The sequence below is a fragment of the Chryseobacterium sp. PMSZPI genome, from assembly GCF_002835665.1.
In the GTDB taxonomy this organism is placed as follows: domain Bacteria; phylum Bacteroidota; class Bacteroidia; order Flavobacteriales; family Weeksellaceae; genus Chryseobacterium.
Genome location: NZ_PIZV01000051.1, coordinates 115,344 through 173,014, shown reverse-complemented (window position 1 = coordinate 173,014; position 57,671 = coordinate 115,344). Strand labels below are relative to the sequence as shown.

At 32.6% G+C, this 57,671-nt stretch carries 48 protein-coding genes and 1 other RNA gene (2 of these 49 cut by a window edge); 11 read left to right on the top strand and 38 right to left on the bottom strand.

The genetic code is table 11. The features are described 5' to 3' along the window. From CW752_RS10355 to CW752_RS10335, 5 genes are all read right to left on the bottom strand, one after another. Positions 1 to 202, bottom strand: the beginning of a protein-coding gene (locus tag CW752_RS10355; protein WP_101239633.1) for a hypothetical protein. Its footprint begins 533 nt before the window's first position; only the first 202 of its 735 coding nucleotides appear in the window; its start codon is at positions 200 to 202; the stop codon falls past the left edge of the window. A 42-nt stretch (positions 203 to 244) separates the two neighbouring features. Then, the gene (locus CW752_RS10350; protein WP_101239632.1) at positions 245 to 871 is read right to left on the bottom strand and encodes a hypothetical protein; all 627 of its coding nucleotides are present in this window, start codon (positions 869 to 871) and stop codon (positions 245 to 247) included. 384 nt (positions 872 to 1,255) lie between these two features. Continuing rightward, entirely contained in the window at positions 1,256 to 2,557 is a 1,302-nt protein-coding gene (rimO, locus tag CW752_RS10345; RefSeq protein ID WP_101239631.1) for a 30S ribosomal protein S12 methylthiotransferase RimO, read from the bottom strand. 95 nt (positions 2,558 to 2,652) lie between these two features. Then, positions 2,653 to 3,198, bottom strand: coding sequence for a dTDP-4-dehydrorhamnose 3,5-epimerase (gene rfbC / locus CW752_RS10340; RefSeq protein WP_101239630.1), 546 nt, complete (start codon positions 3,196 to 3,198; stop codon positions 2,653 to 2,655). A gap of 27 nt (positions 3,199 to 3,225) precedes the next feature. Next, entirely contained in the window at positions 3,226 to 4,188 is a 963-nt protein-coding gene (locus tag CW752_RS10335; protein WP_101239629.1) for an MraY family glycosyltransferase, read from the bottom strand. A gap of 144 nt (positions 4,189 to 4,332) precedes the next feature. Here CW752_RS10335 and CW752_RS10330 point away from each other — a divergent pair, with 144 nt between their 5' ends. After that, positions 4,333 to 5,898 carry a hypothetical protein gene (locus tag CW752_RS10330; protein WP_133121680.1) on the top strand — a complete coding sequence of 522 codons (1,566 nt, stop codon included), beginning with the start codon at positions 4,333 to 4,335 and terminating at the stop codon, positions 5,896 to 5,898. Here the strand turns inward: CW752_RS10330 and CW752_RS10325 are convergent. The 24 genes from CW752_RS10325 to CW752_RS10210 form a co-directional block, all read right to left on the bottom strand. Continuing rightward, positions 5,882 to 6,793 (bottom strand): NAD-dependent epimerase/dehydratase family protein, encoded by a 912-nt coding sequence (locus CW752_RS10325; RefSeq protein WP_101239627.1) that lies wholly within the window; start codon positions 6,791 to 6,793, stop codon positions 5,882 to 5,884. The genes CW752_RS10330 and CW752_RS10325 overlap by 17 nt on opposite strands. 12 nt (positions 6,794 to 6,805) lie before the next feature. Then, a complete protein-coding gene (locus CW752_RS10320) occupies positions 6,806 to 8,002 on the bottom strand; it encodes a glycosyltransferase family 4 protein (protein WP_101239626.1) in 1,197 nt (398 codons plus the stop codon). Next, on the bottom strand, positions 8,002 to 9,138 hold the full coding sequence (wecB, locus tag CW752_RS10315; protein ID WP_101239625.1) for a non-hydrolyzing UDP-N-acetylglucosamine 2-epimerase: 1,137 nt from the start codon (positions 9,136 to 9,138) through the stop codon (positions 8,002 to 8,004). Before wecB ends, CW752_RS10320 begins: the two co-directional genes overlap by 1 nt. A gap of 92 nt (positions 9,139 to 9,230) precedes the next feature. Next, a complete protein-coding gene (locus CW752_RS10310) occupies positions 9,231 to 10,349 on the bottom strand; it encodes an NAD-dependent epimerase/dehydratase family protein (RefSeq protein ID WP_101239624.1) in 1,119 nt (372 codons plus the stop codon). Then, the gene (locus tag CW752_RS10305) at positions 10,346 to 10,759 is read right to left on the bottom strand and encodes a WxcM-like domain-containing protein (protein ID WP_101239623.1); all 414 of its coding nucleotides are present in this window, start codon (positions 10,757 to 10,759) and stop codon (positions 10,346 to 10,348) included. Before CW752_RS10305 ends, CW752_RS10310 begins: the two co-directional genes overlap by 4 nt. Positions 10,760 to 10,825: 66 nt before the next feature. Beyond that, a complete protein-coding gene (locus CW752_RS10300) occupies positions 10,826 to 11,860 on the bottom strand; it encodes a polysaccharide biosynthesis protein (RefSeq protein WP_101239622.1) in 1,035 nt (344 codons plus the stop codon). Then, positions 11,857 to 12,870: a glycosyltransferase gene (locus CW752_RS10295; RefSeq protein WP_101239621.1), complete on the bottom strand. Its 1,014-nt coding sequence runs from the start codon at positions 12,868 to 12,870 to the stop codon at positions 11,857 to 11,859. Before CW752_RS10295 ends, CW752_RS10300 begins: the two co-directional genes overlap by 4 nt. Next, the gene (locus CW752_RS10290) at positions 12,867 to 14,027 is read right to left on the bottom strand and encodes a glycosyltransferase family 4 protein (protein ID WP_101239620.1); all 1,161 of its coding nucleotides are present in this window, start codon (positions 14,025 to 14,027) and stop codon (positions 12,867 to 12,869) included. The genes CW752_RS10295 and CW752_RS10290 overlap by 4 nt, the downstream gene beginning before the upstream one ends. Before the next feature lie 2 nt (positions 14,028 to 14,029). Beyond that, positions 14,030 to 15,442, bottom strand: a complete 1,413-nt coding sequence (gene wzy / locus CW752_RS10285) for an O-antigen polysaccharide polymerase Wzy (protein WP_101239619.1) — start codon at positions 15,440 to 15,442, stop codon at positions 14,030 to 14,032. After that, positions 15,442 to 16,431, bottom strand: a complete 990-nt coding sequence (locus CW752_RS10280) for a glycosyltransferase family 2 protein (RefSeq protein ID WP_101239618.1) — start codon at positions 16,429 to 16,431, stop codon at positions 15,442 to 15,444. Before CW752_RS10280 ends, wzy begins: the two co-directional genes overlap by 1 nt. Further along, positions 16,428 to 17,681, bottom strand: coding sequence for an oligosaccharide flippase family protein (locus CW752_RS10275; RefSeq protein ID WP_185117610.1), 1,254 nt, complete (start codon positions 17,679 to 17,681; stop codon positions 16,428 to 16,430). Before CW752_RS10275 ends, CW752_RS10280 begins: the two co-directional genes overlap by 4 nt. A gap of 82 nt (positions 17,682 to 17,763) precedes the next feature. Then, a complete protein-coding gene (locus tag CW752_RS10270; RefSeq protein WP_185117609.1) occupies positions 17,764 to 20,130 on the bottom strand; it encodes a GumC family protein in 2,367 nt (788 codons plus the stop codon). 88 nt (positions 20,131 to 20,218) lie between these two features. Further along, positions 20,219 to 21,508: a nucleotide sugar dehydrogenase gene (locus CW752_RS10265; RefSeq protein ID WP_101239615.1), complete on the bottom strand. Its 1,290-nt coding sequence runs from the start codon at positions 21,506 to 21,508 to the stop codon at positions 20,219 to 20,221. 58 nt (positions 21,509 to 21,566) lie between these two features. Beyond that, the gene (locus CW752_RS10260; RefSeq protein WP_101239614.1) at positions 21,567 to 22,385 is read right to left on the bottom strand and encodes a polysaccharide biosynthesis/export family protein; all 819 of its coding nucleotides are present in this window, start codon (positions 22,383 to 22,385) and stop codon (positions 21,567 to 21,569) included. A gap of 39 nt (positions 22,386 to 22,424) precedes the next feature. Further along, positions 22,425 to 24,353, bottom strand: a complete 1,929-nt coding sequence (locus CW752_RS10255) for a polysaccharide biosynthesis protein (protein WP_101239613.1) — start codon at positions 24,351 to 24,353, stop codon at positions 22,425 to 22,427. Between the two features lie 132 nt (positions 24,354 to 24,485). Continuing rightward, positions 24,486 to 25,586: a DegT/DnrJ/EryC1/StrS family aminotransferase gene (locus tag CW752_RS10250; protein ID WP_101239699.1), complete on the bottom strand. Its 1,101-nt coding sequence runs from the start codon at positions 25,584 to 25,586 to the stop codon at positions 24,486 to 24,488. A gap of 67 nt (positions 25,587 to 25,653) precedes the next feature. Beyond that, positions 25,654 to 26,112, bottom strand: a complete 459-nt coding sequence (locus tag CW752_RS10245) for a regulatory protein RecX (protein WP_101239612.1) — start codon at positions 26,110 to 26,112, stop codon at positions 25,654 to 25,656. 56 nt (positions 26,113 to 26,168) lie between these two features. Then, entirely contained in the window at positions 26,169 to 27,434 is a 1,266-nt protein-coding gene (glyA, locus tag CW752_RS10240; RefSeq protein WP_101239611.1) for a serine hydroxymethyltransferase, read from the bottom strand. Between the two features lie 106 nt (positions 27,435 to 27,540). Further along, positions 27,541 to 28,446: an NAD(P)/FAD-dependent oxidoreductase gene (locus tag CW752_RS10235; protein WP_101239610.1), complete on the bottom strand. Its 906-nt coding sequence runs from the start codon at positions 28,444 to 28,446 to the stop codon at positions 27,541 to 27,543. A gap of 519 nt (positions 28,447 to 28,965) precedes the next feature. Beyond that, the gene (locus CW752_RS10230; protein ID WP_101239609.1) at positions 28,966 to 30,489 is read right to left on the bottom strand and encodes a glycosyltransferase family 39 protein; all 1,524 of its coding nucleotides are present in this window, start codon (positions 30,487 to 30,489) and stop codon (positions 28,966 to 28,968) included. 349 nt (positions 30,490 to 30,838) lie between these two features. Further along, entirely contained in the window at positions 30,839 to 32,044 is a 1,206-nt protein-coding gene (locus CW752_RS10225) for an efflux RND transporter periplasmic adaptor subunit (RefSeq protein ID WP_185117608.1), read from the bottom strand. A 118-nt stretch (positions 32,045 to 32,162) separates the two neighbouring features. Further along, positions 32,163 to 33,434, bottom strand: a complete 1,272-nt coding sequence (locus CW752_RS10220) for an ABC transporter permease (protein ID WP_101239607.1) — start codon at positions 33,432 to 33,434, stop codon at positions 32,163 to 32,165. 61 nt (positions 33,435 to 33,495) lie between these two features. Beyond that, complete coding sequence (locus CW752_RS10215) at positions 33,496 to 34,725, bottom strand: ABC transporter permease (RefSeq protein ID WP_101239606.1); 1,230 nt, start codon at positions 34,723 to 34,725, stop codon at positions 33,496 to 33,498. An 85-nt stretch (positions 34,726 to 34,810) separates the two neighbouring features. After that, positions 34,811 to 35,500: an ABC transporter ATP-binding protein gene (locus CW752_RS10210; RefSeq protein ID WP_101239605.1), complete on the bottom strand. Its 690-nt coding sequence runs from the start codon at positions 35,498 to 35,500 to the stop codon at positions 34,811 to 34,813. Positions 35,501 to 35,922: 422 nt separating this feature from the next. Here CW752_RS10210 and CW752_RS10205 point away from each other — a divergent pair, with 422 nt between their 5' ends. The 3 genes from CW752_RS10205 (at position 35,923) to CW752_RS10195 (ending at position 38,987) form a co-directional block, all read left to right on the top strand. After that, entirely contained in the window at positions 35,923 to 36,897 is a 975-nt protein-coding gene (locus CW752_RS10205; protein ID WP_041461620.1) for a ribonucleotide-diphosphate reductase subunit beta, read from the top strand. Positions 36,898 to 36,981: 84 nt separating this feature from the next. Further along, positions 36,982 to 37,272 carry a hypothetical protein gene (locus CW752_RS10200; RefSeq protein ID WP_101239604.1) on the top strand — a complete coding sequence of 97 codons (291 nt, stop codon included), beginning with the start codon at positions 36,982 to 36,984 and terminating at the stop codon, positions 37,270 to 37,272. A gap of 56 nt (positions 37,273 to 37,328) precedes the next feature. Next, positions 37,329 to 38,987: a ribonucleoside-diphosphate reductase subunit alpha gene (locus tag CW752_RS10195; RefSeq protein ID WP_101239603.1), complete on the top strand. Its 1,659-nt coding sequence runs from the start codon at positions 37,329 to 37,331 to the stop codon at positions 38,985 to 38,987. A gap of 441 nt (positions 38,988 to 39,428) precedes the next feature. Here the strand turns inward: CW752_RS10195 and CW752_RS10190 are convergent, their stop codons facing one another. Further along, entirely contained in the window at positions 39,429 to 42,611 is a 3,183-nt protein-coding gene (locus tag CW752_RS10190; RefSeq protein ID WP_101239602.1) for a TonB-dependent receptor, read from the bottom strand. A 390-nt stretch (positions 42,612 to 43,001) separates the two neighbouring features. On the opposite strand from CW752_RS10190, the gene CW752_RS10185 reads away from it, so the two are divergent. Both CW752_RS10185 and CW752_RS10180 read left to right on the top strand, forming a co-directional pair. Further along, positions 43,002 to 43,892 carry a DUF72 domain-containing protein gene (locus CW752_RS10185; protein WP_101239601.1) on the top strand — a complete coding sequence of 297 codons (891 nt, stop codon included), beginning with the start codon at positions 43,002 to 43,004 and terminating at the stop codon, positions 43,890 to 43,892. Positions 43,893 to 44,052: 160 nt separating this feature from the next. Next, positions 44,053 to 44,280 carry a hypothetical protein gene (locus CW752_RS10180; RefSeq protein ID WP_228401707.1) on the top strand — a complete coding sequence of 76 codons (228 nt, stop codon included), beginning with the start codon at positions 44,053 to 44,055 and terminating at the stop codon, positions 44,278 to 44,280. Between the two features lie 77 nt (positions 44,281 to 44,357). Here CW752_RS10180 and CW752_RS10175 read toward each other — a convergent pair whose 3' ends face one another. The 6 genes from CW752_RS10175 to CW752_RS10150 form a co-directional block, all read right to left on the bottom strand. Then, the gene (locus CW752_RS10175) at positions 44,358 to 44,951 is read right to left on the bottom strand and encodes a hypothetical protein (protein ID WP_101239599.1); all 594 of its coding nucleotides are present in this window, start codon (positions 44,949 to 44,951) and stop codon (positions 44,358 to 44,360) included. Positions 44,952 to 44,989: 38 nt separating this feature from the next. After that, positions 44,990 to 45,634: an HD domain-containing protein gene (locus tag CW752_RS10170; RefSeq protein ID WP_101239598.1), complete on the bottom strand. Its 645-nt coding sequence runs from the start codon at positions 45,632 to 45,634 to the stop codon at positions 44,990 to 44,992. Beyond that, positions 45,631 to 46,476 carry a serine aminopeptidase domain-containing protein gene (locus CW752_RS10165; protein WP_101239597.1) on the bottom strand — a complete coding sequence of 282 codons (846 nt, stop codon included), beginning with the start codon at positions 46,474 to 46,476 and terminating at the stop codon, positions 45,631 to 45,633. Before CW752_RS10165 ends, CW752_RS10170 begins: the two co-directional genes overlap by 4 nt. A 90-nt stretch (positions 46,477 to 46,566) precedes the next feature. Beyond that, complete coding sequence (locus CW752_RS10160) at positions 46,567 to 47,457, bottom strand: ribokinase (RefSeq protein ID WP_101239596.1); 891 nt, start codon at positions 47,455 to 47,457, stop codon at positions 46,567 to 46,569. Between the two features lie 70 nt (positions 47,458 to 47,527). Then, positions 47,528 to 48,163, bottom strand: coding sequence for a DUF4241 domain-containing protein (locus CW752_RS10155; RefSeq protein WP_101239595.1), 636 nt, complete (start codon positions 48,161 to 48,163; stop codon positions 47,528 to 47,530). A gap of 93 nt (positions 48,164 to 48,256) precedes the next feature. Then, complete coding sequence (locus CW752_RS10150) at positions 48,257 to 50,872, bottom strand: valine--tRNA ligase (RefSeq protein WP_101239594.1); 2,616 nt, start codon at positions 50,870 to 50,872, stop codon at positions 48,257 to 48,259. Between the two features lie 127 nt (positions 50,873 to 50,999). Here CW752_RS10150 and CW752_RS10145 point away from each other — a divergent pair, with 127 nt between their 5' ends. Next, positions 51,000 to 51,464 carry a DUF1573 domain-containing protein gene (locus tag CW752_RS10145; RefSeq protein WP_101239593.1) on the top strand — a complete coding sequence of 155 codons (465 nt, stop codon included), beginning with the start codon at positions 51,000 to 51,002 and terminating at the stop codon, positions 51,462 to 51,464. A gap of 99 nt (positions 51,465 to 51,563) precedes the next feature. Beyond that, a complete protein-coding gene (locus CW752_RS10140) occupies positions 51,564 to 52,433 on the top strand; it encodes a polyphosphate kinase 2 family protein (RefSeq protein WP_101239592.1) in 870 nt (289 codons plus the stop codon). 112 nt (positions 52,434 to 52,545) lie between these two features. Here CW752_RS10140 and rnpB read toward each other — a convergent pair. Then, positions 52,546 to 52,871, bottom strand: an RNA gene (rnpB, locus tag CW752_RS10135) — RNase P RNA component class A. A 184-nt stretch (positions 52,872 to 53,055) separates the two neighbouring features. Between rnpB and CW752_RS10130 the strand changes: the two genes are divergently transcribed. The 3 genes from CW752_RS10130 to CW752_RS10120 are packed head-to-tail and all read left to right on the top strand — an operon-like array spanning position 53,056 to position 55,895. Next, complete coding sequence (locus tag CW752_RS10130) at positions 53,056 to 53,547, top strand: RNA polymerase sigma factor (protein WP_101239591.1); 492 nt, start codon at positions 53,056 to 53,058, stop codon at positions 53,545 to 53,547. After that, positions 53,540 to 54,214 (top strand): beta-carotene 15,15'-monooxygenase, encoded by a 675-nt coding sequence (locus CW752_RS10125; RefSeq protein WP_101239590.1) that lies wholly within the window; start codon positions 53,540 to 53,542, stop codon positions 54,212 to 54,214. Before CW752_RS10130 ends, CW752_RS10125 begins: the two co-directional genes overlap by 8 nt. Before the next feature lie 58 nt (positions 54,215 to 54,272). After that, positions 54,273 to 55,895, top strand: a complete 1,623-nt coding sequence (locus CW752_RS10120) for an AMP-binding protein (protein WP_101239589.1) — start codon at positions 54,273 to 54,275, stop codon at positions 55,893 to 55,895. A gap of 424 nt (positions 55,896 to 56,319) precedes the next feature. Here CW752_RS10120 and rpoN read toward each other — a convergent pair whose 3' ends face one another. After that, on the bottom strand, positions 56,320 to 57,671 hold the 3' portion of the coding sequence (rpoN, locus tag CW752_RS10110) for an RNA polymerase factor sigma-54 (RefSeq protein ID WP_101239587.1). 112 nt of this gene lie beyond the right edge of the window; 1,352 of the gene's 1,464 nt are visible here — the last part of the coding sequence; the start codon falls outside the window, past its right edge; its stop codon occupies positions 56,320 to 56,322.

The following is a 57,671-nucleotide window of genomic DNA, read 5'->3' as shown; positions in this document are numbered from 1 at the left end:
TAAAAGTAGTAAGGTCGGTTCTAGGAAAAGAAATACCTTTACCTAAATTTGTAGAACCTGAAAAACCGTTGGCAGAAGCATCTAAAAATACAGATTGTCCAGCTACAGTAGCACTAATAGCATTATTTGATCTGATTTGTGCAAAAGTAGTATTTGAAATAGAAACGACTGCAAGTAAAATTGTTGTAATGTAAAACTTCATAATGATGTGTTTTTAAAATTAATTTAAATACTTAAATAAATACTAGAATCCGTTATAGCTATACCAGTTAGTCCCATCACAAATGTAAGATAAAGATCCTCCAGATTGGATAGGAGAAATAGTAGCTGTACTATGAGCCCCACTTATACTAAAGCCAGGTCCGTTTGTAGCATCAATAAAAGTAATAATTTTACCGTTCGTTTTAGTCAAAGTAGCTAAATTGAATGTCACATTTGAAGTAACAACAATTGCGTTACCTAAATCTGCATCAGAAATTGTAGCCGCAGTTTGTGCTCTTACAGTCATACCAGCTGGAGCAGCACCACCTCCTATTGGCTTCCATTCTGGAACACTATTATCAAAATAATAGAATCCTGGAGCAGTGATTTTGGTAGTTCTGGGCGTATTACCAGTTCCAGCTGTAATAAATACTAGAGCTCCGTTTTGAGGAGCAGCATAAGTTCCAGAAGTATTGTCTTTCGCCAATAAATCTGTTGCAGTCATACGAGGGACCAATACGGCATCAGGCCTTGAATTGTCAGATATAGTAGCTACTACATCTAAAGTTGCAGCGGGTGTGGTTGTGTTAATCCCTACACGTCCTTGCTGAGCCTTGGAAAGTGCCGAAAGGCAAACCAGCATAGTTGCTGTTAATAAAAATTTTTTCATAAGTTTTTAAAGATTTTAATTACATTATTTTTTCATCAATATTTTCCTAAAAGGAAGATGCATATCAACTTGTGATTATGATCTTGAAGCTAAGATACACAAAAATATGTATTATCATCGTGTTTTCTAACTACAATTTATCAAATAACTTGCCGAAAAGCATATGAATTAAAAAATTGTTTCTGCGCAAATTTAAGACATAATTTTCGAATTTACCTACTTTATGAAAAGAAAATTGAAAGATCTTAAAACATAAAAAATACAAAATACTGAAAATCAACAACATACAAACAAATAGAAAGAAACTATTTATATTAATTTTAATTAACTTCTTTTTATTACGTACACAAACTCAATATGTTATTTAGTAATATTATATTTATTTTACACTAATTCTCCATATAAATCGAATTCTTCAGCTGATGTAATTTTAACTTCAGCAAATTCACCTATTGAAATATAAGTTTCTTCTGCAGCTACCAGTACAGTATTGTCTACATCCGGCGAATCGTATTCGGTTCTTCCTATGAAGTAGTTTCCTTCTTTACGATCAAATACGCATCTGAATATCTTTCCCACTTTTTCCTGGTTTTTTTCCCAGGATATTTGTGATTGTAATTCCATGATCTCCTCTACTCTGGCTTCTTTTACTTCTTGTGGAATATCGTCTTCTAGTACATAAGCTGTAGTATTTTCTTCATGAGAATAAGTAAAACAACCTAATCTGTCAAACTTTTGTTCTCTTACCCAGTCTTTCAATTCCTGAAATCTTTCTTCTGTTTCTCCCGGATACCCTACAATCAAGGTCGTTCTAATGGCCATATCCGGAACTTTTTCTCTGAATTTAGCTAAAAGGGCATCTGTCTTTTCGTGAGTTGTTCCTCTCTTCATTGATTTTAAAAGATCAGAATTAATATGTTGAAGAGGAATATCTATATAATTACAAACTTTAGGTTCTTCTCTAATGATATCTAATACATCTTCAGGAAAACCACTTGGAAAAGCATAATGAAGACGAATCCATTCTATTCCTTCTACTTTCACCAATTCTTTCAGAAGATCTCCAAGCGCTCTTTTCTTGTACAAATCCAACCCGTAATAAGTAAGATCTTGTGCAATAAGAATCAATTCTTTTGTTCCTTTTTTAGCTAGCTTTTGAGCTTCAGAAACTAATTTTTCGATAGGAGTAGAAATGTGTCCTCCTCTCATCAAAGGAATAGCACAGAAAGAACAAGGTCTGTCACATCCTTCTGAGATTTTTAGGTAAGCATAATGTTTAGGAGTAGTTGTTAATCTTTCTCCTACCAACTCATGTTTGTAATCTGCTCCTAAGTGTTTCAACAGAACTGGAAGATCTCTAGTTCCAAAGTATTGATCAACATCCGGAATTTCTTTTATCAAATCCGGCTTATATCTTTCTGAAAGGCATCCTGTAACGAATACTTTTTCTACTTCACCTCTGTTTTTTGCTTCTACATAATCAAGGATCGTATTAATAGATTCTTCTTTAGCATTATCTATAAATCCGCAGGTATTGATGACCACAATATCACCGCGATCTTCGTGAACCACTTCTTTGCCATTGGCTTTCAATTGGCTCATTAATACTTCGGAATCGTATACATTCTTAGAACATCCAAGAGTAACTACATTGATTTTCTTCTTCCCTACAGATTTTGTGCGCATCTTTTTGATTTTGAGTGTGCAAAGATACGAAATATTGATAGAGTAAAGAGTAAAAAATAAAAACCACTTTAGAAAAGTGGTTTTCAATATTTTATTTAGAAGTTTCTGTCTTTAAAATTTGGAGCATTTTGATCTTTATACGAAAGTATTGCATCTTTTTCTTCAATTTTCCAGTCAATACCAAGATCTGGATCATTAAATTTTACGCTTCCCTCCGATTCTTTATTATAAAAGTTATCACATTTATATGAAAATACGGCAGTAGTACTTAACACCGAAAAGCCATGTCCAAAACCTCTTGGAATATATAGTTGTAATTTATTTTCGTCATTAAGTTCAATTCCGAACCACTGTCCAAAGGTTGGAGAATTTTCTCTCAAATCTACCGCAATATCCCAAACCCCACCTTCAAGACAAGATACTAATTTTGCTTGTGCATGTTCTCCTTTTTGAAAATGCAATCCTCTCAAAACACCATAAGATGATTTAGAGATATTATCCTGCACAAAGTGTCCGTTCATTCCTGTAAGTTCTTCAAACTTTTTTTCGTTGAACTTTTCGAAAAAATAGCCTCTTTCATCTTCAAAAATGGTAGGTTCTATAATATAACAATCTTTTAAAGGTGTTTCTTGTATTTTCATTTTAATTTTAGAAAGTATAGTAATTAGTTATAAATTATATTCTTTTTTCAAGTTTAATTTTAATCCTATATATAAAGTTCCAACAGGAATAAACACAATTAAAATATCTCCCCAAATTGGAAATTGAAAATTTATTAAAAAAACATTTATAACTAATTGCAAAATAGCATATACACTACTTATAATCAAATGTGATATTTTTTTTTCATTTGCAAACAACTGATATAAATGTCTTCTATGTGCTTCAAAAATATTTTCTTTTAATAAAATTCTTTCAATAATAGTGAGCACTACTTCCATTCCATAGATTGACAAAAGAAGAATGTATTTATATTCTCCCGTTCTCATGATAAGCAAAGTAATTAACCCTATTACCCAAAATCCAATTCCCATGCTTCCAACATCTCCTGCAAAACATTTTGCTTTTTTTCTAAAATTAAAAAATAAAAACACCAAACAGGCTAATATAGGATAGTAAATAAAATTATTGTCTGTAAACTGAATCACTTCCCTGTTAATGTAAGCTAATGAACTTAATGTTACAAGGCTGTAAGTGCCCGTCATCCCATTAATTCCGTCCATAAAATTATAAGCATTTAAGGTGCCTATTATTAGAATAAACAAAATAGGCCAAATCCAAAAAGGCATCAAAGCAAAAGCTCCTGTAAAATATAGAAGAAGAATTACAGATATTAAATGGACTGAAAGTCTTACTTTATTAGACAGAGTCTTGATATCATCAATAAAACTAACGGTACAGATAGCCAATAGACCTAACCCAAATGACCAATAATTTTGTAAAGCTTCGTTGATATTAAACAAACAAAATATAATAAAAGCTATAGGAAAAATAATTCCCCCACCTCTTAATGTAATTTGAGTATGCGCACTTCTATGATTAGGCTTATCAATAATATTAAAATGATCTGCTATTCGAAAATAAATCAAGATAGAAATAAACAGTATCAAAGTTACAAGGCAATATTGCATTAAATAAATATTTATAATTTAAGCAGCAAAAATAACGATTTTGAATTTATGACAAAGCATTCAAAATATAAAAGCAGGTTACTTTATTATTATTTTTTTTATCACAGAAATTTGAATTTCTTATATTTGTTATTATTAGAACTTATGAAAAATAAAATAATTGTTATACTAATCTTCATTCTTATCAAGGATAATTTGTGGGCAAATAAACAATATGAAAATACAATAAAACAAACATATAGCCTTCTAGATTATGGAGCTGTTGGAGACGGAACAAAAGATGATTCGCAAGCTTTTATCAGGGCATTAGAATCTATAGATAAAACACTCACTAAAAAGCTTATTATTCCTGACGGATATTTCTTTAATCTTTCAAATAAAAACTTTGACTTAACAAAATACTCAAAAGGAATTATTTTAGAATTTCAAGGTGGAATCATAATGAATGCTACACTAAAAGGAAATCAAACTAAAATAAAGGCCGAAAGAATAAAGCTATTTGACAATATTAATTTATCAGGATCATTCTCTTCCTTATCAGATTATGCATATCCTGAGTGGATGGGTATATTTCCAAATGATAATACTATAGATCTGGCTGACGGGATAAAAAAACTTTCGCCTGTTTTTTTTGATATATCTCTGGGAACAGGGGATTATTATACAAGAAAAGGAGAAATTCCAGTCAATGGGTTAAAAGGAGTTTCAATGGCTGGAACCAGAGTAATTATGGAAACGGATAAATCCAATACCTATCTCTTTTCATTAGGTAAAATCGGAGGAACCGTAAAGGAACGGACTTATAATTATAACTATATAAGAGATGTAAATCTTTTCATTACAACAAAAACAAATACAACCAAGTTGAAAGGAAACAGAGGAATTATCGTTGGAGCAGTACATAAACCTTTACTTGAAAATGTAAGAATACAACAGTCCTTTGGTTATCAAATGTTTGTGAAGTCTGATTTATATGATTTTTTAAAAAATGAAAATAAAGTACAAGATGCTAATGTAGGTATTGATTTTCACGGTGATTCTGAAGTATCTAAATTATCCAATATATTCACAATAGCAGATATAGGAATTATGTTTTCTCAATACACTGATTTTGTAAATATAACTGATTTTATGAATTGGTGTGGCCCATTTGGATTAGCAAATGTATATTTTAAAAAAGAAGCAGTACAATCTCAGAATCTTTTATTTACTGGTTCTCAAAGCTGGAATCAGGGGTTGTATGGACTTTATTCTGAGGATAGTAATCTTTGGAATAGTTTTAGAAATAATAAATTTGAAAATTTAAGAATTGAACAACTCACTGCTGATATTACTCAAAATGGAAAAGTAGTCAGTACATCGATCCGCATAGGAAAATCTAATTTGATTGCTAATCTAATGTTTGAAAACATTATCCTTTCTGGTGCATCCAATGGTATTTATATTGGAGAGACAACTAGCGGAAATCTATATTTTGACAATGTTGTTCTGTATCCTGACACAGCCATTAAAAGAGAATTTGCTATAAAATCAAAGTTTTTAAAACCTAGTACTAGTCCTTATGAAACACCTTTTAAGATTCATTTAAAAAATGTAGATCTGTATAATGATACTGAAAGTTATTTCGAAAATAGTGATTTGAAACAAAGCAGAAGCAGTTTGCCTTCAAAAGACAATAGATTTACAGAAGCTGTTATTTCTTATCAATAAAAGACCTGATAGTTTTCCTTAAACCATCCTCAGCAGTATAAGGAAGAGTATGTATATCAAGTTCTTTCTTAATTTTAAGATTTGACACTAATAAATCCGAAGTCATTTTTTTCAATTTAGTACTATTGATTAGAATAGGTAAAAAATCTCCAATTCTTGCAATACCAATCATTAAAAAGCGAGGAACAGATAGGCTAAAAGTTCTTTTTCCATATTCTTTTTGAATTATTGAAATGACAGATTTTGTAGAAAGAGCCTGATCATCTGAAATGTGATAAATCCCTGTATTAAGATTATGATAATTTTCAATGGTTTTTTCTATAAAAAAGCAAAAATTATCAATACAAATAAAAGACCTTTTATTATCAAAGGATGCCAAAGGATAAGGTAATCCTTTTGATATTAATTTTACCAATAATGACAGATTACCTTTATCTCCTGAGCCATGAATCATAGGTGGTCTTATAATAATTATTTTTTTATCTGGGCTTATTTTTTGTGCCAACAGCCATTCCTCTGCAGCTCTTTTAGATTTTCCATAGGAAGAAATAGGATTTGGAATATCAGCTTCAGTTAAAAAATCAGAAGATTCAAGTTCCTCCAATGCTGCTAATGAACTTACATGAATCAACAAGTTTGCTTTAGACGAGACAAATTTTTCGAAAATCGTTTTTGCAAGATCTACATTAGCATAATGATAATCAGCTTCGGTAGCAATTCCTTTATGATCATGAGCCTTTCCTACCAAATTAATCATTATTGCACAATCTTTAATATATTGTAAATTATCTCTATCATCTCTTAATGAATACGAGATTATCTCATATTTATTGATCAAATTTTGCTTTAAATGTGTACCTACAAACCCAGTACTTCCAAAAATAGCTATTTTCATCTATTATACTAGTTAAATTTCTTCTATATATCGATTGAGGATGTAGCTTTCTGAATAGACTGTTTCTGCAAGTTGTCTTGCCCTTAATCCCATTTCTCTTAATATTTCTTTATCATTAATCTCAAGTGAATTAAAAAATTCAAGAATATCATCTTTTTTTCTCAAACTATAACCAATCTTATGATCTTTTATCAAAAGGTCAACTTCACTATTTTTATCTCCTATATACAAAATTGGCTTCCCAGCTGCAAGAATATTATATGTTTTAGAAGGTACCCCTAAACCAAACATTCCTTGAGAAAGAGTAACAATAGCAATATCATTTGAATTAAGTACAGTATTCTGATCTTCTCTTTTGTAAGCGCCTCCAAATACTACATTCGATAAACTATGCAGGTTAGCGAAATCAACTAATTCTTTTTTCAAAGCTCCTTCACCTATAAAGTGAAATTCCAAATACTCATTTTTTGATTCTTTAATAATTTCCAAAAGTTCCATTAACCCTTGTACTCTTCCCAAATTTCCTGCAAATTGAAAAATAATTTTATTTTTAATTGAAAAGTCTGTATTAGTTCTATCTTGTGAGATTGGGTAAATACTTCCAACTTCTCCCCAGTTTTCAATAATTTCAATTTGAGGTTTATGATTGTATTTGGAAGTTTTATTTTCAAGCACATTCTGCATATCTCTACCTAAAGCAATGAGCTTATCAGCTGTAGAATAGGCTTTATCAAAAATCATTTTCAAAATCTTATAAACAAGAGATTTTTGAGATTTAATTATCCCAGCCGGGATTGTATTTTCAGGAAAAACATCGTGAACCAAAATAATTAATTCAATTTTTTTGAATTTCTTGAGAATTGAAGCTAATAGTATTAAAGGAGCTGGGTTGGTTACGATAAAAATTTTTTCTCCCTTTCTAACATTTTTCCACAGATAAAGAAAAATAGAAAGACTCAAAAAGACAAACCTCATAGATCTGCTTATTAAGCTATTCTTATCTCCCTTAAATCCTTTTATTCGATGTACAAAGACATTTGGACTAAGAGTAAAGCTTTCGCTATTCTTTCGTTGATCATACACAGGATCACCACAAACCACTTTTACATTATATTTTTCTGACAATTTATTTGCTATTTTTGTCAGAATAAAAGAAGTAGAGGTTTCTTCAGGATAAAAAAGCTCTGTTGCAATCCAAACCTTATTCATTACTTTTTGCTCCAAACCACTCTATTAATATAATCTGTATAGCTAACAATAATTCTTACCATTTTCTCAGATACATTTGGCATAGAATAATCCGAAACTTGTCTATAATTTCTTTCTTTGCCTATCATCTGTTGTTGAAGTTGTGTTAATCCCTGTAAAATTCTTTCTGGAGAAAGTCCCACCATCATTACAGATGCTTCTTCCATCGCTTCAGGCCTTTCGTGCGCCTCTCTGATATTAAGAGCTCTAAAATTTAGAATTGAAGATTCCTCGGATATAGTTCCTGAATCAGAAAGAACAGCATATGATCTCATTTGAAGAGCATTATAATCATGAAAGCCCAAAGGTTTGAGAAATTGAATTTCAGGACGCATTTCAATTTGCATCTTATCAATCATGTTTTTTGTACGTGGATGTGTCGATACAATAATCGGGTATTTATATTGATCTGCAATAGCATTTAAAGACTCCATAAGTCCTCTGAAATTCTTTTCAGAATTAATATTCTCTTCACGATGTGATGAAATCACAAAATACTTTCCTTCTTCTAAGTTCAGTCGTGATAAAACATCAGAATTTTCAATTTGTGGTAAATAATGGCTTAGTACTTCAAACATAGGAGACCCCGTCTTAATAATCCTATCTGCAGGAAGACCTTCTCTTAAAAGGTATTCACGAGCTATATCTGAATATGTTAAATTAATGTCTGCTGTATGATCTACAATTTTACGGTTTGTTTCTTCCGGAACACGTTGATCAAAACATCTGTTTCCTGCTTCCATATGAAAAATAGGAATTTGACGTTTTTTTGCAGGAATAGCACATAAACAAGAATTTGTATCACCTAAAACTAAAAAAGCATCTGGCTTTAGCTCTTCCAAAAGTGGATCTATTTTAATAAGAATGTTTCCCACCGTTTCTGTAGCCGTCTTTCCCGCAGCTTCAAGAAAATAATCTGGTTTACGAAGTCCTAAATCTTCAAAAAATATTTGATTGAGCTCATAATCATAATTTTGTCCGGTATGAACAATAATATGATCTACAGCTTCTGAAATATCTAATGCTGATAGTACTCTTGATAATCTTATAATTTCCGGTCTTGTTCCAACGACCGTCATCACTTTCAGTTTTTTCATTTCTTATGGTATTTAGCTAAGTTTTGATCTTAAGCTTATAGGTTATATTTCTTTATTGTTTATATTATAGATATGGAGATTCTAACGAGTTACTATACTTCAAAAAAATAAGTGTCAGAATCTTCTGGATTAAAAGGTTCATCAATCCAAAAAATGGTATATAAATCTTCATCTCCTATATTTTTAATATTATGAGTATACCAGATCGGGATATCTACATAAGCAGGCTCAGTTCCATCTAAATAAAAATCTAGAATTTCATCAGTATCAATTTTTCTCAATTGAATTAGTGCTTTTCCTTTAATTACAGCGAAGCGTTCTATTTTCCGAGTATGATAATGATTACCTCTCGTAATATCAGAAACAGTAGTAGAAAATGAGCATTGTCCTCCAATTCCTAATCTGATCACTTCAACGAAAGCTCCCCTTGGATCAGTATGTTGCGTAAACTTAACAGGATAATGTTCTTTGTAATTAATATAAGAACGGTAAGTATTGAATAAATTATGTTCAAATTGATCTTTTAAAACTGGAATTTCTCCACCGTTTAAGTATTTTGTTTTAAAATTGTTTAACAATGCTAAAACTTCTGAAACTTTTTTCGAAACCGTAGCTTCTACCCATAATTCCGGCTGGCCTAGTTCTGAACGAATTTCTGCAATAATATTCAGTACTAATTCCTGAACATAGATTAGCTTCACTTCACCATCAATATCAATACTTGGTATCTCTCCATTTGTTAACTGATAACAAAATGTTGCAATAAATGAGTTATAAAAGGGCTTTCCAAATGCTCCAAACACATTAGGAATAATCAAACCCGTAACTTTACCGCCATTTTCATTTGCCCAATTTACAATGGCTTCACGACTTTCACGTTTGGATTTTCCATAAAGATTATCTCGTTCTTCCTGTGTAGATGATGAAATTAAAATATGTGCTTTTGAATTGGTTCTTTTTAAAGCATTAATCAATTTTTGAGTCAGGTTGATATTAGTATTATAAATAACTTCTTGACTGTCATGACGATTCATTGCTGCTAAATGAACTATCACATCACATTTTGATACAAAATCATCTATTTTAGACTCATCTTCAAAATATTCTTTTTGAAAATCAATACGTTCAAATTCGTCAGGAAACAATCCTAAAGTATTATATAAATGTCCGCCTACAAAACCATTTTGTCCGGTAATTCCTATTTTTTTCATAATTCAATATTAAAGTGGTTTAAAGGGAAACGATAATCATCATCAATTTCATTTAATCCATAATCAGCAAGCACTAATAATTTACTTTCTTCTTCTATTGCCTTAATAGCAGTTATACATCCTGGCACTATATGAAGAAAGTCTAAGGTATTAGCATGAAGATCATAATACTCTGCCGTTAAGTCTGCTGATGGATTTTGAAAACTATCCACTCTAATCACAGCAATTCTAAATCTTCCAACAACACATGCAAACCAACGTTGTTCTATAGCATGCCCAGTCCATCCCCTTATAAAATCGGTTTGAAAATTTTCTATTGTATAAATTCTTTTAACTTTAGAAGCATCAAAATCATTATTATATCTAACAACCCCTCTTTTATCTTTAAACTGACCTCCTTTAAAAAGCATAAATTTTATTCTTTATTTCGTTCATCAACTTACAATATTATCTTCCTAAAAATAAAGGAGTAAACTCTAATAAGGATATTGCATTACATCTTCTCCGAAAACTTCTTTTCTAATCAGAGGTAAACTTGAAATAAGGTTTTTAAGGCCTTCTACTCCTTGTTGTTCTGTATTATGTGAATGATAATCTTCTACTTTGGAGATATCTTCTTCTCCTTCTGAGAAATATTTAGCATAGTTAAGATCACGATTATCTGCCGGAATACGATAAAATTCTCCCATATCTTCGGCTTTTATCATTTCTTCACGGGTACAAAGCGTTTCATAAAGTTTCTCCCCATGACGTGTTCCAATAATTTTAACGGGTACCTCTTTACCGGTCAATTCAATTAAAGCTTTTGCTAAATCTCCAATACTTCCTGCAGGTGCTTTATTTACAAATAAGTCACCAGAATTACCGTTTTCGAAGGCAAATAATACAAGATCTACCGCATCCTCTAAAGACATAAAAAACCGTGACATATTAGGATCTGTAATCGTTATAGAGTCTCCTTTTTGTATTTGATTTAAAAACAAAGGAATAACCGAGCCTCTGGATGCCATTACATTCCCATAACGCGTAAGACAAACAACAGTATCTGTAAGATTTCTGGCTTCTGCTACAGCTACCTTTTCCATCATAGCTTTGGAAATTCCCATTGCATTGATAGGATATGCGGCTTTATCAGTAGAAAGACAGATTACTTTTTTCACATGATTAATTGCAGCAGCACGAATAACATTTTGAGTTCCTTCTACGTTAGTTTTTACAGCCTGCATTGGAAAAAATTCGCAAGAAGGTACTTGTTTTAATGCAGCAGCATGGAAAACATAATCAACACCACGCATAGCCGGTTCCACGGAATTATAATCGCGAACATCACCAATATAATATTTAATTTTATCATTTTTATAAAGGTTTCGCATATCGTCCTGCTTTTTTTCGTCACGTGAAAAAATTCGAATCTCTTTAAAATGATCGGTCTGTAAAAAACGATTAAGTACAGCTGTTCCAAAAGAACCTGTACCTCCGGTGATTAATAATACTTTGTTATTTATTTTCATTTAATCAATTTTAATAATTTTTCAATTTCATCATGTATCTTCTGTTCTGAAAAAGGTATCTTTTCATATTGTATACCAGATATCATTGCCTGAAGTATTTCCTGTTCCCCAAAAGGATTTTTAATAGCAATGCTGGGAACACAAACCTGATGTGCAAAAGGTAAATCTGAAACAATTACTTTACAATTATTCTCAATCGCTTCCACCAATCCCAACCCAAAACTTTCTGCTAAAGAAGGGAATATAAGATATTGATGAGACTGATATTCTTTATAAAGTGCTTCTCTTGTTACAAATCCCACATTATTTATTGGATATCCTTTTTTTATTTTATCATTAATAAGTTCTATTATTTCCGGAAAAGTATTATTTACTGTAAGCGTTAAAATCCCAATATTATATTGATCAAAAAAATTACAAAAAGCGTTGATGAGATTTTTATGATTCTTATGCGGATTTGCATTACTTACATAAAGAAAAGAATTCTCATTTCTTGAGTATTTACCTTCCCCAGTAATTGGAGGATAAAATGGTAAAACTTCTATATCACTTACAGTGATTTTAAATTTTCTACTTAACGAATCTTTTGTAAGGTTATTTTGTGTAATCCAAACATCCGTATTTTTTTTAAATAGCCTAAGAATATTTATTTTAAATCTGAACTTTATCTTCTCAACAAATGAAAATTCTTTAGGTATATTTAAATAAATAAGTTGATGAAAGTAAGTATAGACTTTGCAATTCAATCTTTTATTGGGTGGAACATTGCCAAAACATAGTACTTTAGAAAAGTTAATTTTATTATTATAAAATTTACATCTTTCTGAAAAACCCTTAATAAATATAAGTTCAATATTTGGATTATTTTTTTCTTTATATTCATCTCTCAATCTCTCATCTATTAAAAAAAGATATTGATGAAGATTATTCTCGGTTATTTTATCATAAAGATAATCCAAAAGAATTTTTCCTCCTCCGTTATTTATAAAAACTGCATCTATAAGAATCATTTTGTTTTATTTTTTAAATACAACTCATTAAACAAATTAATCCATTTTTGCATTATTACCTCTTTTGAAAAATCTTCCGATTTTTTCTTAGCAATAATACTCTTTTGCACTCTTAACTCATTATCATTTATTAAACGAAGTATTCCCTCAGCGAGTTTTTCAATGTTTCCATTTTCTACTAGTATTCCACAATCATCATTAATAATAATCTCATCTGGACCAGTTTCACAATTAAAAGATACTATTGGAATTCCACAAGTGAGACTTTCCAACATTACCATAGGGAATCCTTCATATCTGGAAGATAAAACAAAGATAGAGCTTTCTAGTAATTCTTTTTTTATATCATTAGTCCTTCCTTTAAGAAATACAGTGTTATTTAATTTATTTTCATCTATATCTTTTGAAAGCTGTGCGTATAAATCCCCTTGTCCATAAATATTTAATTTCCAATCAAAAATTTTATCCTGAATTAGGCTCCATGCTTTAATTAACATATCAAAGCCTTTTTGAGGATCTAAACGTCCTGCTGCAATAATAGAATGATTGTTTAATAATGATCTTTCATTTGAATAAATAGGAGAAAAATTATAAATCTGGGTTACATTATTTATATCTTTTTTCCATTCTTTTAAATCTTTTCTAGTAAGTACTACTAATTGGTCAAGATCTTTTACCTGTTGTATCAACCTTATATTTCTATAATTCCCAATAAGTCTCCAAAAAATATTATTTTTTCTAGAAATTAGAAATTGTTTTCGAAAATTTTTCGAAAAATGAAGCTCACAAACTTTAACACATTTACTCTTTATTTTTTTAAAAAATTCCATTTCTTTGCCTCCAGTAGAGACGCAAATGTCAACGTTTTGTTCATCTAAAAACTGTTGTAATAAGCTAGTGTATAAATTGAGCTTTTGATGAGTTATCAAATATTTTTTTACAATTGAATAATTAAAAACTTCGTTGAAGTTGATATTAAGCTCAACAACTTTTATATTTTTTTCTAACAAAAAGTAAGGTTTTTTGCTTTCCCCCTCTGTAGTTATAATAGTAATATCATAATCTCCTGCTTTTGCTAAGTAATTTACTTTATCCGTAAGAATTCTTTCAGTACCACCACTATTATCTAAAGATGGAATACAATATACTATTTTCATAATTAATTTAAAAGTTTGTCTTGATTTCTATTTCTGTCTTTTTTATATAATGATTTAGTAAGATTTAAAACCAAAAATACAATTAACAGACTCCATATTAAAGTTCTAGGTTGGTACATATAAAAAGCTCTTGGAAAAAAAATAGCATGTGAAACCAATAAATAATAAATTACAAATGAATAAATATTTTTACTGGAAGATTTTTGTGCGCTTTTGATTGCTAATCCTATTAAAAACATAATAATACAAACTCCATAATAACCAAACCCAATATATGTTTCTCCTACAAGGTTAGTACCTAATCCCCATTCGGAGTCTCTTCCAAGTTCAATAAATGTAGGTAATGCACCACCTGAAATTAACTCTATAGGAATGCCTATATTAGAAGAAACATAGGAAAACAATCCAGGAATAGGAGCGGTAATTTCTGATATAGTACTCAAAAAATAAACATTTCCGTAATGATCAGCAAAATCTACCAAAACATATAAATTTCTATTATTTATAATTAAATCTAAAAAAATATCAAAGGTTGAATCAAATTTGGTTTTCCCGATATTTTTAGTCCATACATCCGCAGAAAATGCCTCTTCCCTCATGAGCTGAACCAGAGTCATTATAAATGAGCCTATTAATAAAAAGAAAATAAGTTTTGGAAAAGTAATTTTTTTTATAAATCTTCCATACATAGCAATAAGAATTAAGCCAATTCCTAATACTGTAGTTCTTGAACCTGTAGCTAATAATAAAAGAGAACAAATAATTAAAAATATAAAAATGGTAATTTTTGTTTTAATATCTTTAATTAAAAACACAAAAATAGCAAGTAAATTACAACATATCGCGAAAATATTATTAAAATACGAAAACGTACCCACTTCTGATAATGAAACATTTTTCCCTGAATAAACATTCTGTAATTGGGTAAGTCCTCCTGTGATAACATAGCCTAAAAACGCCACTATTCCGATTAGAAAAATTAATCGTAAAAATAAATTATTAATTTTGAACTTTGGATTATCTTCAACTTTTGGAATAATTTTTAATTTAGTTTTATTTTTATGGTAAACAGTTATTCCCAAAATATAAAATGTATACCCTAGATATGCTATTGCTGTAGCTTTTGAAATAATATGAGTATTAAAAGGAAGTGCAAATACAGAAACGTTCGGATTCTGATTCATATAAAATACAGGATAAATAAAATTTGTCATCCCATATGAAAACATAAAAAAGAAATCAAAATTAGCAGCATTATAATTAATTGTTTTATTTCCTAAAAAATATATAATATTGATGATAATATATAATATTAATATTTGTAAACAGAAATCGAAATCATAACGATTCGGAGCCAGATATATCATTAACCCAGCAATAACACAAAAAATTAAATTTATTATAATTTTCATCATTAATTTCTCCTTTTAATAGATTGCAATGCTGAAAACATTTTTCTATAAATACATAAATTGATTTTAAGAAGGATAAGGTTATGCTCACTTAAGTTTAAAATAAACTTTTCAAGAAGGTTAAATTTACTTGAAAAATTCTTATTGTAAGGTAATGAAAAATAAGAAAGAACTGTTTCAGTATTTTTTGAACCGGCTTCTTTGAGGTATTGTACTTTTTTCTTACTAATACCAACTTCTAAAGCTTCCAAGTACTTATTATCAAAAGAATTAGAAAAAAAGGTTTTAAGAAAATCCAAGACATAAGACACATTTTGTAGAGCCTTTATTTTAAATTGTTTAGTATACGATTCAGGGTTATATTGTACATAATAATAAAAAGCGTCATCTACTTTTGTAATAATATCTGCATAATAGATCAGACGTGGGGTAACAATAAGATCCTCTCCAACATCCATTCCTTCAATAGGAAAGATATCATAATCAACATATATTTTTTTTCGGGCCAGTTTATTCACTACTCCAGGCATTATTCTTCCTTCCAATATATCAACCAAATACTGCTCTTTGGAGATAAACCTTTGAGGAGCTTTTTTTCTTTTATGAAGCCATTCAATCCAAATATCACTAATAACAATATCTGAATTGTTAGCTCGAGCATTCTTTATCAGACATTCCACCATATTTACATCTATGAAATCATCACTATCCACATGTTGAATATATTCTCCGGAAGCATTAGAAATCCCTGTAATTCTTGCTGCAGCAAGTCCTTTATTTTTTTCATGTTGAACTAGCTTTACAGCACTTTTTCTCTCGGGAAACCTATCTAATACTTGATACAAAATATCAATAGAATTATCTGATGTACAGTCATTTACAAAAACAAACTCAATACTATTATGAGTTTGAGAAAATAAAGATACTAAACATTTTTCTATATAATTGGCAACATTATAAATAGGCACAATTACAGATACATCAAACATCATAATAGGTTATTTTTAAAAGTTTTATAATAGCAAAATATAATTTCTGCCAGCCCCGAAAGAGCAAGAGCACATATAAGAATAAAAATACTGTTCGAAAATATATATCCAATCAATGAAAATACAACAACACTAATTAGTGCAACTAATTGATTCTGTACAACGAAATAATTTTTATTATTGGGTATAAAAACAAAACTAATATAAGCACCTACAACAAGCCAGCTTACTACTGTAAAGCTAAGAATTATAGACAAAGGATAAGCAGAGATCATTGCTTCACCTCCTAATAATTGAATAACCCATTTACCAAAAATTGCAATAAATATCATTACTAAAATTCCTAAAATAAATTCGTACTTAATAATTTTTTTTATAACATGTTTTTTTGCTTCAATAACAATTTTAGGAAACATTGCAGCATTAACACTCATAAGTAATGTTCGGGGTATAATAACAATCTTATTGGCAAGATCGTAGATTGCAACATCTTTCATTCCAAAAAAAGCACCAATGGCAATTGTTACCCCTTGCTCCTTAAAGACACCTACAGACGTACTCAAAAAAAATGGTGTTCCTTGTTTAAACCATGACTTAGTTTTATTAAAACTAATCAATTTTATTTTAAATCCATCCTGATATCGTATCATTAAAAACGAAATCATTGCACCAGCAAGCATAGTAAAAGTAGTAACTGTTGCAAACAAACTTAAATCAGTTACTTTTTTGACAAAAATAAAAATAAACGGCAAAGAAATCAGCTTAAACACAACTTGAATAATCGTCACTGTTTTCATTTTTTGAAGACCTTGATAGTACCACTGTGGAAACAAAATATTTGCAAAAGTTTGCAAATAAATAATAAAATAAATTAATTTATTATTTCGAAGAAATGGAATTGAAAAGATCAAAATACAAAATATTATACTTGACAAAATTTGCAAATATATTTTTGCTGTAAAAATATAGGATAGTATATCATTAAGAGCTTTCACATTATCTTTATTCTCCGCAACCGCTTTTGTAGCAGGAAAATCAAAACCAAAATTAATAAGAAAAATAAAATAGGTAACAATACTTACTGTATAAATATAAATTCCGTAATTTTCCACTCCTAAAACTCTAATTACATAAGGATATATTATGATATAAAAAAGAGAATTTAAAATTTGTAAAATAGTCATAAAAATATAATTTTCAATAACTGCTTTATTTGATTTAAATTTATCAACAATCTTATCCTTAAAATTCATTATTTCTTTTGTTGAAAACATTTAAATTATTCCTAAAATTATTTTTAAATAACATTTGAATTCTCATTAATCTATTTATTAATTAAAAAAATCTATTTTTAATTTTTTGAAATATACTTAATTCTGTTTCTCCATACCCATAACCATATTTGTTTCCGTATCCAAAATAATTTTTATTTACATCATTCAGAACAAATCCAACATTTTTAATCTTATCACTTTCGATATTTTTATTTGCAAATTCAATTAAGGTTTTTTCAGTATATCCTGATCTTGTCACATATAATGTAGCATCTGCCATTTCTGCAAATAAGAATGTATCTGTAACAAGCATCAATGGTGCTGTATCTAGTAAAATATAATCATACTTTTTCTTCAGCTCTTCAATTAAAATTTCATACCTTCCATTGGTAAGTAATTCAGTCGGGTTTGGTGGTATACTTCCTGAATAAATAACATCTAAATAAGGATTGAAAGTAGAAACATGGACTACATCTTTTAATTGTGTTTTATCATCATAAAGATATTCTGTAAGTCCAAGTAAACCTTTTCTTGCCGGATTATAACGCTGTAACTGTGGGTTTCGGATATCAGAACCAATAATGATAACCTTTTTATTAGGTGTAGCTAAAGTAAGTGCAAGATTTACTGAAACAAAAGTCTTTCCTTCTCCTTTTACTGTAGAAGTTATGAATACAACCTTAGCTCTATTCTTTTTTGATAACATAAAGTTCATGTTTGTAATCAAAATTCTGAAAGCCTCAGCCATTGGAGAAAGATCATTTATCTGTATAAGCTCAGAAGCTCCTTTCTCAAGACTAGGAATCTCACCAATAACAGATTTTCCATTTGAAAGATCTTCTAAATCATGTTTTGTTTTAACCTTATTATTTAATAATTCTTTACAATAAATAAATACAAGAGGAAGTATAAAACCAATAATAAGAGCTATTCCCAAAAACATCATTTTCTTTGGTGCCACTGGTTTTGGTGAAGAATATGCATAATCAATAATTCGTGCCTTATCTGCAGTTACAGCAAGCGAAATTGCAGTTTCTTCCCTTTTTTGAAGTAAAAGTAAATATAAACTTTCTTTAATTTGTTGTTGTCTTTCTATATCTCTGAAAAGCTTCTCTTGAGTAGGAATTTTTGATATTCTCGATGAAACTTTATTTTGCTCTGCTAAGTATTGATCTTTAGCAAACTGTAACCCTATTCTATTCTTATTAAGACTTTCCATGACAGAAGAACGAAGAGAATTTATTTGTTTATTTAAATCTATAATCACAGGGTTTTGTGGCGTAGCATTCTCTAGTAAACGATTTCTCTCTAATACAAGCTGATTGTAAGCAGAAATACTACCTGTTGCTTCAGTACTTTGTAAACCAACATTTGAAGGCAAAACCTGCCCATTACCTTGACGAGATAAATAACTAATTAATGAATTAGTAAGACTTAATTGTGCATCTACTTCTATTTGTTTTGCTCTCGCCTCGGCAGAAGTTTCCAAATTAATTTTTGCTTCAGTTCCAAGATCTGTGATTTGATTTGAAGATTTGAATTTTTCCTTTCTACTTTCTACTTCTCCTAAATCATTGGCTATAATATTAATCCTCTCATCAATAAAGTCTCGAGTAACTGCTGATTCAGAATTTTTATCCTTTATTGCATCCTGATTATAAACTTGAACAATTTTATTAATAATATCTTTAGCTTTATCCACGTTTGGATATTTCAAAGAAAGTGCAATGACTGTAGCTTCTTTGTTAACAAGATCCGATACAAAAATATCTTGCAAATCATTTACTTTACTATCTTTTGTAGAATAACTAAAATATAATTTTCCTAATTCTCCTGCTTTTAATTTATTGAAATTAGGATTTCTAACAATAATGATATTTGCATAAGGCAAACTAACTGTTTTACCAAAAGTTGTGCTAATTTCTTTAGGAAACTCTTTGGACGATAAAGTTACCTTTTCCCCCTCTATCTTTATAGAGATTGGCTTTTTAGGCTCTTCCACCAAAACCTTCTCTTCCAATACTTTAACACCAAAAGGCGCAGTATCTTTATATAATTCTTTGGTTGTAAACCCTACTTCTGTATAAATAGTAGTTTGAAGATCGAGAGCTTTAACTACATCATGCATTAGTTTCTTAGACCTAAAGATTTCTAGCTCATTTTTAATACTGTTTGTACTCATTCCTCCAAATCCAGAAAGATCCTTCAAAACATTAAAATCTCCTCCCATACCAGGTGAACTTTTAGCATCTTTAATCAAAACAGATGATTGGATACTATATACTGGAGTTAAGGTTTTTAGATAAAAATAAGTAAGGATAATACCAATAAATGGGATAATAATAAACCATATCCAATTTCTTAGATAAGGGATAATAATTTCATGAATATTTATCTTGTCAGATTCTTCCTGTGTTGAGTGATTCATTCTCTGATATATAATTTGTATGGTTTCGCAAACTTTCTATTATACTTCTTTTTAAGAAGTTAATATAATATTAATTGTTTTGTTAAATTTAGAGCCTAGCATCTACTTTACTACGATCTATACACGATTTGGCATCAAAAATTACTGTATTATCTTTTTTAAGCTTATCAAAATCCAAAGTCAAAAAATCTTTATGAGAAACTGCAATGATTATTGAATCATATTGATTACTTTCAAGATTTTCTAAAAGATTAACACCAAATTCCTCATATACTTCAGCTTTATTTGCCCATGGATCATATATTTCAACTTCTATTCCATAGTCTTTTAGCTCTTTATAGATATCCAAAACTTTTGTATTTCTAATGTCTGGACAGTTCTCTTTAAAAGTGACACCTAAAATAAGTGCTTTTGAACTTTTAATAATGCTTCCTTTTGCAATCAATAGTTTTACTACCTTTGAAGCAATAAATCTGGCAATTGAATCATTTACCCTACGTCCTGACAATATAACATCCGGATGATACCCAAGTTGTTCCGCTTTATGAGCTAAGTAGTAAGGATCAACAGAAATACAATGCCCTCCTACCAAACCCGGCTTATATTTTAAAAAATTATATTTGGTACCTGCAGCTTCCAATACATCTGTTGTATCAATACCAATTCTATCAAATATTAAGGCCAATTCATTGATGAATGAAATGTTTACATCTCTTTGAGCATTTTCAATAGCCTTAGATGCTTCTGCAACTTTAATACTAGGAGCCTTATGAGTTCCTGCTATAATAATTTTTTTATATAAATTATCTACTTCATTTGCAATTTTTTCAGTAGACCCTGATGTAACCTTCTTTACGCTTGTCAAAGTATGTATTTTATCGCCTGGATTAATTCTTTCGGGAGAATAACCTACAAAAAAATCTTTATTAAATCTTAATTGAGAATACTTCTCCAGCACAGGAACACATTCTTCTTCTGTACACCCTGGAAAAACTGTAGATTCATAAATTATTATGTCTCCCTTTTTAATGATCTCACCCAACATCTTAGAAGCTGATAGTAAAGGATCCAAATCAGGAGCATTATATTTATCTATTGGAGTGGGAACTGTTACTATAAAAATGTTACAATTTGCAATCTCATTTAATTCATTTGTCCCTTTATAACCTTTATTTCCATTCGATTCTTTATAACATTGTAAGCCTTCATTTAATTTCTCAATATTAGCTTCTAATGTTATATCATGGCCATTATTAAGCTGACTAATTCTTTCTGCATTAATATCAAAACCTAGAACTGGATAATGACTAGCAAACTCCAGCGACAAAGGTAGTCCAACATACCCTTGTCCAATAACAGCTATTTTATATGATTTCATTACTTTGTGATTTTTCTAAAAATATTATTTCATGCAAATAATAGAGTCAATATAGTTTCTACTTTTTAAATAAACTTACAACGACAGCAATAGCTGTAACTCCAATAGAAATAGCTGTCAGATAAAGCCCCGTATTAGGATTTTGTTTGGATGCTAATTCTTTTGTTTTATTTGATGGAACTATAATCGCATCCCCTTGTTTTAAATGATAGTAAGGAGAATTAATTAGATTTGCATCCTGTAGATTAATTTTACCATGTGTAACCGTACCATTTTCAGTTCTAATAACTAGTACATCTGTTCTTTTACCAAACATTGTTAAATCTCCTGCAAGCCCTAATGCATTAAGAATTGTTGCTTGTCCATTAGCAATTGTATAATCTCCTTGTCTATTAACTTCTCCGAGTACTGTTACTTTAAAATTCGCAATTCGAACATTTACTGTCGGATTAATAACATAACGACTTATTCTATCCTTTAATTCATTTTTCAGTTCAATAAGAGATTTATCTTTTGTATCAATTGCACCAACAACTGGAAAATCTATATTTCCATTATTATCTACAATATAAGTTGGTCCAGAAATAGTTGTCATTCCCTGATTAGGAGTATTACCACCTGCCAAATTATTAGTCTGAATAAGTTCAGAAGAAGAATAATTTTGATTAAATGGCTTTACGACATCCATATCCTTTGCTGTAATCAAAATGACCAATTGATCCCCAGATTGAATTGTATTACCAGAATTCTTAGCTGAAGACTCAATGGCAATTTGCTCTATATTTTGCATATAGTTTAAATCATTTTGAGCATTCTGATTAGTTTTACAAGAAACCAGCAAGAAAGCTAGTGATATGGCCAATATTTTACCTTTCATTATATTTTAAAATTGTACAAATATACATTTATTATTTTTTTATTTGTCCAGTGCTTCGTAAATAGAATTGTTACTCCTGAATTCCGGAACAATGATTTTTAATATTTTTACGACTTCTACCTTTTCTTTTACTACAGCAGCTTCCGTAATTTGATTAATAAGGTTTTCTATTTCAGAGAATGACATGGTCGGATCTTTGGAAACCATAATCTTTTCATTATGTGTAGGAAGTGTTTTGGCATTGTCACTTAACAACTCTTCATATAGTTTTTCCCCCGGTCTCAAACCAGTATAAATAATCTTAATATCAATATTAGGTTCAAAACCTGATAGTTTTATCATTCTTCTTGCTAAATCTAAGATCTTTACCGGCTCTCCCATATCAAATACAAAGATCTCTCCTCCCGTACCCATTGTTCCTGCCTGTAAAACCAGTTCACAAGCTTCCGGAATTGTCATAAAGTATCTTACAATATCCGGATGAGTAATGGTAACAGGCCCTCCTGCTTCAATTTGTTTTTTAAAATGTGGAATTACAGAACCGTTTGACCCTAATACATTCCCGAATCTTGTTGTAATAAATTTCGTTGTATTTCCTTCAACATGCTGTAATGATTGGACAAATAATTCTGCAGCTCGTTTAGAAGCACCCATTACATTAGTAGGATTTACGGCTTTATCTGTAGAAATCATTACAAATCGATTCACTTTATATCGACTGGATAGAACAGCTATATTCTTTGATCCTAATACATTAACACGAACAGCCTCATTAGGATTTTCTTCAACTAATGGAACATGTTTGTATGCCGCAGCATGATACACCATTGAAAAATTATACATTTGGAATAATGGTTCTATTCTATGTACATTGGATACATCAGCCAACACAAACTTAAACCTGATATGTGGAAATTTTTCCTTCATTTCAAGTTCAACATCATATAGTGGAGTTTCTGCTTGATCTAAAACAACAATTAAAGAAGGTGTAAATTGTGCTACTTGTCTTACAATCTCGCTTCCAATAGACCCAGCTCCTCCAGTTACTAGTACAGCCTTACCATAATGGCGACTCTTAACTTCCTCGTTCTCAATTTTAATAGGTTTTCTATTAAGCAAATCTTCAATTTGAAGATTTCTAATAGATCCACCTAAATCACTATCTCTTAGCTTTTGTACGGATGGTGCTTTAAAGATATTAAGATCTTTTTCCAGAAATAAATTAACCCAGGAATTCATCTCATCTTTTGCCATCATTTCTTTTACAATGATAACTCCATCTACAAGCAGATCGTCTTTTGTACTATCCTCAATTTTTTCTTTTGCATAAATTGGCTTCCCAAGAAGTGAAGCTCTTTTTGAATCGGTTCTTTGTGTTAAAAAGCCAACAACCTGATAAGGAAGATTAGGGTTATCTAAAATAGCTCTTGCGATTGCAATAGATTGTTCATCAATGCCAAGTACAAGAATCCTTTTTTTCAGGGCACTTCTTCTATATTCTCTTACAATATGAAAAAACTCTTTTACATAAAGCCTAAAGAGAAATAATCCCATAAAAGAGATAACAAAATATAAAACCAGATAGGGAGTTAAAATAAATTTTCCACCTGTAATCCAGAAGTATACAATATTGATTGTTCCCACAACAAACATTGTACAGAAGCAAGAAACAAGAAGTTTAAATAGATCTATGAAAGTAGAATGTCTGATAATCCCTGCATACGTCTTAAAAAGATACATAAAGATCGTATTGATCAATATAATAAAAGCAAAAACTACACTTTTATCATCATGATAAATAAACTCCCTTTGGGTAATTTTTTCAATAATATAAGTGGAAAGAAATAGAGAAACAACCAGAATAATAATATCTATTACAAGTATTATCCATCTGGGAAGATATCTTACATCTGAGAGATTGACAACATTATCTCCTCCAAATACTTTTTTTCTAAGAGAATTGTACATTGTCTGTATTAGTATTCATATGTTATAGTATAATTCGGCACAAATTCATTAATAACTTCAAATTAATATTAAAGTATATTGCATGCAAAATTAAAATAAAATCTCTTCTATACTTTAAAATTAAAAATAAATTTACTTTTTAATTTTTATCAAAACATTCACGATTCTATCTTTGCATTCATCAGTCAAATTAGTACCTGACGGTAAACATAACCCACTACCAAAAAGTGTACCACAGACATCCGCACCAAAGAATTTATAATCTTTATAAAGAGGCTGCAAATGCATAGGTTTCCATAAATATCTGGTTTCTATATTATTTTTAGAAAATTTTTCTTTTAACTTTTCTTTTGTAATGTTAAAATTATTTCCTTCAATGGTGATGGTGTTCAGCCAATAATTAGAAAAAAAATCATCATTAGGCTCTTCAAATAGTTCAATTTCCTCGTAGTTTTGAAAAACACGCTGATAAAATTCATGATTTTCTCTTCTCTTCATTATTCTATTTTCTAAAACTTCCAGTTGACCTCTTCCTATTCCTGCTGAGATATTACTCATTCTGTAATTATACCCAACCTCTGAATGATGATAGTAATCTCTATTTTCTTTTGCCTGCGTGGCAAGATAAAGTGCTCGATTCTTATCAGATTGATTTCGAGATATTAAAATCCCTCCTCCTGAGGTTGTTATAATTTTATTCCCATTGAAACTAATCACAGACAAATCTCCAAAAGTACCACAAAGCTTATTTTTATATTTACTTCCCAAAGCTTCGGCACTATCCTCAATAATGGGAATTTCATACTTTTTTGATATTTCAAGAATTTCATCAACCATGAAGGGCATTCCATACAGAGAAATAACAATGATTGCCTTAGGTTTTTTTCCCTTTTGCAAACAATATTTAATAGCATCCTCTAATGCATTCGGACACATATTCCATGTGGAAGTTTCACTATCAACAAAAATCGGGATTGCTTTCTGGTATAAAACAGGATTGACAGAAGCCACAAAAGTAAACGATTGGCAAATCACAAAATCATCTTCTTGTACATTCAACATCCTCAAAGCTAAATGTATTGCAGCAGTCCCCGAAGATAAGGCTGTAACAAAAGAATTATTTCCAAGATATTTTTCGAGTTGATTTTCAAACTCGTTAATATTTAAACCATACTGAGAAATCCAGTTTGTGTCAAAAGCATCTTGTATGTACTTTAATTCACTTCCTCCCATATGAGGGGGTGACAGCCAAATTTTTTCTTCTTCCAATCTTTATGTGTTTATATTTCGGTTATTATTTTCAGTCAAAAATATCATTTATTTTTTCATATTCAAAACCCCTGCTCATCAAATATTTTATCGTCTTTGATTTTTTTTGATATTCCTGTAGTCCTTTCTGTTTTGAAGAATAATCTTCATAAATTCTGAAGATTGTTTTCCTATAATCTTCTTCATCTATTTCATCAAAGCATGAGTTCATTAGTCTTTCTGAAATCTGTTTCTGCTTCAGATTCATTTTTATCTTATTCTTACCCCAATGCTTGATATAAAATTTCCCTCTGATATAACTTCGGGTAAATCTTTCTTCATTTAAGAAATTCTCTTTTAAAAGATATAACAGAATCTCTTCCTTTGCTTCATCAATCAACAGAAACTCCTTCATTTTTTGTTCTACCTCTGCATGGCAACGATCCTGGTAAACACAATAGTTTACCAATTTCTGCTTAATTTCGTCAAAGGTATGTGACTTTTTTTCCATGTGTATAAAAAAAGAATGAGCCATAGCCCATTCTTTATATGATATAGTAAGCGCTATTAGTAATTGAATAACGCCTTACCTTCCATTAATTCATTAACTTTCTTTCTTACAGATGCAAGAACTTCTTCATTTTTGATATTATCTACCACTTCAGAGATTAACCCGGCAATTGTATCCATATCATTTTCTTTAAGTCCTCTTGTTGTGATAGCAGCTGTTCCCAATCTGATACCAGATGTTGTAAATGGTGATTTATCGTCGAAAGGAACCATATTTTTATTACAAGTAATATCTGCAAGGACTAATGCTTTTTCAGTTTCTTTACCGTTTACACCTTTATTTCTAAGGTCTACAAGCATCAAGTGATTATCCGTACCTCCACTTACAATATCAAATCCTCTGTCGATCATTGCTTTCGATAATGCTTGTGCATTAGCTTTAACTTGTTTAGCATACGTTTCGAACTGACCATCCAAAGCTTCTCCGAAAGCTACTGCTTTACCCGCAATTACATGTTCTAGCGGACCTCCTTGGATACCTGGAAATACAGCTCCATCCAGTACTTGGCTCATCATTTTGATTTCTCCTTTTGGAGTTTTATGACCGTAAGTATTTTCAAAATCTTTGCCCATCATAATCATTCCTCCTCTTGGACCTCTCAGTGTTTTATGAGTTGTCGTAGTTACTACATGACAGTGTTCAAATGGAGAATTTAATAATCCTTTTGCCACTAACCCGGCAGGATGGGCAATATCTGCCCACAGTGTTGCTCCTATTTCGTCAGCAATTTCTCTGAATTTAGCATAATCAAGATCTCTTGAATATGCTGAGAAACCAGCGATTAACATTTTTGGTCTTTCTCTTAAAGCTACTTCTCTCATTTGGTTGTAATCAATAAGACCTGTTTCTTTTTCTACTCCGTAAGAAACCACTTCGTATTGAATTCCTGAAAAGTTCACTGCAGAACCGTGAGTAAGGTGACCTCCCATAGAAAGATCCATCCCCATAATTTTATCTCCAGGTTTCAAAACAGCAAGATAAATGGCAGCATTCGCCTGAGATCCGGAATGCGGTTGTACATTCACATAGTCTACACCAAAAAGCTCTTTAGCTCTGTTGATCGCTAGTGTTTCAACCTCATCTACTACTTCACATCCCCCGTAATATCTCTTACCAGGGTATCCTTCAGCATATTTGTTTGTCAGTACACTTCCCATTGCTTTCATCACATTTTCAGAAACAAAGTTTTCTGATGCGATAAGTTCTAATCCATGGGCTTGTCTTTGTCTTTCCTTTTCAATCAGGTCGAAAATAATATCCATTTTACTTTTAGTTTTTGAAATTTTCACCCCAAATGTACGGAATTTCCCGTAAGGTTTTAGTATCAGAAAAAATGATTTTTAATCGATCTTCTTAGAGACAACTCATTCAAAAATCTTCTTCTGAAAGTTCCTTATTCACCATAGCTCCTGCAAGACTCCCTTGTGCTATGGCACTGGCAACAGACCTCATCATAGTCACATTATCACCACAAGCAAAAACTCCGGGAACGGTCGTTTTCTGCATCCCATCTACTTTAATAAATCCTTGCTCCGTCAGTTCACAACCTAAATTTTCTGAAACATTCATATTTTGTTCAAAAGGAATTTTAGCATATAATACCTTTAAAGGTTCCTTTTTATCATTTTTAAAAACCACGTTCTGAATGTAACCGTTTTCATGTTCTATTCTTTGAATTTCATCTTCATTGATCCTAATATTATTCTGTTGTAATTTTTCAATTTGCTCGTTGGTAAGTATTGATTTTCCATTTGTAAATATGGTCAGCTTTTTTGTCATATTAAAAATCAGTTTTGAGAATTCATAAGCGAGCTCTCCATCGGCAAAAATTCCTGTTACTTCATTTTTCACTTCATACCCATGGCAATACGGACAATGTAAAACAGAAATTCCCCAACACTCTGCAAACCCAGGAATATCCGGCATTACATCTTTTATTCCTGAAGCCAGAATAAGTTTCTTAGCATAAAAATTTTCGTTAGAAGACAGTTTAACATTAAAGCCGTCAGAATTCCGTTCTATCGTTCTCACCGTACCGTCATAAAATTGAACGGTATTGTACTTTGCCACTTGTTCTTTTGCAATACCTGAAATTTCTTTCGGAGTTTTTCCATCATGAGTAATAAAATTATGAGAATGAGGCGTTTGCCCATTACAGGGCTTTCCATTATCTATAATTAAAACATGCCTCAATGATCTCCCTAAAGCCATTGCTGCCGATAATCCCGCATAACTCCCTCCTATTATAATAACATCAAAGTTTTTCTTTTCCATTTTAAGCTGATTTTAGTCTAAATATATTGGCAAAGGTAAGACAAATTCCAATAACGCAACAATATTGCATTAATATTTTTAGATAAAAAAAACTGACCCAAAAATATTATCTATTCAAGAATCAGTTTTTTAAGAAATTGCCTGTACAAAAGAATTGTTTTACATTATATATTAACACACTTATAGAAGTAAAATCAAAATATCTTTCCAACAGGCTATAGAGAGTATAAAATAAGGTTAAAGTACATAAGTTATCCAGAATTTACTTGCCCCTAGACAACTTAATTATCCGAATGTCTTTAGGTGAAAATACAAACAATAAAACCTATAAGCAATATATCATCACAGTTAAAAATTGGCTTAAGTAAGAAATAAATGATGTACAAAACTTAAAATCCCCAACTATATTAACTTATCACACTATTTCAATACAAATCATTTAATATGATTATCCTATTTTAAGTAAATATTATTTCATTACTTTTTAATATTCCAAGCATAACGCTAGTTAATTATCCATCAATACTGATTTTTGAATTTATTAATTTCATTTTGAAGTCTCGTCCTGATATTAATTTTTGCCTTTTTAAAGCTAAAAATTCGAGTCCCTTTTTCTCTTGCAAATGGGTTGGTGATAGAATCTACAATTTTTGAAGTTTCAAAATATGGACATGTTATTTTCAACTCATCTACACCATCCAATTCATCTTTAATCCTAATGAGGTTATCATACTTTTTATTTAAATCGAACCAGTTGATATAATCAGCATTGAAAGAAACAGCCTTTACTCCCGTTTTCGAGTAATAATTAATAGCACCAGCCTGCCCATAGTTATCGCACAAAACCAAGGTATTTCCTTCTTTTGATAGCCCGGCATATTCCTTATCTACTTTTTGAGCTAATTCTTTCCATCCTTGCATATCTGCAAAATCCTGAGGTAGGGCATGGTTTTTTCCATCTTCCCAACGAAGTAATCCTAACTTTTTATACCATTCCGGGTGACTTACAATATACTCAGGACTCTTATTAGGGAATGCAAAACTATACAAAGGCACAAATAAAACAAGAGGAAGCAAAATACAGACAGGCTTAAAAAATCTCTTCCAGCTATTTTCAAAAAGACAACCCAGATAAACAGCTCCAAAGGCAATATAAACAGGGTAAAGACCTATTGCATAATAATCTTTTGCCCTAAAGAACATAAATAATCCTATAGTTATCATATACCCCCAAAAGAAAAACCGAAGTTTTCCAAAAGGGTGATAAAACAATAGAGCATAAAATCCAGCTATTATAACGAAAGTTGTTCCAATAAAGAACAAAACCTGGGCCTTCAAAAAATCAACCCTATTCACGTTCACCAATTGCCTTTCTGAAAGTTCTTTCATATGGTGGATAACAGGAAAATGATTATAATACTGCCAGAGAAGGTTAGGAAAAACAATAATCAGAGTTAAAGAGAGAGCTCCATACAAATGTTTATTTTTAAAAACTTTTCTTTGACCAGACATCAAAAGAGCAGGGATAAATCCCAAGGCAAGAAAAGCTATATTATATTTATTGAGCACTCCAAAACCAAAAACAAATCCACCCCAATAAAGCCATTTCACTTTTTCAGAATGAACATATTTAATCAGAAAATAGAAAAACAGAGTCCATAAAAGCACTTCTAAGGAATTAGGTTGAAAAAGCATATTCAACCGGAGGAGTACTGAGAATAAAATTCCTAAAGATGCCAATATCTGAGCAAATAAACTTCCTTTCAGTTCTTCGACAATTTTCCATACCACCACCATTGTTAATGCTCCAAACAATGCAGGAAAAAATTTAACCCAAAATACACCTCCACCCAAGACTTTGATCAACCATGCAAACCATGAACTTACAGGCGGTACCGACAGGTATCCAGAAGCAAGGTGATATCCTTGATCAAGATGTAAATATTCATCACGTTGTAATTCGTACTCAGGATTGATCAATGAGTATTGAAGGAAAAATTTTACGGCAATTAAAAGAAAAAGAATCCAATAGTTTTTTTTCATGACGAATAGTTTATTACCAATAAAACATTTAAAACTCCTTTTTTATTACATTTTAAACATAACCTGAATTCGGGTTAAGGGAAGACTGGTAGAAGGAGGTTCGAAATTACTTTCAGTTATAATGACTTACAGCTGACGACTCAATTAATTTTTGCCTTAAGATCGATAAAAACAAATGAATCATTATTCTTTATAGCTTTCATAATTTCCGGCTTGCGGCCTCAAAATCTCTTTATCCCGAACTTATATTAAATATACTTAAAAATCATGATTAGAATTGATTACAAAAAAAATCCCTAAGAAAAATCTTAAGGATTCAACAGTTTAAAAAACTTATAGTGTTAGTTTATTATTTTTTCTTTGATTTTAATTCTTCTTTGTCTTTATCTGACGGGTTCCAAACCTTTATTTCAGATTCTTTTGTAATCTCTGATCCCGGAAGTACCTGAACATTAATTCCGTCACTAGCCCCAAGTTTTAAATATACTTTTTTAAACTTCCCGTCTTTTTGCTTTACTTCTACAAAAGGAATATCTTTTCCTTGCTTCTTTTCATACTGAACTAAAGATTCATCCAATAATAAAGCATTTTTCTGAGAGCTTAATACAATTTCTCCGTTCGCTGAGAAACCGGCTCTGATATATTCATTATTAGGATTATTTACATTTCCTTCTACCGGAAATTTAATTGTTCCAGCATTGTCCTTTCCTTTCGGAGCAATCATTGTCAGTTTTCCCGGGAAGGTTTTGTTTTGTAAGGCACCGATAACAATATTCATATCCATACCCTGGCTTAATTTTCCGGCTTGAGCCTCATCAATTTCTCCTTTAAAAATTAAAGAATTCAAATCCGCTACGGAACAAATTGTTGTACCTGCGTTGAAGTTATTCGCTTCAATCACCTGGCTTCCTAATTTCACGGGTACTTCAAGAACAGTCCCTGAAGCTTTAGAGCGAATTTGTGTCGTTGCTAATCCTTGTCCCTGAAGTTCGGGAGTAGCTCCTGTCTTAGCGATCTGAAGTCTTTTTTGAGCAGTATTCAATTGCTGTTGTGAGTTCTTCAGAGTCTGCTGCTGGGTATATAATTGCTGTTGTGAATTCAGATAATCCTGTTTGGAAACCACTCCTTGTTTATAAAGCCTATCCTGCATGTCAAACTGCTTTTGCATATTGGCAACATTCAACTGAGCATTGCTAATCTGAAGTTGAGCATTTTGAACTTCCTGCTGTGCGGCATTTACCTCAGAAATACTTGGCACAATTCTTACGGTAGCAATCAATTGTCCAATTTCCACCTTATCTCCTTCTTTTACCAAAATTTTATCAATAATCCCCGTAATATTCGGCTTGATTTCAATTTCTTCCTTTGGAACAATTTTCCCTGTAGCCATTACTTTGTCATCCATATTCTGGATCGTAGGTTTACGGGTAAGAAAGTCTTCTCCTTCTTTAGAGTTAGATTTAATAAGATAGCCAATCCCTGAGAACAATGCCACTGCAAATAAAAGCCCCAACACTATATAAATGGCTTTTTTCCAAGTGAATTTCTTTTTCATATGTATAGTTTATTTTTTAATTAAAGAATTGAAAGATTTAAAAATTAAAAGATTAATACCACACGGCTACTGATCATTTTTCATTTTCAAATTTTCAAATTATTTTATTTTCAAATTATTATTCTGTTCTTAATGCCTCAATCGGTTTAATTTTCACTGCTCTTTGAGCAGGAATCATCCCGATAATCAATCCCAAAACCACCATTACCGCCATAGCGGCGAATACATTTCCATAGTTAACCGTCGGATTATAGAAAGGGAAAGCATCTTGCCCTTGGGTTACCACATTTAAAATCATCAATACAAAAATCCCAAACATAAAGCCTAATAATCCCGAGGAGAGTGTAATCACAACACTTTCCAGTAAAATCTGGTTTCTTACTTCAGATGGCTTTGCCCCCAAAGCTCTTCTGATTCCTATTTCCTTTGTCCTTTCTTTTACGGTAATCAACAGGATATTAGAAATGGCAATTACTCCGGCAAGAATCGTAAGCGTTCCCACAATAATCGTCAACAACTGCATCCCTGTAAGGAAACCTGTCAGTTTTTTAAATTCTTTTCCTAAATTGAAACTACCGAAAGCATTGGTATCTTCAGGAGAAACTTTATTTTTAGATTTCAGCACCTGCTTTACATCTTCTTCTACCGTGTTTACATTGGCATTTGGCTTACTTACAATAGCAAACATGTCTATCTGTTCTCCTGCATTATACATTTTTGTATACGTTGAAAGTGGAATGAATGCTGTTTGATCATTTTCAAAACCACCTCCTTTTTTTACTCTAAAAACTCCAATTACATTAAAAAAGATTCCTTTTATATTAATAGATTGTCCAATGGGGTTTTCTCTTTTTTTGGAATCGAAAAAGTTTTTATAAATCTCTTCTCCGATAACCACTACATTTTTGTTACCCGAAACATCCGCATCATTGATGTAACGTCCAAAAATCAATTTCTTTTCTGAAATTTTATTTCCAACAGAATAGTCTCCGGTAAGCGAATATGTCCCATTTTTACCGTTTCTTGACATAGCCTCACCGGGTGTTCCCGTAAAACTTCCTCTTGCGTTTTGTGGTGATATATAATCTATGGCATTCACTTTTGTTTTCAACATATCCATATCTGATAGTTGTAAATGAACCTCTCGTCCTTTAGGAAATCCTTCGTACGGAATAGATGTTTTCTGTGCCCAAAGGAAAATCGAATTGGTAGCAAACCCGGAAAACAATTTATCAAAACCATTTTCCATCCCTTTTGCCGCTCCAAGAAGGCTTACATACAAAAACATCCCCCATCCTACTCCAATCATGGTCAGAAATGTCCGAAGCTTATTATTCTTCAATGAATAATAGATCTCCTGCCAAGTGTCTTTTTTAAATATGATATTCACCTTTTTGAATTATGAGTTATACATTATGAGTTTTATCAATCAACCTATATGTTTTATCTTTTTATTCTGTCCTCAATGCTTCGATCGGTTTAATCTTTGAAGCTCTGTATGCAGGAACAAATCCTGCTACCAATCCTGAGAAAACCAAGGCAATAAATGCCATAAATATTGTTCCCCATCCCACACTTGGGCTTTTAATAAAAAACTCTTCAAGACTATCGCCAAGCATATTCAATGTTAATACACCTACTCCTACCCCCACAAATCCGGAAATTACTGTAATCACAACACTCTCCTGAACAATCAGGGCAACAATTCCTCTTGGCTTGGCGCCAATCGCTTTTCGAACCCCGATTTCTTTGGTTCTTTCTTTCACGATATACACCATAATGTTACTAATCCCAATAATACCTGCCAGCAAAGTTCCCAGACCAATAAACCCTACAATCGCTGTAAGAACTGCCATAAACGTAAATGTATCGTTCATATTTTTGGCATTATTCCAGACACGGACACCATTTTCATCGTCAGGGGAAACATTCTTTCTCGCTTTAAGTTTATCTTTCAGCTCATCACCGTATTTGATAGCCTGCTCCGGAGTCAATTTATCATTATAGGTAATATAAGCGATATTTATCGTGTCAGAGCCTTTTTTCATTTGCTGCAAAGTCGTAATAGGAACTGTAATATGTCTTTCATCCCTATCTCCTCCATCATCTGAAAAAACACCAATTATTCTATACATTGTTCCGTTAATATCCAGCTCTTTTCCAATCGGACTTCCGTTTTTGATTAAATCTCGTTGAACCATTCTTCCAATGACAGCAACATTTAATTTCCTTTCCAAATCCATAGAGCTCAGATAGCGACCATCAATAATTTTTCTATTTTCAATAACCTGTTCCCCCGGTTCAGCACCGTTTATCTGATAAAGGCCGCTTTCTTTTCCATATTTTACCATCAAAGAGGCAGTATATCTAGGACTGGAAGGACCTGCTTTTTGTTTATCTGTATTAACTAAAAAATCATAATCGCCATTATTCATTGTAACGTTTCGATCAGACTGCAAACCTTTATAAGCTAAGGAAGCTTTTCCTGTAGTAACAATAATCAGGTTTTTGGCATCTCCTGCAAATCCTTCAGAGAAAGCATTCTGAAGACCTTTTCCAATTCCAAAAAGTACAATGAAGATAAACAATCCTAAAGCCACCGTAAACCCCGAAAGTACCGTCCGGAGTACATTACTGCGGATAGAACTGAATATTTCCTGCCAACGATCTAGGTCAAACATTTTTATTAATATTAAAAGATTGAAAAATTAAAAGAATAAAATCATTAAATTTTCAAATTATCCCATTTTCAAATTATCAAATTACCTAAAGCACAATCTGCTTAATAAACTCGTCACTTTCAATGATGCCGTCTTTCAGCATTACATTTCTCTTGGTCTGTGCAGCCACATCAGGTTCGTGAGTCACCACAATGATTGTTTTCCCTTCATTATTAATATCCTGGAGCAACTTCATAATATCATGAGTCGTTTTCGAATCCAAAGCTCCTGTAGGCTCATCCGCCAGTACAACTTTAGGATTAGTAATCAGGGCTCGTGCAATAGCTACTCTTTGTTTCTGCCCTCCTGAAAGTTCATTAGGAAGGTGATTAGCCCACTGGGCAAGACCAACTTTTTCAAGATATTCCAATGCTTTCTCGTTACGTTCTTTTCTCGGTACATTTTGATAATATAAAGGAAGGGCTACATTTTCTAAAGCAGTCTTATAACTAATCAAATTAAAAGATTGAAAAATAAAGCCCAAAAACTTACTTCTGTATTCTGCCGCTTTTATCTCAGACAAATGTTCAATCGGAACACCATCCAATTCATAAGTCCCTGAATCTTTTTCATCAAGAATACCAATAATATTAAGAAGCGTAGATTTTCCCGAACCGGAACTCCCCATGATAGAAACAAACTCTCCTTCGGAAATATTCAAATTAATTCCTTTCAGAACATGAAGCTTGCTTTTTCCTGTATCGTATGATTTATGTAAATCCTGAATTACTAACATTAAGTGATGTATGTTTTATACCCAATAAGTAGAACATATTTTCAAATTGTTACAAGATTGAAAATTTATTCAAACTTTTTTTTGTTTAATTGATTAATCGTTTATTAATAATACTTTACAACCAATTGTTTAATCGTAACTATAGATTTACATCCATTTCCCAACAATATTGGCTTTAAGCCTATTATTCGAGCCTGTTTCATGTAAATGTGGAAAACTTTTACGGCTAAAAGTCAGCCAATTAGTATTTACCTCTTTCAAAATCAGTTCTTTTTTTCGAACTTTGTCATTAGATTCTGATCAGAAACACAAACTTATATTGTGAATAACTTTTATTCACAACCAACACAAAAACAAAAAGTTATACATTTTCTGAACGTTATCCACAAAGAACTGAATTATTTAATTATAAAGATATTTTTATGGGAATTTTTGATAAAAGAGTAAGTTATAAGCCATTTGAATACCCGGAGGTGCTTCAATTCGTAGAAGCCATCAACAAATCGTTCTGGGTACATTCGGAAGTGGACTTTACTGCAGATGTTCAGGATTTTCATTCGCAGTTGGAACCACATGAAAAGCATGCTGTGAAAAATGCGCTTTTAGCCATTGCACAGATCGAGGTGTCTGTAAAGACATTCTGGGGAAATTTATACAACCACCTTCCAAAACCGGAATTCAATGGATTAGGATCTACTTTTGCAGAATGTGAATTCCGTCATTCTGAAGCATATTCCCGTTTATTAGAGGTATTAGGATATAATGACGAATTCCTTAACGTTATCGAAATTCCTGCTGTAAAAGGAAGAATCGAGTTTTTAGGAAACGCTTTAAAACATGCTAATTCCGCTACTCCTAAAGAGTATGTTTCAGCATTATTGTTATTCAGTATCTTAGTAGAAAACGTTTCTCTTTTCTCTCAATTTGCCATCATCCTTTCTTTCACAAGATTTAAAGGATTTATGAAAAATGTTTCCAACATCATCGCCTGGACTTCTGTAGATGAGCAAATTCACGCTAACGCCGGAATCTACCTGATCAATAAAATCCGTGAAGAGCAACCTGACTTGTTAACAGACAGTGATATTGAAGATATTTACACTTTAGTAGACGAATCTATCGCAAGAGAAGGAGATATCTTAAGCTGGATCTTTGAATTGGGTGAAATCGACAACGTATCTAAAGAAGACTTATTAAACTTCATGAAATACCGTGTAGACGACAGCTTGAAGAAAATCAATATGAAAACAAGATACAATATCACTCCGGAACAATACAGACCAATGGTATGGTTCGAAGAGGAAGTTTTCGCGAATTCATTAGATGATTTCTTTGCAAAAAGACCTGTGGATTATACAAAACACGATAAGAGTATTACAGCAAACGATTTGTTTTAATATGGTAGGGCGCGAGCGAAGCGAGCGTCAAAGCAGATAGTATTAGCGTTTTATTATTTGAAACTTATAGACACAAATATAAAAATGATTAATGTAATTGTTACTTATACAGTAAACCCTGAATTTGTTCCAGCCAATAAAGCGAATATTCAAAAATTTCTGGATGATTTTAAAAACTTAGATCAGTCCGCTTTTGAATACAAGGTATATGTAAAGGAAGATGGCATTACATTTTTACATTATTCAAACTACATCAATGAAGAAGTTCAGCATGAAGTTTTGAATGTACCATCTTTTAAAGAATTTCAAAGGTTAAGAGATGAAAGTGGGCTAAATGATTCCCACAAAGTAGAATTTTTACAATCAATAATATAAAAAAAACAAAATTCCGGAGTGACGGCCTCATTCCGGAATTCGAAAATATAACATCTATGGAAGAGCAAAATTCAAATATATGGTGGCTCAACGAAGAGTCTGAGCAGATGTTGAACAGAGGATATCTGTTGAAAGGTGAAACGGTAGACGGAGCTATCGACAGAATTACCACTGCTGCTGCAAAAAGATTATACAAACCGGAGCTACAACCGGCTTTTAAAGAAATGATCACAAAAGGATGGATCAGCTTCTCATCTCCTGTATGGGCTAATATGGGAACAGAAAGAGGTCTTCCCATCTCTTGTTTCAATGTTCATATTCCGGATAGTATTGAAGGAATTACCCACAAAATGGGTGAAGTTATCATGCAAACCAAAATTGGAGGGGGAACTTCAGGCTATTTTGGAGAATTGAGAAACAGAGGTACTGCAGTAACCGATAATGGAAAATCTTCAGGAGCTGTTTCTTTCATGAAACTTTTCGATACGGCAATGGATGTTGTTTCTCAAGGCGGTGTAAGAAGAGGAGCTTTTGCTGCTTACTTAGATATTGACCACGGAGATATTGAAGAATTCTTGTCTATTAAAGATATCGGGAGCCCAATCCAGAACTTATTTACCGGAGTATGTGTACCGGATTACTGGATGCAGGATATGATTGATGGTGACATGGAGAAACGTAAAGTTTGGGCAAGAGTTTTAGAAAGCCGCCAACAAAAAGGACTTCCCTATATTTTCTTCACAGATAACGTTAACAGAAATAAACCACAAGTTTATAAAGACTTAGGAATGACGGTAAACGCAAGTAACCTTTGTTCTGAAATCATGCTTCCTTCTACAATGGAAGAATCTTTCATCTGCTGTCTGTCTTCAATGAACCTTGAGCTATACGACGAATGGAAAGATACAGATGCTGTAAAATTAGCAGTATACTTCCTTGATGCTGTTTTATCTGAATTTATTGACAAAACTGAGGGTAACTACTACCTACAGGGAGCAAGAAACTTTGCAATGCGTCACAGAGCACTTGGATTAGGAGTTTTAGGATACCATTCTTATTTACAAAAAAATATGATACCGTTTGAAAGCTTTGAAGCAACTCAGTTCAATGCAAGAGCATTCAGACACATTAAAGAACAAGCTGAACAAGCATCAAGAGAGCTTGCCAATATATATGGTGAACCGGAAGTATTGAAAGGATACGGATTAAGAAATACCACAACAATGGCTATCGCTCCTACCACTTCTAGTTCTGCCATCTTAGGACAAACATCTCCCGGAATTGAACCATTCTCTTCTAACTATTATAAAGCAGGTCTTGCGAAAGGAAACTTTATGCGTAAGAACAAATACCTGGCAAAACTATTGAAAGAAAAAGGATTGGATAACGAAGAAACATGGAGAACAATTATGTTGAACCATGGTTCTGTACAACACCTGAACGAGCTTACTCCGGAAGAAAAGGCAGTATTTAAAACATTCAAGGAAATTTCCCCAATGGAGATCATTTCTCAGGCTGCACAGAGACAACAATATATCGATCAGGCTCAGTCGTTGAATCTTCAGATTCCTTCTACAATGCCTGTAAAAGATGTTAACTATCTATATATTGAGGCTTGGAAAAAAGGAGTAAAAACATTGTACTACCAAAGAAGTTCTTCCGTATCAAAAGAAATGATGGTAAACTTTGTATCATGCTCAAGCTGTGAGGCATAAGATCAAATAATAAACACGCTATATTAGCAGAAGCACGCCAGATGGCGTGCTTTTTTATTTATGGTAACATTAAACCTTAATAATAAGCTTAGGCTAAAGCCATTAGAATGCTATTTAATGATAAAAGAGGTTGTCTCCAAAGTCAAATAATTTTAGTTTTTGTCATTCTGACGTAGGAAGAACCTCATTGATGATCAGTTGTTTGAGATTCTTCACTCCATTTCTGAACTACGTTCGTAAACTTTCAGTTTATGTTCAGAATGACACTTTTGGAGACAACCTCTTTCTATTGAATTGAATATGTAAAAACATTTCTTTACAACAAAAAGATCAATACCTCCTATTACTCATCATTCATTACTTATTACTCATAAAAAAAGGCCCGGAAGAAACCCGTGCCTTTGAAAAGAATTGTGTATGAAGTAAAATAAAAAACAGTAATTAAAAATTATATCTGATTCCCAATTGTGCCTGGAATCTCGATGCAAACTGATCAATTGTATAAGGCAATCCCGGTGTTTTAAAGTTATACGTTGGGTCTCCCGCTTCTGGCTGCCCCGTAGCAACATTTCCTACTTTTGTAAGTCCTACACTTGCTGTAGAGTTGAATGTATTAGGTACGAAATATACTTTACCCCAATCTTTATTCAATAAGTTGGTAAAGTTGATAATGCTTAATGAAATTTGTAATGTGTTTTTAGACTTTTCACTAAGTTTGATTTCGTCCATAATTCTGATATCCGCCTGAATGTTCCAAGGAGTAACATCACCATTTCTTTCAGTGAACTTACCTCTTCTGGATTTTAAATAATCATTGTTATTCACAAAATTCTCATAATCTGCAATTTGTTGTTGAGCAGTTACCAGAACATTCCCGGCAGCATCTTTTATCGGAACAATATATTTAGCAGCCTCAGCAGCATCTTTAAAGATATAAGAAAGACCTGCAGCCTGTCCGGTGTTCGCAATAGTACTGTTCACAAATCCCCAGGTGAAAGGATTTCCAGATTGAGCATTGAAATATAGATTCGTATATAATCTGTTAGATTTTGAAATATTAAAGGCATATCCAAGGTTAGCTACAACTCTGTTTTTGATCGCGAAGTTAGAAGTTGTCAATTTAGGATCATTAGGAGTAAGAGACTGGTTCATCTGCCAGTTACTTTCCATAGAGTTTCTGATACCATTTGTAATATCTTTAGCATCTCCATAAGTATATGCTACAAAGAAATTGAAACCGAAATTATATGATTTTGAAAGCTGAGCTGTCAAATTATAACGATATCCTTCTTTAGTATTGGATAAAAGATAGGCATTAGAAAACTTACTATTAATATTCGTTGTATAAATCGGCATTTCATGGTTGGTATCATAGCTATAATACGTTACATTATCCGTTTTGTTTACCTGTTGGAACTTCAAGTCATACAGAACTTTGGTGTAGATACCTTCCAAAGTAAGTTTATATCCTTTAAGAGTATAATCAAAAGCCAGAGAACTTCTCCATACTCTTGGCATTTTAAAATTATTATCAATAAGGTCTACCTGTACTTTTGAAGAATTCTGCCATTTAGGGAAATTAGATCCCACCAATGGATCACCATTAGTAGCAAGCTGAGCAGCCGTTGGCCCATTATAATCATAACTTCCGAAACCTACCCCATCATTATAATAAGCATATCCTAACCATGCAAAAGGAATTCTCCCCACAAAGATACCCGATCCCCCTCTCATTACTACAGACCTGTTTTCCGTAATATCAACAGTAAATCCAAGTCTTGGAGATAAAGTCGGCTTGTTAAGATAAGTATTAGTAAGTTGGCTTAGAGGTGTATAAGTGTAAGTGTTGCCATAGTTCGGATCCTGAGGGGAATTGGTAACCAATGGACTTAGTTGCGGCTTATTAGGAAGATCCGTATAATCTACTCTCACTCCCGGCGAAAGTCTCACTCTTCCCCAGTTGATCTCATCCTGGAAGTATAATGAAAGAAGATTTACCTGGTATTTAGCATAAGGATTATCAAAAAGAGATTGTCTGCTATCTCCATTAAAAGGATACGTTCCTCTTATCCTGGCCGGATTACCATTGTAAAAATCATTTAAACTCTTGTAAGAAATCCTTCCGTTTAATGCATTTACAAAACCATAATTGATATTATATAATTCGTTATGAGTTCCCAGTAAGAAAGTATGATTCCCTGTTTTGTACGTAAGGTTATCTGTAATTTCAAAAGTTTTCTGTTTCATATTGAAGACAGTTGCTTCTCTATCATTACCCAACAAAATAGTTCCGCCATTGTAACTGATTTCCACTTGAGGGAACATAGCATTTCCTGAAGTAGGATCCCTGTAATCGTGAATAGAAGAATATCCCAGTACTAAGTTATTGCTCCATTTATCATTAAAACGGCTTTTCAACTCCAATGTAGTAGTGGAAGCGGTATTCTTCTGAACAAAATCCATACTGGAGAATCTGAAATTCGCTCCATCTCTTTCAAGGTTGGAAGCTTGTGAAAACACTGTATTATTCTTAATGGATAATGTATGTTTATCATTAATCTTCCAATCTAATTTATTGAAAAGCTTGGAACTCTCTGAAAAGTTATTGTATTGGTTAAAACTGCCAACATTGAAGCCATATTTATTTCGTACAAAATCTGAAATCTGTTGTGCGACTCCCTCATTCACCAGTGCATTAGGATCGTTGGCATTGTAGAATAGAGGATCTGTTCTTTTGGTATATTCTAAATTGGTAAACAAGAATACCTTATCTCTTACTATCGGTAAACCAACTCTTCCTCCGTAAATGAAATCTGAAAAGTCTTTTGGCATTTTAGAATTATCACCTACTCTATTATTTCCTGTAATAGAAGCATTTCTTCCATATACATATAAAGATCCTGTCACATCATTACTTCCACTTCGTGTTACTGCATTGATACTTCCGCCAAGGAAGTTCCCCAATTTCACATCATAAGGAGCAATATACACCTGAACATCCTGAATAGCATCCAAACTTATAGAATTGGAACGCGTACTGCTTCCCGGCATACCTGATGTTCCCGTTTGTCCTCCTAAAGACGGACTAAAACCGATTGCATCATTATTGATTGAACCATCAATTGTTACATTATTATAACGGAAGTTAGTTCCGTTGAAAGAATTATTAGCACTCTGCGGTACCAACTTAGTCACATCCTGAATCCCTCGGTTGATATTAGGAAGCCCTGAAATTTGCGCCTGGCTGATTCCTACTCCATTTTTTACAATAGTTCTTTTTGAAGTAAGCTTTACTTCATCAATTGTTTTTTCTTTATTTCCAACATCTACCAAAGGAAGGTCATTGTTCCCTAAAGTAAGCTGAAGGGTATTCTCATAAAGAACCTTTGACCCGTCCAAAATTTCAATAGTATAAGGTCCTCCAGGCTGAAGATTATCCAGACTGAACTGTCCTTTATTATTACTTTTTGTTTCAAAAGTACTATTGGTAGGGACATGCACAACCTTTACAGTAACTTCGGAGGAAATTCCTTTTAATCTTCCCAAAATTTTAGAGCTGGTCTCCTGTGAAAATGCAAATCCAAAAGATAATAAAGCAAAAGCACAGATTAATTTTTTCTTCATATTTTTATTGCTACAAAACTTGCCGTAAAATTAAATTTAGTAGCCATGAAGTATGGTAACATAAAATTAACATTATGTGACATAATGTTTAATATTTCCTTAAAAAAAACTTAATAGAACTTATAAAGACTGTTTCAACTATTTTTTTTAAATAAAAAAACAATTTATATATATGGAAAATGTCTAAAAAAATCAACCTTTTTCCTTTTTTTCACAAATTATTTTGTTGTTTATCTAATGAAAGTCAATACAGAACAGAATCAGATTACGGAAAAAATCATCAAGAATTGATCTTTTTTCTCCTATCACTTTCCTCAAAAAATCTAGAAACTTACTATGATTTTTTGGATTATATTTGTAATTATTGTTTAATATTCTAAAACGACAGATATGAAATTCGGACAAGTAGAAGACCCATCAAAAATAGATTTCGCCCTTCCCAAAGATCATTCCAAAACCAAAGAAATTTTAAACCAAAATAAAAAAGGGTTGGAAAATATCTCCATCGGATGTGCAAAATGGAACAAGACCGACCTTAAAGGCTTTTATCCTAAAGGAACCAAAGATGAGCTGAGCTATTATGCCACACAGTTTAATTCCATTGAGTTGAATGCTACTTTTTACGGAATGCCAACGCCCGATCAGGTAAAAACATGGAAAGAAAAAACACCTGCCAATTTTAAGTTCTTCCCTAAAATTACCAATACCGTTTCCCACTTTAGAAGACTTATCGACGTTACAGATCCGGTTACCCATTTCGCAGCAGCCGTTATGAACTTTGATGAAAAATTAGGAATGGCTTTTCTTCAGCTCCATGACAACTTTAAGCCTAAAGATTATGACAGGCTCGAAAAATTTGTAAAAGAATGGCCCAAAGAAGTTCCATTAGCTATTGAGCTTAGAAACACAGAATGGTTTACCAATGAAGACATTTTCAATACTACGTGTGAACTCTTTGAAACCCATGATATCACCAATATTATTGTAGATACAGCAGGAAGAAGAGATATGTTACATATGCGATTGACTACTCCTAATGCATTTATCCGTTATGTAGGTGCTAATGCAGAAAGTGACTATGAAAGGTTGGATGATTGGTTGAAGCATTTAACAAAATGGAAAAAAGAAGGCTTACAAAATCTCTATTTTTTTGTGCACCAGAATATTGAAAAGGCATCTCCCTTACTATCTGCGCACTTCATCAAAAAATTAAATGATGAATGGAAAACAGATATCCATATCCCACAAATGGCTGCAGAAAGTACAGGAACATTATTTTAATCTGGAAAACAGTGACTTCACCATTAATGTTTAAATAGAATAATTTTAATTTACCCTCTATATCAAATAGAAACCGAGAAAACTTCTACAGTGTTTAAAAATTTCATACATTAGGGAATAAGTCTATTTTTAAATAGAAAATTAAAAAAAAAGCAACATCATGGAAGAAATTTGTAGAATCAGTATCTCTGGTAATTGGCTGGCTGATGAATATATTTTTTATGAAAATCATACGATAAAAAGAATATATGACACCCATAGCCTCAATTCGAATAATGTAGAATGGTTGGAACCCCAACAAATCAGTAAACAAAATAAAGATAAATTAATAAGAGCATGTCCGGAAGAATTTAAAGAACAGATCATGCAGATCCTGGATTATCCTTAAAATGAATAATGAGCAATGAATAATAAGTATTGTAATACTGTTTTATTCATTGCTCATTACTTTTTATAAAGAATAAATTATTTCTTCTTTCTCAGCAGCAATACCAGATTCAAAAATAAAAGCAGAAAATCTAATGTAATCCAGATCCCAAGCTTTGTATTTTCATAGTTATAAGCATCTATATGCTTCTTTGCTGCATCAGACAACTTTGCACTCTGGTTGATATAATTCTGGACCTCAACAATCTGGTCAATATTTTTATTAGGTACCGAATGTTGCGTAAAATATACCAGATTCTTTTTCCCCAAATATCCTGCAATCCAGTATTCATCAGACTTATCCATCTTCAGATATTCTATTCTATAATATTCCGGGCGTATCTTTCCGATATGTTTGGGTTCTAATATAGTTTTTGCATCCACTTTATTTACTTTAATCAAATAAAAATCCAATGGCTGTGGAAGTTTATTCACCACTTGCAATCCTACAGAATTATCTACAAATGCTACCGCACTCTTTTTGATAAACCAATACGCAAAGATTGAGATTGAAAAAACAACAGTCAGAATACGAAACAATTTAGCCCATTTTGCTACCTTTCCTGATTTTACTTTATATAAAATCAAAGAAAGCACACAAGCCCAAAAGATAACCAAAATGATAAATACCATATTGCAAAGATACTGATTTCAGAATTTTCAGGAGAATCTTAATCTACATTCCATTCTTTATAGAATTGGTCCAGGAAGTTCAACATATAATCATGTCTTTCCACTGCCAGCTTCTTTCCTTCTTCAGTATTCATTAAATCTTTAAGAAGCAACAATTTCTCATAAAAATGATTGATCGTAGTTCCATTGGATTTTTTATACTGATCTTTAGACATATTCAGGTTGGGCTGAATTTCCGGATTATATATCGGATTATTCTTAAAGCCCCCAAAATTGAATACTCTGGCAACGCCTATTGCGCCAATGGCATCAATACGATCTGCATCCTGAACAATTTTAAGTTCAATAGGAGGATTTTGCGGCGCCTGATCTCTATTTTTAAATGATATATTATTAATCACAAACAAAACCTTTTCAATAGTCTCGTTAGGAATATTTTGTTGTTCTAAGAATTCTCTGGATATTTTTGGAGCAATAGTCTCATCTCCATTATGAAATTTAGGGTCAGCAATATCATGAAGAAGTGCCGATAATTCTACTACGTCTTGATCACAATCTTCTGTTTCTGCAATTTTTCTGGCAAGCTTCCAGACTCTTTCGATATGAAACCAGTCATGACCTGCTTCTGCTCCTTCTAACTTTTCTTTTACAAATTCTACGGTGTTGTTAATTGTACTTTTCATTTATCTATCAGTTCATTTAAAATAATATCCCAAAGTTTGTTATTGTAGCTTCTAAAAAAGTTAATATGTCCTATTTCTTTTTTCTCAGATTCTGAAGTTTTCACAAGTCTGTAAGTTGGTTTGAGATTGGGATACGTTTCATCTAATAAACTTACTACCCCCTTCTCCGTTAGCCATACATCGTCTTCCGCTCTGATGACAAATACTTCCTGGATTAAATTTTTAGAATAATTATCAATTTTCTCCAACAATCGGTTGGTAGATTTTTTGTTTAAAATTAAGGTTCTCCAGTCATATGCACAATTTTTTGGAAGACTTTCTCCAAGGCCAAACCAATGTGCCGGAAAGTAACCTAATAACGAAGTTGTTAGTGGCTGAACAATTCCAAACCCCAGATAAGCTTCCACTTTGGTTCTTAATTTCAAATTGCCGACAAATGCTTTTTGTGTTCCTACGAAAATAAGTTTCTCAAACATTTCGGAATCTTTATTCATTCCCAAAATCAATGCACCTACGGAATGTCCTAAACAATATTTTCTATATTCCGGAAATTTCACTTTAATATAGCGGGTGAGTTCTTTATAATCCTGCGCGCCCCAAATTCTCATCGAGCTATAGAACCCTCTCATATTTTTCGGTTTAGAAAGCCCTATTCCCCTATAATCATAAGTAATAACTGTAAACCCCTGTTCTGAAAAGTACTGGGCAAATGAAAAATATACTTGCTGTTTTACGCCTGTTGCAGAATTAATAAGCAATAATTTCCCATTGCTTTTCTCCGGTCGAAAAAGATGGGCCGTTAAAGATGCATGGTCTTCTGTGGTAAGTATTAGTTTTTCCATATTATAAAAAGAAAAAATCCACTATAAAAGTGGACATTTTACATATATTTTTACGTTAAGTTTTAAACTTTCGATATGCCGTAAATAACTTTAAGAAAGAAAATCAGATATTCTTGGTAGTCCTGTTTGAGATCCTTTTCCTCTGGAAACTCTCGACGAAACTTCATTCCCGAATTTTACACAATCTTCCACTGAGTTCCCATGACAAAGTGCGATAGCAAATCCTGAAGTAAACGCATCTCCCATTCCCATTTTATAAACAGTTTCATCTTTATCGTTTCTATAATACTTCATTTCCGTGCCGTCAAAATAGATAGTTGAATTGGTATCATCTCTCACAAATACTTTGTTGAAATACTTTGTAAGAACGTCTTCTCTTTTCTCCTCTCCAAAGATAATATACAGCTCGCTGCTTTTTGCTACAATGAAATCAACATTTTCAATAATCTCATCACTGATTCTCATTGCAGGAGATGCATACAAACCTACTCTTTTACCATATTTCTTAGCCTTTTTTACGGTATATTCTACTACATCCATCGAAACTTCAAGTTGTACCAATACAAGGTCGGTTGTATGGAAATAACGATCTGCCTCATCTATATGAGATTTGCTAAGATACTTATTGGCTGCAGGAACTACCACAATGGCAGCATTCCCTTTACAGGTTGTCACATAAGCAGTACCTGTCGATTCTTTATCCGTTTCATGAACAAATCCTACATTAACACTCTCCCCTACCAGATTCCTCATGATCTGTTGCCCCAAAGGATCCATACCTACGCATCCAATGAAATAAACACTTGCACCTAGCCTCGATGTTCCCACCGCCTGATTGGCACCTTTTCCTCCAAAATAACTATCTGAATTAACAGCTAAAACAGTTTCATTGGGTAAAGGAAGTTTATCGGTTTCTAAAACCAGATCAATTGATGAGCTACCTACAACAATAATTTTGGGTTGTTCTGATGAGAATTTCATTGTGTTTTTACTATTAGTTTAAAATTTTATAACAAACAAAAAATTGCATCTCAAAAATAATTAAATTTACTTAACTTATTTCAATAAATTCAGTAATTATCTTTACCGGCGATTGATCTTTAGCATAACCGATATAGCTGGCATAAAAACCTTCACCGTATCCTGTTTCAAAAGCAAATATAGTTCCAGGACGTTCTTCAGAGGGCTTTAAGAATGCATATTGATCAATTGCACCGTTTTCATCAAAGAAATGTTCATGGAAAAATTCTTCATAAATTCCCATAAAATCGGCTCCTTTATTCTTAAATAATTTTTGCTCCAATTCATTAAGGCTATTCTGTGTATCTACATCCATTAAACAGCCCATCCCACTTTCCACAGGATAACCGAATACCTCTCCTTCTGCCAGGTCTTTTACATTCTGTCCCGCAGTAGTTGCCAGTTTCCACTCTGCAATTTCTTTGGTGTTAAAAATAATTTCCGCGTATGCCACGCAATTACTTTCTCTTTCTTTGTGTAACATAACAGAAAACTCTCCCTTTGGAAATTCTGTAGAAAAAGGAAGCATATCATTCGTGATCAAAGGATCACACGCAACCAATTTTCCGCTGGAAAGATAAAGTTTTCCTACTTCAAAGCTTTCTAACAGCGGACTTTCCACAAAGTCTTTTGAAAATAATTTTTGTATGTTTTCTATATGTGTCATCTATTCTTTTTCTTTTTAAATCATAAGGCTGGGCACAAGTTTTCATCTGTACCCAGCCCGACTTTCGACAACTTAATTGTCTATATTTTAAAACTACAAACTTTTCAACTTTTCTTCCAAAATAGCAATTTTGTCAAGAGCATCTTTTTGCTTCTTACGCTCTACCTCAACAATTTCAGGTTTTGCATTGGCAACAAACTTTTCGTTGGAAAGTTTTTTATCAACTGAAATTAAGAATCCTTTTAGGTACTTTAATTCTTCTTCAGTTTTAGCTTTTTCTTCTCCTAAATCTAAGTTTTCACTTAAAGGAATTGAAACTTCAGTAGCTCCTACCAGGAAAGTAAAACTTGGCTTGTCTGTTTTCTGTCCAAAATGGATTTCAGAAACATTTGCTAATTTTCTTACTACCGCTTCATTGGCAAATTCAGAAGCATTGGTATAGATTTCAGCCGCTTCTCTTGGTGAAATTCCTTTTGTCTGGCGATAATTTCTAACTCCTGAAATTAATTCTGCTGCAGTTTCAAAGTTTTTAATGATCGTTTCATCAAACGCATCTTCTGTTCTTTGCTGGGCAATAACTAAAGCTTCATCAATATTCCTTTCCGAAATAGTCTGCCATAATTCTTCCGTTAAGAAAGGCATGAAAGGATGAAGTAACTTCATCAATTCTTCAAAGAAATAAATTGTTTTATTATAAACCTCCTTAGAAATACCTTCGCCATAGTTCGGTTTAATGGCCTCAAGATACCATCCGCAAAAATCGTCCCAAATTAATTTATAAATCAAATGCAGCGCATCAGAAATTCTGAATTTCTCAAACTGATCGTTGATTTCAGCAACCGTTTTATTCAATTTATTTTCAAACCATTCTATAGTCTGATTTTCTGTTGAATTAGCCGGTTTATCTTCATGACTCCACATATTGATCAAACGGAAAGCATTCCAGATCTTCGTCATGAAATTTCTTCCCTGAAGCATTAGATCTTCATCAAAAAGAAGGTCATTTCCTGCTGCTGAACTCAATAAAATTCCTACACGAACTCCATCTGCACCGTATTTGTCCATCAATTCAAGAGGATCCGGAGAATTCCCTAAAGATTTTGACATCTTTCTTCTCTGCTTATCTCTTACAATTCCTGTAAAATAAACATTTTTAAATGGAACTTCTTTTCTGTATTCCAATCCTGCCATAATCATTCTGGCTACCCAGAAGAAAATAATATCCGGACCTGTAACCAGATCAGAAGTCGGATAGTAATAGTTGATATCTTTATTTTCAGGATCAAGTAATCCATCAAATACAGACATTGGCCATAACCATGAAGAGAACCAGGTATCTAATGCATCATCATCTTGTCTAAGACCCTCAATAGTCAGCTCCTGATTTCCTGTTTTTTGTTTTGCCAATTCTAAAGCTTCTTCTTTGGTTTCAGCTACTACAAAATCTTCATCTCCGGCACCGTAATAATACGCAGGGATTTGTTGTCCCCACCAAAGTTGGCGGGAAATATTCCAGTCACGGATGTTTTCCATCCAGTGCTTATACGTATTTTTAAACTTCTCAGGATAGAACTTTACTTCGTCATCCATTACTACATCCAATGCCGGCTTAGCAATTTCAGACATTTTCAGGAACCATTGTACTGAAATTTTCGGTTCAATGACAGCACCTGTTCTTTCTGATGTTCCTACTTTATTTACGTAATCTTCTGCTTTTAGTAAAAGATCTTTTTCTTCTAATTCTTTGGCGATTTGTTTTCTTACATCAAATCTGTTTTTCCCCGCATAATGTAGGCCATGTTCGTTAAGGTTTCCGTCATCATCCAAAGCATCAATCATCTTCAACTGATGTTTTTGTCCGATTTCGTAATCATTGATATCATGTGCCGGAGTTATTTTCAGCGCCCCAGTTCCAAACTCAATGTCAACATATTCATCCTCAATAATTGGGATTATTCTGTCTACGATGGGTACGATAACATTTTTACCTTTTAAGTGAGCATATCTCTCATCATTAGGGTTGATACAAACTGCAGTATCCCCAAAAATAGTTTCAGGACGTGTTGTTGCCACTGAAAGAAATTCTTCGGAACCTTCAATTTTATATTTAAGGAAATATAATTTCCCGTTTTGCTCCTTAAAGATTACCTCTTCATCTGAAATATTGGTCTTGGCTTCAGGGTCCCAGTTTACCATCCTGTAACCTCTATAGATCAACCCTTTATTATAAAGATCTACAAAGCTTTTGATAACCTGTTGGGAAAGTTTCTCTTCCATCGTGAAACGGGTTCTATCCCAATCACATGAACATCCTAATTTTTTAAGCTGCTCAAGGATGGTACCTCCATATTTATTAGTCCATTCCCAGGCATGCTCCAGGAATTGCTCACGAGTAATATCTGATTTATTGACTCCTTCAGACTTCAATTTAGCAACAACCTTAGCTTCAGTAGCAATTGAAGCGTGATCCGTTCCCGGAATCCAACAAGCGTTAAAACCGCGCATTCTTGCACGACGGACCAGAACATCTTGAATGGTATTATTCAACATATGTCCCATGTGTAAAATCCCCGTAACGTTTGGCGGAGGAATTACCACGGTATAGGGTGGTTTGTCATTAGGCTCTGAATGGAAATATTTATTTTCCAACCAGTAATTGTACCATTTTTGTTCTGTTTCCTGTGGATTATATTTTTCTGAAATCTGCATAAATTCTATTTCTTGGCTTACAATTTGCAAAAATAGTCTAAAGAAAAAAAATTTTAAGCATGAATTAAAATAATTTTTAACTTTGTTTCACAAAATTTATCTAACAAACATATTAACATTCAAGAATATGAAGAAATTAATCGCAGGAATTGCATTATTCGGAACATTTGCCCTAGCATCTGCACAAACTATTACGTTTGATAAAACTACTTTCGACTACGGTACTATTAAACCTAACGCTGATGGTACAAGATTCTTTACAGTAACAAACACCGGTGATAAACCTTTGATCATTTCAAACGTGAAGCCTTCTTGTGGATGTACGACACCAGAATTCAGCCAGGATCCGATCATGCCAGGAAAATCTGCTAAGATCAAAGTTGGATACAACACTGCTCTTAACGGAAGTTTCAACAAAATGATTGAAGTATATTCTAACGACCCTGCAAACAACAGAAGCGTAATTTACATTAAAGGTAATGTAGATGCTAACGCTCCTGAAGCAAAAGTATTAACTCCTGCAGAACAAAAAGCTGCTGAAAAAGCTGAGAAAAAAGCTGCTAAACTAGCTAAAAAAGCTGCTGCGAAGTAAGCTCTACTCAAAAAATAAAAAGAACCGTCTCCTTCGAGACGGTTTTTTTATTACATTTATATCATATTAGATGAAATAAATTAGATATTAAAAAAATATATGGATACCAATTTCACAAATGATTTCCGGATAAATGGAAAATTTTCAATTAAAAAAACACCAACAGCCTATAAGGGAAAGCTTACCAAAGAGGAAGGTGCCCAATTATTAATCAAAGAGAAAGAAAAACTTCGTGAATTGCAGGAAAGGCTTTATGCAGACGGAAGTAAATCTCTTTTAGTAGTACTTCAGGCAATGGATGCTGCCGGAAAAGACAGCATGATAGAACATGTTTTTGGAGGAGTAAACCCACAAGGATGCAATGTAACCAGCTTTAAAACTCCAAGCTCTAAAGAATATACTCACGATTTTCTATGGAGACATTATCTGGCTTTGCCTCAAAAGGGAATGATTGGAATTTTTAACCGCTCACATTATGAAAGTGTTTTGGTATGTAAAGTACATCCTGAATATAATTTAAGTGAAAAGACCTGGTCTTCCGTAAAGGATTTTAATAATAAGTTTTGGGAAAACAGGTATGAAAGTATCCGAAATTTTGAAAAACATCTTGCTCAAAATGGAACAACTATTATCAAAATCTTTCTGCATGTATCTAAAGATGAACAAAAGAAAAGATTGTTAGACAGAATTAATGAACCCGATAAAAACTGGAAATTTTCAACAGGTGACCTTCCTGAAAGGGCTTTATTTGACCAGTATATGAAAGCCTATGAAACAGCCATTAATGAAACATCTGAAGATTATGCACCATGGTACGTACTTCCCGCTGATAATAAATGGTTCGCCAGAACTGCTGCTATTCAGATCATCATCGATACTTTGGAAAAAATGAATCTTAAATATCCTAAGCTTTCTGATAAAGAGAAGAAAGGACTCTCAGATGCCAGAAAAGTACTTGAAAACGAGTAAAATTCTATTCAAAAAGATTATCAGTAGCTGAGAACTGTGTGACATAAAAAATAAGCAGAGAAAAGTCTCTGCTTATTTTTTTAAATTGAATAGATATTCTTCAGTAAGAAAAATCACGAGAAAATCTATAAGCCGGATTTTGTACTTCCGAAGAAGTGCCTGTTATTTATCTACGTCCTACATTGCTGCAAGACTTGAGCTGATTACCCCTCGGTTTTCAGGACGAGCCGCCCCTATTCCCATTGCTGGAAAGAACCGATATACTTACCATTGCACCGCAAAGAGTTTACCTGGTTTCACTACAGCCGAACTGTACCTGCTTTCTGTTGCACTTGTCCTACCCTCACGGGTGACGGATGTTATCCGCTTTGCTGCTCTATGGTGTCCGGACTTTCCTACCTCCCGCAAAAACGGGAAATCAACAAGCCGATCTTCTCGCGGGTGCAAAGATACGGAAATTTCATATGAAAAGGAGGTATACACGAAGAAAGCTGAAGAATTAAAGAATAAATTCACCCTTTCTATTTTCCGGTCTTCAACCATTTTAGCTTTCTTAGCCATTTTGCTATTATAATTTTCATCAATTACCACATTATTATTATCTTCGTGCCATTATATATCTATGACTTCCAGAGAAAAAGAATTCGCACAACTTATTAAAGATAATCAAGGATTGATTATTAAAGTGTCGCGTCTATATACCAATTCTCTTGAAGATGAAGAAGATCTTTTCCAGGAGATTGTTTTACAACTTTGGAGAAGCTATGATTCTTTTAAAGGAAATTCCAAAATTTCTACCTGGATGTATCGAGTAGCACTCAATACAGCGATTACTCTTTTTAGAAAAAAAAGCAAAAGCCTTCCTACTAATGAACTGGACATCAACCACAGAGATTTCGTGGAAGATGATGATGAAAAACAACAACAGGTATCGCTTTTATATACTGTAATCAAGACTCTTCCTAATGTAGAAAGAGCCATTGTCATGATGTATCTTGACGATCTGCCTTACAAGGATATTGCAGAAAACCTTGGGATCACCGAAGTTAATGCACGTGTAAAAATGAACAGATTAAAGAAAACCCTTAAAGAACAGATGGAAAAATATGCCTGAATTTGATTTAGATAATTTTAAGAAAACATGGCAGGAGCAACCTGTTCAGCCAAAATACGACAACTTTGAGATTCTTCAGATGTTGAATCGAAAGTCGCGTAATTATGTAAAATATATTTTCTGGATCAGTGTTGTAGAATTCTTATTCTTTTCTGTTTTGGGATTATTTTACTTCTTTCAGGAAGAAGAATCTGACAGTTTCCGTAACGTATTGGAAAGATTAGGAGCACAGGAAGCACCTGAAGTAGAAAACAATTTCGGACATGTTTATTTAGCAATAAAAATCCTAAGTTTAATAATCACCGCCTATTTCGTATTAAAGTTTTATCAAAATTACCGCAAAATAAAAATTGAAGAAAACCTTAAAGGCTTCATTACAAGAATCATTAAGTTCAAAAGAACCGTTAATGCATTTATCCTTATCAGCATTGTATTGCTGGTTGCATTTACTTTTGTACTCATTGCATTTATATTTTATACTTTAAATTCTCAAAATATACAACCTACGAGCTCCAATTTAACCATTATTATTGTTGGAATTGTTGTAAGCACTCTACTTGCCGTATCCATGATTTGGCTTTATTACAGATTAGTATACGGAAGCATTATTAAGAAACTGGATAAAAATTTAAAGCAACTTAAAGAAATCGAATTACAGGAAAATTAATATCCATAGATTATAGTTAAAGATATTTCATTAATTTTATTGAACCAAATCTTAAACTATGCCTTTATCTTATGTATATGGAACTTCCGAGGTTCCATTATTGGGACAGACTATCGGAGCAAACCTTAAAAATACAGTCGAAAAATATCCTCATCAGGAAGCATTAATCTGTGTTCATCAAAATTACAGAGCTACTTATCAGGAGTTTTATAATCAAACGACCGCTATTTCAAAAGCCTTAATTTTTTTAGGAGCCAAAGCCGGAGATCGTATCGGAATTTGGTCTTCAAACCGCTATGAATGGGTACTTTTGCAATATGCCACAGCAAGAATAGGAACCATTTTAGTGAATATTAATCCGGCATACCGGACTCATGAGCTTACTTATGTGATCAATCAGTCTGAAATCCGGTTTATGTTTTCCTCTTTAAGCTTTAAAACAAGTAACTACAAAGAAATGGTGGAGTATGCTAAAGAAGTATGCCCTTCTCTCGAACATGAAATTTTCTTTGATGATAACTGGGAACATTTTGTCAACAATGGACAGGAAATTTCAGATGAAGTACTTCACAGTTTTGAAGAGCATGTTCAGTTTGATGATCCGGTTAACATTCAATACACTTCAGGAACTACAGGTTTTCCAAAAGGAGTAACCCTTTCTCATCACAACATATTAAACAATGGGTATTTTATTGGTATAAGACTAAAATATACTGAAAAAGACCGTGTCTGCATTCCGGTTCCTTTCTATCACTGTTTTGGAATGGTCATTGGAAATATTTGCTGTACCTCTCACGGAGCATGCATGGTGATTCCCAATGACAGTTTTGATCCTGATATTACCTTAAAAACGGTTTCCGACGAAAAATGCACTTCATTATATGGGGTTCCTACCATGTTTATCGCAGAACTAGCCGTGAAAGATTTTGACACTTATGATTTTTCAAGCCTGAGAACCGGGGTAATGGCAGGCTCTGTCTGTCCACCCGAGATCATGAAAAAGGTAGAAAATCTGATGAATATTAAAGAAATGAGCATTTGCTATGGAATGACGGAAACCTCACCCGTTTCCACACAAACTCTGATTGGAACTCCATTGGAAAAACAAGTGAGTACTGTAGGAACCATACAAGATCATCTTGAAATAAAAATCATCGATGAAAATGGAAGGATATTGAAACGAGGAGAGCATGGTGAGCTTTGCACAAGAGGTTATTCCGTTATGCTAAAATACTGGAACGATCCTGAAAACACTAAAAAGGTATTAGATGATGCCCGATGGATGCATACAGGAGACATGGCTGTAATGGATAAAGACGGATATATTACCATTTCTGGAAGAATTAAAGATCTGATTATTCGTGGGGGAGAAAATATTTCTCCAAAGGAAATTGAAGATTTTTTATACACATATACCAACATTCTGGATGTTCAGATCATTGGAGTACCCAGCGAAAAATTCGGAGAAGAAGTTATGGCATGGGTAAAAGTAAGAAAAGGATTTACGATTACAGAACAGGAACTACTGGATTATTGTAAGGGAAAAATTGCTCATTATAAAGTTCCGAAATACTGGAAATTTGTGGACGAATTTCCGATGACCATTTCCGGAAAAATAAGAAAGGTGGAAATGAGAGAAATCTCCATGAAAGAACTAGGATTAGAGACTTATAAAGCTTAATGTTTACCATTAAAATTTAATAAGACTTTAAAAGCATTAAGAGGAGAACTTCGCTTAAATCATTTTTTTGGCATTTAAGTTCTTGAAAATCTATGATTTTCTTATAACAAAAGAATTTGAAATACTATATTTAGATTCCTACCGGAATGACAAAAAGCAATTGGCATTATTCAATAATGTGATACATACAAATATTGTCATTCCGATAGGAACCCAGACTGATTTATTTAAAATAATATACTGCTCAATCTTTCACAAATATTACTATCAAAAGTATACATTCCCATCCACTGGAGGGGTGGCAAAAATTCAAAGAATTTTTGACGGGGTGGTTGTAAGAGAATGATCACCCACAAACGACATAGCTTTCAATAATACTTATACAAACAAAAAAGCATTTCAAATTGAAATGCTTTTTTATATTTTAAAGTTCTTTCCTTAATCTGGCTACCGGAATATTGAGCTGTTCACGATATTTTGCAATTGTTCTTCTGGCAATATTATATCCTTGTTCTTTTAGAATAACCACTAAAGCATCATCCGTCAATGGTTTTCTCTTATTCTCTTTACTGATCACTTCCTGAAGATGAGTCTTAATCTCTTTGGTAGACACCTCCTCACCGTCATCATTTGTTAAACTATCTGAGAATAAATCTTTAAGGTATACAATTCCGTTTGGTGTGTCAGCATATTTACTTTTTACGACCCTTGAAATAGTGGAAATATCAAACCCTGTAATATCTGCAACATCTTTTAAGATCATTGGTTTCAAGGACTTCTCATCTCCTGTGATGAAATAATCTTTCTGAAACTTCACAATAGCCGTAATAGTCTGCAATAAAGTATTTTGGCGCTGATTGATCGCATCAATATACCACTTAGCAGCATCCAGCTTTTGTTTGATAAATAAAGCGGCCTGTTTATGTTCAGATGAATTTTTATCATGAGAGTACGTTGTAAGAATATCTTTATACTCTTCGGAAACTCTTAAAGTAGGTGCATTTTTGCTATTCAGCATAGGAATAACCTGTCCGTCTTTTACCTGAATTACAAAATCCGGAATAATTTCCTGATTAATTGTAATGGTCTGGGTATCAAAATTTCCTCCTACTTTTGGTGATAATTTTGAAATTTCATCCAACGCATCCTTCAGATCATCTTCTTCAATATCATACTTCTGAATGATCTTATTATAGTGCTTATTCGTTAAGGCATCAAACTGATATCTCAGAATATTAGCAGCCAAAGAAACTGCTTTATCCGAACTTACTTTTTTTTCTATTTGCAGCAATAGACATTCCTGCAATCCTCTTGCTCCCACCCCGGATGGATCCAGTTTCTGAACATAGTTTTCAAGGATATCCTCCACTTTTTCTCTCGTGGTATAAATTCCCTGTGAGAAAGCCAGATCATCAACAATAGATTTGATCTCTCTTCTCAAATAACCGTCAGTATCTAAGTTTCCGATAAGGTATTCTGCAATCTTAAGATCTTCATCATTGATATTCACCAAATGAATCTGCTCCATAAGGTAATCATATAGTGATTGTCCTTCTGTTAAAAGACTTTCATTATCAAATTCTTCGTCGTCCGGAGAATAGTTGCTGGATGCAGTTTTATAACTTGGTTCGTCATCATAAATATATTCATTGACATCGAAATCTGTTTCAATACTTTCGGTACCTTCATCCTGATAAGCATCTTCTAAAGAAGAATAATCATCTTCTTTAGAATCCTCCTTTACAATTTCCAAGGCAGGATTTTCTTCCAACTCCC

What these genes read in the sequence shown, in the direction of transcription:
- rfbC (WP_101239630.1), bottom strand. Translation starts at nt 3,198, where the DNA reads ATGAAAATACAAGAAACACCTTTAAAAGATTGTTATATTATAGAACCT.
- CW752_RS10290 (WP_101239620.1), bottom strand. Translation starts at nt 14,027, where the DNA reads ATGAAAATAGTATATTGTATTCCATCTTTAGATAATAGTGGTGGTACT.
- CW752_RS10130 (WP_101239591.1), top strand. Translation starts at nt 53,056, where the DNA reads ATGACTTCCAGAGAAAAAGAATTCGCACAACTTATTAAAGATAATCAA.
- CW752_RS10205 (WP_041461620.1), top strand. Translation starts at nt 35,923, where the DNA reads ATGGGAATTTTTGATAAAAGAGTAAGTTATAAGCCATTTGAATACCCG.
- CW752_RS10260 (WP_101239614.1), bottom strand. Translation starts at nt 22,385, where the DNA reads ATGAAAGGTAAAATATTGGCCATATCACTAGCTTTCTTGCTGGTTTCT.
- CW752_RS10165 (WP_101239597.1), bottom strand. Translation starts at nt 46,476, where the DNA reads ATGGAAAAACTAATACTTACCACAGAAGACCATGCATCTTTAACGGCC.
- CW752_RS10280 (WP_101239618.1), bottom strand. Translation starts at nt 16,431, where the DNA reads ATGATGTTTGATGTATCTGTAATTGTGCCTATTTATAATGTTGCCAAT.
- CW752_RS10190 (WP_101239602.1), bottom strand. Translation starts at nt 42,611, where the DNA reads ATGAAGAAAAAATTAATCTGTGCTTTTGCTTTATTATCTTTTGGATTT.
- wzy (WP_101239619.1), bottom strand. Translation starts at nt 15,442, where the DNA reads ATGATGAAAATTATAATAAATTTAATTTTTTGTGTTATTGCTGGGTTA.
- wecB (WP_101239625.1), bottom strand. Translation starts at nt 9,138, where the DNA reads ATGAAAAAACTGAAAGTGATGACGGTCGTTGGAACAAGACCGGAAATT.
- CW752_RS10320 (WP_101239626.1), bottom strand. Translation starts at nt 8,002, where the DNA reads ATGAATAAGGTTTGGATTGCAACAGAGCTTTTTTATCCTGAAGAAACC.
- CW752_RS10330 (WP_133121680.1), top strand. Translation starts at nt 4,333, where the DNA reads ATGAAAAATAAAATAATTGTTATACTAATCTTCATTCTTATCAAGGAT.
- CW752_RS10195 (WP_101239603.1), top strand. Translation starts at nt 37,329, where the DNA reads ATGGAAGAGCAAAATTCAAATATATGGTGGCTCAACGAAGAGTCTGAG.
- CW752_RS10180 (WP_228401707.1), top strand. Translation starts at nt 44,053, where the DNA reads ATGGAAGAAATTTGTAGAATCAGTATCTCTGGTAATTGGCTGGCTGAT.
- CW752_RS10175 (WP_101239599.1), bottom strand. Translation starts at nt 44,951, where the DNA reads ATGGTATTTATCATTTTGGTTATCTTTTGGGCTTGTGTGCTTTCTTTG.
- CW752_RS10225 (WP_185117608.1), bottom strand. Translation starts at nt 32,044, where the DNA reads ATGAAAAAGAAATTCACTTGGAAAAAAGCCATTTATATAGTGTTGGGG.
- CW752_RS10275 (WP_185117610.1), bottom strand. Translation starts at nt 17,681, where the DNA reads ATGAATTTTAAGGATAAGATTGTTGATAAATTTAAATCAAATAAAGCA.
- CW752_RS10255 (WP_101239613.1), bottom strand. Translation starts at nt 24,353, where the DNA reads ATGTACAATTCTCTTAGAAAAAAAGTATTTGGAGGAGATAATGTTGTC.
- CW752_RS10185 (WP_101239601.1), top strand. Translation starts at nt 43,002, where the DNA reads ATGAAATTCGGACAAGTAGAAGACCCATCAAAAATAGATTTCGCCCTT.
- CW752_RS10335 (WP_101239629.1), bottom strand. Translation starts at nt 4,188, where the DNA reads ATGCAATATTGCCTTGTAACTTTGATACTGTTTATTTCTATCTTGATT.
- CW752_RS10300 (WP_101239622.1), bottom strand. Translation starts at nt 11,860, where the DNA reads ATGAAAATAAATAACAAAGTATTATTAATCACCGGAGGTACAGGTTCT.
- CW752_RS10200 (WP_101239604.1), top strand. Translation starts at nt 36,982, where the DNA reads ATGATTAATGTAATTGTTACTTATACAGTAAACCCTGAATTTGTTCCA.
- CW752_RS10120 (WP_101239589.1), top strand. Translation starts at nt 54,273, where the DNA reads ATGCCTTTATCTTATGTATATGGAACTTCCGAGGTTCCATTATTGGGA.
- CW752_RS10270 (WP_185117609.1), bottom strand. Translation starts at nt 20,130, where the DNA reads ATGAATCACTCAACACAGGAAGAATCTGACAAGATAAATATTCATGAA.
- glyA (WP_101239611.1), bottom strand. Translation starts at nt 27,434, where the DNA reads ATGGATATTATTTTCGACCTGATTGAAAAGGAAAGACAAAGACAAGCC.
- CW752_RS10350 (WP_101239632.1), bottom strand. Translation starts at nt 871, where the DNA reads ATGAAAAAATTTTTATTAACAGCAACTATGCTGGTTTGCCTTTCGGCA.
- rimO (WP_101239631.1), bottom strand. Translation starts at nt 2,557, where the DNA reads ATGCGCACAAAATCTGTAGGGAAGAAGAAAATCAATGTAGTTACTCTT.
- CW752_RS10155 (WP_101239595.1), bottom strand. Translation starts at nt 48,163, where the DNA reads ATGACACATATAGAAAACATACAAAAATTATTTTCAAAAGACTTTGTG.
- CW752_RS10145 (WP_101239593.1), top strand. Translation starts at nt 51,000, where the DNA reads ATGAAGAAATTAATCGCAGGAATTGCATTATTCGGAACATTTGCCCTA.
- CW752_RS10160 (WP_101239596.1), bottom strand. Translation starts at nt 47,457, where the DNA reads ATGAAATTCTCATCAGAACAACCCAAAATTATTGTTGTAGGTAGCTCA.
- CW752_RS10170 (WP_101239598.1), bottom strand. Translation starts at nt 45,634, where the DNA reads ATGAAAAGTACAATTAACAACACCGTAGAATTTGTAAAAGAAAAGTTA.
- CW752_RS10150 (WP_101239594.1), bottom strand. Translation starts at nt 50,872, where the DNA reads ATGCAGATTTCAGAAAAATATAATCCACAGGAAACAGAACAAAAATGG.
- CW752_RS10210 (WP_101239605.1), bottom strand. Translation starts at nt 35,500, where the DNA reads ATGTTAGTAATTCAGGATTTACATAAATCATACGATACAGGAAAAAGC.
- CW752_RS10295 (WP_101239621.1), bottom strand. Translation starts at nt 12,870, where the DNA reads ATGATTCTTATAGATGCAGTTTTTATAAATAACGGAGGAGGAAAAATT.
- CW752_RS10230 (WP_101239609.1), bottom strand. Translation starts at nt 30,489, where the DNA reads ATGAAAAAAAACTATTGGATTCTTTTTCTTTTAATTGCCGTAAAATTT.
- CW752_RS10310 (WP_101239624.1), bottom strand. Translation starts at nt 10,349, where the DNA reads ATGAAAAAAATAGGAATTACCGGACAAAATGGTTTTGTAGGCGGACAT.
- CW752_RS10305 (WP_101239623.1), bottom strand. Translation starts at nt 10,759, where the DNA reads ATGCTTTTTAAAGGAGGTCAGTTTAAAGATAAAAGAGGGGTTGTTAGA.
- CW752_RS10235 (WP_101239610.1), bottom strand. Translation starts at nt 28,446, where the DNA reads ATGGAAAAGAAAAACTTTGATGTTATTATAATAGGAGGGAGTTATGCG.
- CW752_RS10250 (WP_101239699.1), bottom strand. Translation starts at nt 25,586, where the DNA reads ATGGGAGGAAGTGAATTAAAGTACATACAAGATGCTTTTGACACAAAC.
- CW752_RS10140 (WP_101239592.1), top strand. Translation starts at nt 51,564, where the DNA reads ATGGATACCAATTTCACAAATGATTTCCGGATAAATGGAAAATTTTCA.
- CW752_RS10265 (WP_101239615.1), bottom strand. Translation starts at nt 21,508, where the DNA reads ATGAAATCATATAAAATAGCTGTTATTGGACAAGGGTATGTTGGACTA.
- CW752_RS10245 (WP_101239612.1), bottom strand. Translation starts at nt 26,112, where the DNA reads ATGGAAAAAAAGTCACATACCTTTGACGAAATTAAGCAGAAATTGGTA.
- CW752_RS10325 (WP_101239627.1), bottom strand. Translation starts at nt 6,793, where the DNA reads ATGAAAATAGCTATTTTTGGAAGTACTGGGTTTGTAGGTACACATTTA.
- CW752_RS10125 (WP_101239590.1), top strand. Translation starts at nt 53,540, where the DNA reads ATGCCTGAATTTGATTTAGATAATTTTAAGAAAACATGGCAGGAGCAA.
- CW752_RS10215 (WP_101239606.1), bottom strand. Translation starts at nt 34,725, where the DNA reads ATGTTTGACCTAGATCGTTGGCAGGAAATATTCAGTTCTATCCGCAGT.